This is a genomic window from Facklamia sp. P12955, assembly GCF_050409565.1.
In the GTDB taxonomy this organism is placed as follows: Bacteria; Bacillota; Bacilli; order Lactobacillales; family Aerococcaceae; genus Facklamia.
This window is the reverse complement of sequence record NZ_JBNUPF010000012.1, coordinates 1-57,671: the sequence shown is the minus strand read 5'-3', so window position 1 is coordinate 57,671 and position 57,671 is coordinate 1. Positions and strand designations below refer to the sequence as shown.

The following is a 57,671-nucleotide window of genomic DNA, read 5'->3' as shown; positions in this document are numbered from 1 at the left end:
CCTTTAGTAAATGCGATGTCTGTAGGTCTAATTGACCATGCAGATATGCAAGTAGGTCAAGCCCAAGGAATTGGAAATTCTATTGTTTACGTAGGAGCAAAGACAGGGCGTGATGGTATTCATGGAGCAACTTTTGCTTCAGTAGAATTTGACGATGAAGTGGAATCTGAACGCTCAGCTATTCAAGTAGGAGACCCATTTATGGAAAAACTCCTGATGGAAGCCTGTTTAGAAGTTATCTACAACCATAAAGAAGCTTTAGTGGGTATTCAAGATATGGGTGCGGCTGGTTTAGTTTCTTCGTCTTCAGAAATGGCTGAAAAAGCTGGCACAGGTGTAACTTTAAACCTTGACCTAGTTCCTCAAAGAGAAACGGGCATGATTCCTTATGAAATGATGCTTTCTGAATCGCAAGAACGGATGCTTTTATGTGTCAAGCGTGGTATGGAAGAAGAAATTATCAATGTCTTTAAAGAATATGATCTAGACGCTGTAGTGATTGGTGAAGTTACTGGGGATGGTCAATACCGCTTGATGCATCAAGGTAAAGAAGTAGCTAACTTACCAGTTAATTCGCTAGGAGATGGACCGGTGTATAACAATCAAGGTCAAGTACCAGAGCGTATTCGTGAATGGGCAGATAAGGGACAATTCCAACCACAAATTGATAATGCGACCCAAACATTAAAAGATATCTTACAACAGCCAACAGTCGCTTCTAAAAAAGTAGCTTACGATACTTTCGACTCGCAAGTTCGAACCTCTACTTTAGTCTGGCCAGGCTCAGACGCAGCAGTGGTTAGAATTCGTGGCACTAAAAAAGCGATTGCTATGACTGCTGATTATAATTCACGTTACATCTATCTCAATCCGGAAATTGGTAGCCAAATGGCTGTAGCAGAAGCAGCTAGAAATATCGTAGCTTCAGGTGGAAAACCTTTAGCAATTACTGACTGTTTAAACTTTGGAAGCCCAGAAAAGCCAGAAGTCTTTTATGAATTAGATAAATCAGCTGATGGTATTGCAGCAGCCTGCCGTCAATTAGATACACCAGTTATTTCTGGTAACGTATCACTTTATAATGAGACAAATGGTCAAGCAATCTATCCTTCTCCAATGATTGGTATGGTTGGATTAATAAAAGATATCGAAAAAGTAACTACTCAATTCTTTAAAGCAGCTGGAGATGCTATTTACATGATTGGTCATACGACAGATGCCTTTAATGGATCTGAATTACAAAAAATGATGCTAGGTAAGATCGAAGGTCCTTTATTTGACTATGATTTAGCAGCTGAAAAGGCCAACCAGGAGACTGTTGCCGCGGCTATCCAAAAAGGATATCTTGCTTCTGCGCATGACCTTTCTGAAGGTGGATTAGCTGTTGCTTTAGCGGAATCAGCATTTAATACGGACTTAGGTCTAGAAGTAAAAGTGGACCTACCAGCTAGTCATTTATTCGCAGAGAACGGTTCACGCTTTATTGTTTCTGTAAGAGCTGATCAAAAAGCAGCGTTTGAAGCTGAATTTAAAGACCAATTCACTTTAATCGGTCAAGTAACCGATAAAGATCGAATTCGAATTCAAGCCAAAGACCAATTTATTGATGCCAAACGCTCAGACTTGCAACAACTATGGGAGGAAGCTATACCATGTCTTTTAAGAGGGAAGTAATCCGAGGGCAAGAAGTCGTCTCTACTGAAATCACCGATGATATATTCGATTTACCCTATGAAGAATGTGGTCTAATAGGTTTATGGAATCAAAAAGATGCCGCATTTGATGCTTACTATGGTCTACATGCCCTTCAACATCGTGGTCAAGAAGGGGCGGGAATTGCTGTCCTTAATGGCGATGAAATGCTAGCTCATCGTGACTTTGGTTTAGTGAATCAAGTTTTTAATCGCCGTCAAAAATTAGAAGAATTACCTGGAGATGCTGCCTTAGGTCATGTACGTTATGCAACTGCCGGTCTTAATGATATTAATAATATCCAACCCCTTGTCTTTCATTTCAATGATGGACCGGTTGCCATGGCTCATAACGGAAACTTAGTCAATGCTCACACTTTAAAAGTGGAACTTGAGAAAAAAGGCTCTATTTTTAATACCACTTCTGATAGTGAAGTAATTATGCATTTGATTCGTCGCTCTCAAAAAGAAAGCTTCATTGAAAAGTTAAAAGAATCTTTAAAGCAAGTGGTAGGAGGTTTTACTTATCTGTTCCTTACTGAAGAAGAATTAATTGGAGTGTGTGATCCCAATGGGTTTAGACCGTTGATTGTAGGAAGAATGCCTAATGGTGGGTATGTAATGGCTTCTGAGTCGTGCGCTTTAGACCAAATTGGTGCTTCTTATCTATTTGATGTGGAACCAGGTCAAGTGGTTTCCATTAATAATGAAGGTATCCAAAAAGAATATTATACAGAAAGCCGTCAACAAGCTATTTGCTCGATGGAGTTTATCTATTTTGCTCGACCGGATTCGAACATACATGGTATCAACGTACATACAGCTCGCAAGAATTCAGGAAAAAAACTAGCCCAAGAACAGCCGGTCGAAGCTGATATTGTAATTGGTGTTCCCAATTCATCACTTTCGGCTGCCTCAGGTTATGCAGAGGAAGCTGGTATTCCTTATGAAATGGGTCTTATTAAGAACCAGTATATTGCACGAACTTTTATCCAACCAACCCAAGAACTAAGAGAGCGGGGTGTAAGGATGAAGCTTTCAGCAGTCCGCAAAGTTGTCGAAGGAAAACGTATTGTGATGGTAGATGATTCCATCGTTCGAGGGACAACGTCTAAAAGAATTGTTGGCTTATTAAAAGCCGCAGGTGCTAAGGAAGTTCATGTACGCATTGCGTCACCCGCACTTAAACATCCTTGTTTTTACGGCATTGATATTTCGAATACGCGCGATTTAATTGCGGCCAACCATACACTAAAAGAAATTGAAAAGATTATCGATGCTGATTCATTAGCCTATCTCAGTGAAGAGGGTTTAGTTTCGGCTATTGACCTTCAATCAGATGCTCCTTATAAAGGATTATGTATGGCATACTTTAATGGAGATTATCCGACAGCTCTACATGATTTTGAAAAAGAATATCTTGCAGAATTAGAACGCATTGTTGAAGATTAATGATTAGGAGGAAATAAGTTGACGAAGGAAAATGCTTATAGTCGTGCAGGAGTAGACGTGCACGCTGGATATGAAGCGGTTAAAAGAATGAAAAAGCATGTCGAAAGAACCATACGTCCTGAAGTGTTAACTCATTTAGGTGGCTTTGGTGGAGCGTTTGATCTTTCAAAATTTTCATATCAAGAACCGGTTTTAGTAAGTGGAACAGACGGGGTCGGTACCAAATTAATGGTCGCTATTCAAGCAGGAAAATACGATACAATTGGTATCGATTGTGTAGCCATGTGCGTCAATGATGTGGTGGCTCAGGGTGCAGAACCTTTATTTTTCCTTGACTACATTGCGGTGGGTAAAAATGATCCTCAAGTAGTCGAGCAAATAGTAGCAGGGGTTGCTGAAGGTTGTGTTCAAGCAGGAGCCGCTTTAGTGGGTGGAGAAACAGCTGAAATGCCTGGTATGTATGATGAGAAAGATTTTGATGTGGCAGGATTTACTGTCGGAATAGCCGAGAAAAAAGAATTGCTTACGGGTAATCAGGTCAAGGCAGGAGATGTTCTAATTGGTTTAGCTTCATCAGGCATTCATTCCAATGGTTTCTCTTTAGTCCGTGACATCTTCTTCAATCAACATGATTATCAATTATCGGAGCCAGTTTTAGAAGGCGCTGACCAAAGCTTAGCTGAAGCTTTATTAGTTCCAACAAAAATCTATGTCAAAACGGTCATGCCATTGGTTAAAGCCGGTTTAATTAACGGAATAGCCCATATTACAGGTGGAGGGTTTGTCGAAAACTTACCACGGATGATGCAAGAGGATTTAGCTTGTGAGATTAATTTAGGCTCTTGGCCGGTACTACCAATCTTTAATCAAATGCAAGCTTTAGGAAAAATTGAATCCTTAGAAATGTATGAAATTTTTAACATGGGGATTGGTATGGTCCTAGCAGTAGATGTTGAAAAAGTAGTGGAAGTAAAACAAAGATTAGACCAACTTGGAGAAAACGCCTATGAAATTGGTCAAGTGGTTGAGAAAAGAGATAAAGAAGTTATTTTCAACTAGTAAGGAGGGGAAGGATGAAAGTTGCAGTATTTGCATCAGGGTCAGGTTCTAATTTTCAGGCTTTAGTGGAATCATGCCAGGATCGACCTGACATTGAATTTGTCTTATTATTTTCAGACTATCATCAAGCTTATGCATTGGAAAGAGCAAACAAATTGGGCATAACTACTTTAGTGGCCAGTCCAAAAGACTTTAATACTCGAGAAGACTATGAAAATTTTCTATTAATACAGATGCAGGATTATCAGATTGATTACATTCTATTAGCAGGTTACATGCGTGTCATTGGTCCACCTTTATTAGAAGCTTATCCTGATCGAATACTCAATATTCATCCTTCACTGCTTCCTGCTTTTCCTGGTCGGCACGGCATCGCTGATGCCTACCGAGCTGGGGTTAAAGAAACAGGAGTGACTGTTCATTTAGTGGACCAAGGAATCGATACAGGCAGAATTTTAGGTCAGAAGAAAGTTTTGATTGAAGAAGGCGAAAAATTAGTGGATCTTGAGGAAAAAATCCATCAAGTAGAACATCAATTATATCCTCAAGTTGTAAAAGAATTTCTTAAAGGAGTGGAGTAAATTGTCACGTGCATTAATAAGTGTTTCGGATAAAACGGGTCTGCTGCCAATGGCGAAAGCCTTAATTGCTCAAGGAGTTGAGATTATCTCAACAGGAGGGACCAAACGTTTTCTTGATGAAGCTGGACTTAAGACAACGGCTGTTGAGGAAGTGACTAATTTTCCTGAAATGATGGATGGCAGAGTGAAGACCTTGCATCCAAAAATTCACGGAGCTTTACTGGCTTTAAGAGATAATAAAGACCATCAACTAGCGGTTAAGAATCACGAAATTGAGTACATCGATTTTGTTATTGTTAATCTTTATCCATTTAAGCAAACAATCAAAAAAGCAGAAGTGACTTTAGCAGAAGCAATTGAACAGATTGATATTGGAGGACCGAGTATGATCCGTTCTGCAGCTAAAAATTATCAATCTGTCACCGTTGTTGTAGATCCAAGAGACTATGCTGTTGTCATTGAAGAATTAGAAAGTCAAGGTCAGACTAAGGCTGTTACTCGTCAACAATTGGCTCAAAAAGTGTTTGCTCACACGGCAGCTTATGATGCTTTGATTGCCAGTTATTTGGCTAATCAAATTGCTGAAGTGGAAGAAGAAGGTCAAATTGCACCAGTTGAATCACTTACCTTAACTTATGATCGGATGTATGATTTAAGATATGGTGAGAATGCTCATCAAAAAGCAGCTGTCTACCAAAAACCAATCACATCTTCTTATGCTATTACTCATGCCAAAGTTTTAAATGGTAAGCCTTTATCTTATAATAATCTACGCGATGCAGATGCCGCTATCAAAATGATCCGCGAATTTCCAGATCAAGCATGTGCAGTGGCAGTTAAACACATGAATCCTTGTGGTATAGCGGTTGCTGAAACAATAGAGATAGCTTTTAATCGATGCCGTCAAGCAGATCCAATTTCTATTTTTGGAGGCATTGTGGTTGTGAATCGGACCTTAACAATTAAATTAGCTGAAACGCTTCATTCCATGTTTCTTGATGTTATTATTGCGCCTTCTTTTGAAGAGGGAGCTTTAGAAATCCTCAAGCAAAAAGTGAATGTGCGTGTACTTCAATTAGACATGGATGACCTTTCAATGGATGCTGAAGAAATAACTTCGATAAGTGGAGGACTTTTAGTTCAAGAAGCTGATAGTTTAGTAGAAGATTCTGATCAATGGCAGCAAATGGGGACAGTTTCAACTTCTAATGAAAAAAGAGCGGCTTTATCATTTGCCTGGAGAGTGGTTAAGCATGTTAAATCAAATGCCATTGTTGTGGCTGATGGTCAGCAGACTTATGGTGTAGGTGCAGGTCAGACTAACCGTGTAGGAGCTGCTAAAATTGCTTTGGATCATGCTAAAGAATTAGGTGCCGACTTTTCTAAGATGGTATTAGCTTCAGATGCCTTTATACCAATGACAGATACAATTGAGTTAGCCCATCAATATGGTGTTCAGGCAATTGTGCAACCCGGTGGTTCCATTGGTGATAAGGAAGTAATTGCCAAAGCCGATGAATACGGCATTGCTATGTTAGCGACCAAAGTCCGTCATTTCCGTCATTAAGAGAAAGAGGTAATCATGAAATTATTAGTTATTGGTAGTGGAGGACGCGAACATGCGATTGCCTATCATTTGTTAAAAAGTCCCCTAGTCGAATCGGTTTTTTGTGCTCCTGGCAATCCAGGTATGAAAGTAGATGGCATAAATTGTGTAGACATCGCTGAGAATGCTTTTGAAGACTTAATCAATTTTGCCAAACAAGAACAAATTGATTGGACTTTTGTAGGTCCGGAAGGTCCTTTATTTGAAGGAATTGTTGACCATTTTACCCAAGCAGGTCAAATTGCTTTTGGGCCAAGTAAAGCTGCTGCTCAAATCGAAGGTTCTAAATTGTTTGCCAAAAAATTAATGCAAAAATATAAGATTCCAACTGCCCAGTATGCTAGTTTTACTGAGCAAGAGGCTGCACTCGCTTATTTGAATAACCAGTCGACTCCGATTGTAGTTAAAGTCGATGGGCCAGCTGCAGGTAAAGGAGTTACCGTTGCTTTAAGTAAAGAAGAGGCAGAGAATGCGATTAAATTAGCTTTTGAAAAAGATCCAGCAAAGCAAAGAATCGTAATTGAAGAATGTTTGCTTGGACCAGAGTTTTCAATCTTTTCAATGGTTTATAAAGGTAAAGTTTGCCACTCTTTGCCAGCTAGAGATCATAAACGTTTATTAGATGGTAATCTGGGGCCTAATACAGGCGGTATGGGAGCATTTGCCCCCGTTGAAGATATCTCAGAAGAACTATATCAAGAAACCCTTCGAACGATTGTAGAGCCTACTTTAGTGGCTATGGATAAAGAGGGGACTCCTTTTAATGGTGTTTTATATACAGGGCTAATGAACACAGCTGAAGGACCAAAAGTGATTGAGTTTAACGCACGTTTCGGTGATCCAGAAACCCAGGTCGTCTTGCCTTTATTGAAAACAGATTTTGCAGAATTGATCAATGACTTGCTGCATGGTCGTGAGACCCAAGTGGAGTGGAGGGAAGAAAAAGCATGCATGGGAGTTATCTTAGCGGCTGAAGGTTACCCACAAAATCCTACACGTGGGATTGAGTTTTCATTAAAGTCTTCTATGGATGAGACTATGAAAATCTACTATGCAGGAATTTCTTCTTACCGCCCACTTGTTTCTAGCGGGGGAAGAATTGCCATGGTTACTTGTTTAGCTGACACAAAGCAATTAGCACAAGACAAAATTTATGAGTATCTATCAAAACAAGCACTCGATCAAATTTATTACCGTAAAGACATAGGGGTCAACTTGCTTAAGCCATAGCATTCCTTTAGAATGAAAATATCGGTTTTCAATCGACTTTCATTTTAAGGATATAAATTAGGAGGTTGGCTATGGACTTTATTTCAGATATCGTCACACAATTCCGAACGGAAATTGATATTATTCAGCTATCACAAGATATTTTGATTAGCTTATTTAAAATCATTTTCTCAGTCATTCTACTTTACACTTTAAAAAAAGTTTTAATTAAAATGATTGAGAGTTACTTTCTGGGTAAAAGGTCTTCACGTATTCGCTTTGCTAAAAAAGCACGCAATCATACAATTAGTCGTTTATTGACTAACTTGGTTCAATATCTTTTTTATTTCTTTTTAGCCTATACGGTCTTAAGTATCATGGGTGTTCCAGTTGGTACTTTAGTAGCTGGGGCTGGAATTGTCAGTTTAGCCATTGGTTTGGGTGCTAAAGATTTAGTCTCAGATGTTGTTAATGGTTTCTTCATTCTCTTGGAACACCAATTTGATGTTGGGGATGCGGTAGATATTAACGGCTACAGTGGAACCGTTTATTCCATTGGTTTAAGAAATACGGTCGTCCGTGATTACAATGGAATTCATCATTTCATTCCCAACGGGAGTATTACTCAAATGTCCAATCTCTCACTCAATAGTATCCGTGTGGATATTGATTTGTTCATTTATCCTGAACAAAATATAGATCAGCTTGAAGCTCGGCTTCAAGAAATCTATTTAAAAGTGCCACAAGATGATCAGTTGATTTTACGTGCTCCAGAATTTTTAGGAGTCTTTCGTGACTCACAAGGACGTTTGATTTATAAAATAAGGATATGGTCCAAGAGTGTTGATGACATGTTAGTCGTTCAAGCTAGATACTATAAAGCTTTTATCCAAGGCTTATCTGAAGCTAAGGTGAAATTAGCCATGGGTAATCAAGAGCGAGTTCAAGTAGCATTAAATGAAGAACAGTTCATGGAAGCAGAATAAATAATAGCCAAATAAAAAGCTGACCTCATTTGAGGTTAGCTTTTTATGTATAAACCTAATATTTAAGCTTTGTTAACTGAAGCATCGTAAATACCATCGATGGCTTCTTTAATAGTTTGATTGAACTCTTCATCACTTTGACTGGCTCTTAAATCTTGTGAAAGAGCACGGGAGAATGAAGCGATGCAGTTAGGTGTTTTCTTCAAGCGGGCATTAGCTTCCTCGGTAGGATATCCACCTGATAAAGCAACGACTCTTACCATATTTGGATGGTTGGCAATTTCTTCATAGGTAGAAGGCTTAGTAGGGATAGTAATTTTAAGCATCACTAATTCATTTTCTTCCAATTTGTTTAAGTGAGCCAGAATCTCTTCAGCTAATTTTGCTTCGATCTTTTCTTTATCTTCTGCATGAATATTTACTTCAGGTTCGATAATTGGAACGAGTCCTGCAGCAATAATTTGTTTAGCAATTTCAAATTGTTGATCAACAACTGCTTTAATTCCGACTTCAGAATATGAATTAATAGTAGAACGCATTTTTGTTCCAAAAATATGACGCTCATTAGCTCTTTCTAACAATTCATCAAGAAGGGTGATAGGTTTCATTAGTTGAACACCATCTGCTTCTTCCATGAGTCCTAAGTCCACTTTAAGGAAAGGAACTACTTTTTTCTCTTCCCAAAGATAGTCAGCTGTTTTTTTGCCTTCAACTTCACGATCGATTGTTTGTTCAAATAAAATAGCGCCTAAGATTTTTTCGTTGCTAAAAGAAGGGGCAGTCATGATACGTCTACGCATTTCATGAACTTTATCAAACATTTCATCTTCATTTGAATATTGGTCCTCGTTTACTCCGTATGCCTTTAAAGCTTTTGGTGTGGATCCACCAGATTGATCAAGCGCAGCGATAAAACCTTTGCCGTTTTTAATTTGTTCAAATTGTTGTGAATTCATTCCATTACTCCTTTACGTTTACTATGCTTATGATAGCTTTAAATCTTAAAATATGCAATCTATTTCATTTTAATCAATAAGGTAAGTGCCTTCTTCAGTCACCACCAGGTCAACTTGTTTGTCATGGTCTTCTGTAGGAATGTCATCGTATTGTAATTGGGCATAATAAGGTAGAACTAAATAGGCATTTTTAGCTCTAAGTAAGTAACGATCATAGTAGCCTCCGCCATAACCAAGGCGCTCGCCACGGTTATTGCAAGTTACGCATGGCATAATGATAAGGTCGATGTCTTCTGGTTCAAGTCTTTGACTGATTTTTTCTGGCTCTAAGATTCCAAAAGCGGATCTTTCTAGAGGAGAATTTTCTTTATATACTAAGGCTTCCATGACACGACCAGGGAAAACTCGAGGAATACCCACTGTTTTTCCGTCTTTCCATGCTCTTTGAATGATGGGATGAGTGTTCATTTCTTCATCAGTAGAATAATAAACCATCATTTTTTTTGCTTTTTTATATTCATCCAGTTGGAAAAGCTGTTGATAAATTTTTTCTTCGGCAAAGCGACGATATTCACTTGAAAGTTGGGCTCTTTTTGCAAAAATTTCTTTTCTTAATTCTGTCTTACTCTTCATTTTGAACCTCCTAATAAAATACTTATTATAATTATACCATTAGTTTATAAAAGATAAATCAACTGCTTTCTACTTGTATACTTTTAAATTACAATGATAATAAAAGAAAGAGGTGTTTTTATGTATCAATTAGCTGATTTAAAAGAAATCGCAGCCGATTGGACAGCTTGTTTAGACAAGGTAGAACAATCGCTTGTCCTGAATCAATTAAACAATTATTTAAACCAGGAAGAGGCTGTCATATATCCACCAGCAGTAGAAGTTTTTAAAGCTTTAGAGCTGTGTCCATATTTTGATACTAAGGTAGTTATTATTGGACAAGATCCTTACCATGGTCCTAATCAAGCCAACGGCTTGGCTTTTTCAGTGAATGAGGACCAGTCAGTGCCTCCTTCTTTGAAAAATATTTTTAAAGAATTATCAGATGATCTCAAAGTCCCTATCCGAAAAGAAACAGACCTGTCAGACTGGGCGAGACAAGGAGTGCTGTTATTAAATCGCGTGTTAACCGTCAGAGCAGGTGAAGCGAACTCTCACCAAGGAATCGGATGGGAATTCGTCACCAACCAAATCATTCAATGCCTTAATCATCATCCAAACTCTCTTATATTTATTCTCTGGGGTAAAAAAGCACAATCACTTGAAAAGTTGATAGATCGTTCCAAGCATCGAGTGATCAAGTCCAGTCACCCGAGCCCCCTAGCAGCCTATCGTGGTTTTTTTGGATCCAAGCCTTTTTCGAAAACCAATTCCTTTTTAATTGAAAAAGGCTATCAGCCTATCAAGTGGACACCTTAGTTAAAACTATAACTAGGTGAAAAAAGTAAGCGTAATCCAAGCAATCAAATTATTGATAAAATGAAAACTCATGGATGCCGCTACATTGGCTTGATACTTCCAATAAAAATAAGTGAGACCTAAAGTCAACGGAAGATAGATGACAGCATCTGCTAAAGTAGCCATGTGCGCTCCTGTAAATAGTAAAATCGATAAGATTGTCATTGACCATTTGAACGATTTGCCTTTGTGGACTGAGGGACCGATGATGGCTTGACGAAAGATTAGTTCTTCCACAAAAGGAGCAAAAATAACTAACATAAAGAAAGTAAAATAACTAGGAACGTTCCCAATTAAATCTTGGATGGCTTGTTGATTAGCCCCCATACCCTCCAAGTCTATATAAGGCTCAATTAGACTAAGTAGGATAATACGTACAATGCCAATAATTAAGAAGCAAAGGATAGTTTTACCTAAAAGACTCTTCCAACTAGTTTGCTGGAGTAATCGCTGCCATTGATCCATTGTATATTTTCCATACAAGTACCAAGCAACAAAGCAAATAATTAGCATACTGACTAGTAAAACCCATGGTATCGACTCTTCTGCCACACCTAAGGCAAGAGCAATAGCGGGGCTGATAAGATAGAAAAGGATATAAGTAAAAAGTAATTTCCAAGCTCTATTTTTCATAATAACCTCCTAAAATTTTGATAATATTATTATATCTTATCCTACTAAAAAGACTAGTCTATCTAATGCTGAATGATTTTGATATTTTTCAAGATAAGTTGCTTGTATGCTATAATAAGTTGATTGTAAAAAAGGGGTAGAGACTATGAAAGAACTAAGTATACAAAATCTATCAAAATCATATGGTGTGAAGCAATTGATCGACCAAGTCGATTTTTCAATCCGAACAGGTGATCGAGTGGGGCTTATTGGACCGAATGGAACTGGAAAATCTTCTTTTTTAAGAGTAATTGCAGGAATCGATAGTTATGATAATGGTCAAATTAAAGCCCCTAATCAATACGAAATTGCCTATCTGGAGCAAAACCCTCGTTTAGATCCAGATAAAACCATCCTAGAAACGGTTTATGATTCAAAAGCAGCGGATATTCAATTGTTATTAACTTATGAAAAATGTCGCATGGAGTTAGAGGCTGACCCAACCAATCATTTCTTACAAGATCAATTCACCAAATTATCAGATGAAATGACCTTGAAATCTGCTTGGGAAGTTGAGATATCGGCTAAGTCTATTCTGACCCAATTAAAAATCTATAATCTAAATAAAAAGGTTGGAGAATGTTCAGGGGGCCAGCAAAAACGGATTGGAATCGCTCAAGTCTTAATTGCTGAACCGGATCTTTTAATTTTAGATGAGCCGACCAATCATTTAGACGTAGAGTCAATCCAATGGTTGGAAAAATATTTAGCTTCTTACAAAGGTGCTTTATTACTAGTCACTCATGATCGCTACTTCTTAGAACGCTCAGTCAATAAAATTATTGAATTACAATATGGACGCATTACTGAGTTTGAAGGCAATTATCAGACTTATTTAACTAAAAAGGCTGAATTGATCGAAATGCAAGCCAAACAAGCCCAAAAACAAGATCGGCTCTACTTACAAGAACTCGCCTGGATGCGTCAAGGCGCTCAGGCCAGATCAACCAAACAACAAGCTAGAATTGATCGCTTTAACCAATTGAAGGATTCGATCGGCCTAAGAGACCAATCTCAAGATGCTATTGATTTTAATTTTTCACAACAGCGGATGGGTAATCAAATTATTGAATTAGAAGACCTTACAGTCGAAATTGCTGATAAGATTATCATTAACGGTCTAACTAAGACATTTGTTAAGGGTGATCGTTTGGGAGTTGTGGGTCCTAACGGAGTGGGGAAATCAACTTTCTTAAACTGCTTGGCAGGCTTGCATCCACTTAAAAAGGGTATATGTCGGTTAGGACAAACAGTCAATATCGCTTATTATCGTCAATTAGATGAAGATTTGCCACAAGCTATGCGTATCTTAAGCTATTTAACCCAAGTAGCGGATCAGTTCAAACGTCCAGACGGTTCAAGAGTTTCGGCTGCGCAAATGTTAGAGCGTTTCAATTTTCCCAAAGAGAGTCATGGTTCACTGATACAGTCACTTTCTGGTGGAGAAAAAAGAAGACTTTACTTATTAACCCTCTTAATCCAAGAACCCAATGTTCTTTTATTGGATGAGCCAACCAATGACTTAGATATTGAGACTTTAAATACTTTAGAAGACTATATAGAATCTTTTGAAGGCGTAGTGATTATTGTTTCTCATGATCGTTATTTTTTAGATAAGACAGTCGATCAATTACTGGTCTTAAAAGGAGAAGGGAAGTTTGACTTATACTGGGGAAGCTTTTCAGAATACTTAGAAACTAAGGATAATCATATTGAGAATGAAGCAAAACCAAGTAAGCAAGCCAACAAAGAAAACGCTCAAAAGTCTCAATTAAATAAAAAAAAGCGAATGACCTATCATGAAAAACAAGAATGGCAAGGTCTTGAAGAACGGATAGTCGAGTTAGAAAGCCAAATAGAGCAAAAGCAAAAACTGATGGAAGAACATTCAGAAGATGCTGGTAAGCTAATGGATCTTCATACTGAAATTGAGTTTCTAGAAGCTAACTTACTAGAACTTTATGAACGCTATGACTATTTAAGTGATTTGGACCAATAGGAGGTAGACGGATGAAACAATATCAAGAACTGATCAGTCATATTCTAGACCATGGTGACAAAAAGACCGATCGCACAGGAACTGGTACGCTATCAACTTTCGGTTATCAAATGCGATTTGATCTCAGTAAAGACTTTCCTCTTTTGACTACTAAACGGGTGCCTTTTGGTCTAGTTAAATCGGAATTAATTTGGTTTTTAAAGGGGGATACCAATATTAAATATTTATTAATCCATAACAATCATATTTGGGATGAATGGGCCTTTGAAAACTATACGCAATCAGCTGACTACAAAGGAGTGGACATGACTGATTTTGGTCGACGTATCCTAGAAGATAAAGAATTTGCAGAAAACTACCAGATGGAGATGTCTAGTTTTCAAGCTAATATTATAGCTAGCAATCAGTTTGCGGCTAAGCATGGTGACTTAGGTCCTATCTATGGCAAACAATGGCGATCTTGGGAGGCGAATGGTGAAACCATTGATCAAATTCAGCAGGTCATTGAATCTCTTAAAGATAATCCAGATTCTAGAAGGCATATCGTAACGGCATGGAACCCTGCAGCTATTGATAAAGCGGTCTTACCACCCTGTCATTGCTTCTTTCAATTCTATGTTAGTAAAGGCCGTTTATCCTGTCAGCTTTATCAACGCTCAGCAGATGTGTTCTTAGGCGTTCCTTTTAATATTGCTTCTTATGCTTTATTAACCCATTTAATCGCCAAAGAAACTCATTTACAGCCGGGTGAATTTGTTCATGTTTTAGGGGATGCCCATTTGTATTTAACCCATTTAAAGGCAGCACGGACTCTTTTAGAGCGTTCTCCACGTTCGCTTCCCCAGCTTAACATTTCAGATTTTCAATCCATCGATCAATTGAATTTGAATCAGATTCAGATTGAAAACTACCATCCACATCCAACAATTAAAGCAGCTATCTCAGTTTAGTAAATAGGAGGAGAAATGATGATTACATATGTTTATGCCCAAGATTTAAAAGGCGCAATTGGTTATCAAAAGGACTTACCATGGCATTTACCTAACGACCTCAATTTTTTTAAAGAAGTTACCATGGGACATACTATGTTGATGGGGAGAACGACTTTCGAATCAATGGACCGTAGAGTTTTACCAGGTCGCAAGACGGTTGTATTAACCAGTCAAGAAGATTATGGTCAAGATATTGCACAGCTGAACTTGGTACATAGTGTAGAAGATGTCTTAGAGCTAGCAAAAGATCAAGAATTAATGGTTATTGGAGGAGCAGGTGTTTTCAAAACTTTGATGGACCACGTCGATAAGATTGTGCGTACCGTCATCGAAGGAGAGTTTCCTGCAGATACCTATATGGCGGATATTGATCAAGAAAAGTTCCGTTTGGATAAGCTGGTTGAAGTTCCTGCAGATGCAGATAATGAATACCCTCATCGTTTTGAGTGGTGGGTGAGAAAATAAATGACTGATTTTACCACTTTTAAAGCAATTGGCTGCATTGGTTGTGGCAATATGGGATCAGCGATTATAAAGTCTCTTTCGACTAACTTTTCCAATTTAGCCTTTTACTTATATGATAAAGACAATTATAAAAGTCAAAGCTTGGCTAAGGACTGTGGTGAGAGTGTTGAAGCAGTAAATAGTCTTGAAAAACTTTTAGCTTCTGCTCAAATCATTTTTATCGGAGTCAAACCGAAAGACTTAAATATCTTGTTGGACTCCCTTAATTCTATTGAATTACTTGATTCTAAATTATGGATATCGATGGTAGTGGGTAGGTCATTAAGTAGTATTCAAGAGCTACTTCCTCAAGGGCATCACCTTATCCGCATAATGCCTAATACCCCTGTTGCCATCGGACAAGGTTATGTTTCTTATTGTTACCAGAAAGAAAATTTCAATGACCAAGTAATTAATGAATTTAAGAACTTATTACAACCCTTGGGACATCTTCAGTTGATCGAAGAAAGCTTATTTGATGTTGCTTCTGCTATTGCAGGATCAGGTCCTGCCTTTATCTACCAGTTGATTGAAGCTATCAGTGATGCCGGCGTTTATTATGGCTTGAACCGTCAGCAAGCCATCGATATGGCGGCTAAAACAGTGGCTGGTGCCGGTCAGATGGTCCTGGAAAGTCATCAACATCCTGCTCAATTAAAAGACGCTGTGACCAGTCCTAAGGGTACGACCATTGCCGGTGTTAGAAGTTTAGAAGCGAATGGATTTCGATCGGCTATATTTGAAGCTGTTTCAGCAACCGTAGAGAGAACATAAGAATAAATCCATCTCCTATTCTTTTTAGAATGAGAGATGGATTTTATTGATTGAAGTTTATAGGTATTGAAAAATTGAGTAAAACATTAAACCTGCTCCTAAAATAACAAAGAGGTGCCAAACAACGTGCATCCAGCGATTAGATTTCATAGAATAAAATATCGTACCAAGAGAATAGGCGATCCCACCTAGAGCCAGATAAATTATTCCCCAAAGGTCTATTGATTTAAAGAGGGGATAAATAATTAATAGGCATAGCCATCCTAATGCTAAATAAAGATAGGTCGATAACTTTGGAAAACAGTCGATAGCAAAGACTTCAAATACAATCCCTGCTATTGCCAACATCCAGATGAGAGCAAGAAAGAGATAAGCCAAGTGATTATTAAGAGCTATCATGAGATAGGGAGTATAAGTTCCGGCAATTAATAAATAGATCGCTGAATGGTCCAGTTTTTGTAAAACACGTCGATATTTACTGTGGGAAAAAGAATGGTAGAGGGTTGAATTAGTAAAAAGGGCCACCAAAGAAAAGCCATAAACGATATAGGCAATCATATCGATGCTGGATCTTTGAGCTAATCCTTTTTTAATGAGTATATAAGTCCCAAGCAAAGATAAAGCAGCAGCGATTCCATGAGTGATAGCATTCCAAGTTTCGACTTGTTTGAATGAATGACTACTTCTAGATGGTGTCATTGTCGGATTGGACGAAGATGAATTAAACATTTAATCGGCTCCTTCTTTTATACTAATTCAATTATACTTAAGTTAGGGTTTAGATGAAAGAAAAGTCGGTTTATGGAATAATTGATTTATTTATTAGGATTACAAATGCTATAATAAAAATAATTCCACGAAACCCAGAGTATTTAACTTTATCAAAGAATGATCTTTAAAGAATAGGAGGTCTAGGATGGGACCTAGTTTTTATGAATTTATAATGCGATATGCTGATGAAGCTGCCAATGATCCCATGAGTCGCTTAGCCAATGCAGTCAGTAACGACATTGCTTTTCCCAAGCAAAGTCATGATTTTCAAGAAATATCTGATTATTTAGAAAAAAATAGTCACTATTCAAGACTATTAAGTATTTTTGATGATGCCTGGCACCAATATCAATATGCAATTTAAAGGAGAGATTTGATGAGTACACATATTCAAGCCCACTATGGGCAAATAGCCCCGATAGTTCTGTTTCCCGGTGATCCCTTAAGAGCAAAATATATTGCTGACCAATTTTTAGAAAATGTTATTCAATATAACGAAGTGCGCAATATGTTTGGCTACACAGGAGATTACCACGGTATAAAAGTATCGGTTCAAGGATCTGGAATGGGGATGCCATCAGCTATGATCTATGCAGAGGAACTTTACCGTGACTATGATGTGCAAACAATTATTCGGGTAGGATCTGCCGGTGGTATGCAAGAAAATGTTAAAGTTAGAGACATAGTCTTAGCCCAAGGAGCTACAACCGATTCTTCAGCTTTAAGTAATATTTTTAAAGGACAAGTTTCCTATGCTGCACTTGCTGATTTTCAAAGTCTTGATCACGCTTATCATTTGGCACAAACAAAAGTAGGAGACCGGGTTCATGTAGGGAATGTACTTTCTAGCGATCGTTTTTATAATGATGAGTTAGATAAAGAAAAATTAGCTCAATATGGTGTTCTAGCAGTTGAAATGGAAGCAGCCGGACTTTATGCCGTGGCAGCAAAATATCAGCGCAGAGCTTTAGCTATTTGTACGATTTCTGACCATCTATTAACTGGTGAAGAGACAACCGCTCAAGAGCGTGAACAAACCTTTACAGACATGATGGAAATAGCTTTAGAAACAGCTTTAAAATTGGATTAAACAATAGAAAGAAGGGAGATGAAATGATTTTTAAATGCAAATTTATCAAGAAGCAAAAAAACAACCTTCTTCAGTGGACTCCAGATAAATGGCTTTGCCTTTTTTTAATCTTTTCGCTTTTTGCTTTGGTTATGAATTATAAAGCGCTTCCGATTTCAGCTATGGGAAAGCTATTTGGCAGTCCTTCAGTTGAAAAAGAAGATCAATTAACCAAAGAAGATTTAGCGATTATCCAAGAAGTTTATAATTCTTTACAAATCAATTATATTGAGGAATTAGATAAAGAAAAGCTTTTAGAAGGAGCTCTAAAAGGCATGGTGGATGCGGTGGATGATCCCTATTCTGAATTTTTAAACCCTACTGAAATAACGCCTTTTGATGATTCTCTGGAAGGATCCTTCACCGGTATAGGGGTTCAATTTATGTTAAAAGATAGTTTGCCTACGGTTATAGCTCCGATTGACGGAACTCCCGCTGCAAAAGCAGGTATCAAAGCCAATGATATTATTCTAAAAGCCGATGATGTGGATCTTCAGGGATTAGACACCAGTGAAATCGTGCAAAAGATTCGTGGACCCTTGGGGTCTGAGATCACTTTAACGATCAAGAGAGGTCAATCAACCTTTGAAGTAACTATGATTCGAGAAGAAATTCCTCTTACTACGGTCGACTATGAACAAGATGATGAATATGACCAAGTGGGAGTCGTTAAAGTGAGCCAATTTGCTTCATCAACTTATGAGGAAATGGTATCGGCCGTTAAAGACTTACGGTCAAAAGGTGTCGATCGCTTTATTTTTGATTTCCGCTATAATCCTGGAGGAATGTTGGAAACAGCTTTACAAGTTAGTAATATGTTCTTAGATGATGATCAAGTCATTATGCAAACAGATGATCGTCTGAGTGAGCCGTTTGAGTATGTGGCTTCTGACGAGCGCTATGGTGATTTTCAAATTACAGAGCCTTATGTATTATTAATCGATGAAGGCTCGGCTTCAGCTAGTGAAATATTAGCTGCTGCCATTAAAGAAAATACGGATGCCCCTGTGATCGGGGTGACTTCTTTCGGAAAAGGGACGGTTCAAAGAATGATTTCAGAATCCTCATATGGGGAATTAAAATTAACCGTAGCAAAATGGCTTACACCTAGTGGGGGGTGGATTCATGAGAAAGGAATCGAACCTGATCAAGTGGTAAAAGCACCAGAAGTCGCTAATACGATTGTGTTAAATCAAGAAGAAGATTTAAAAATAGGCGATGCTTCCGAATACGTTCAATCAGCTAGTTTAATGTTACAAGCATTGGGTTATCAAGAGGAAAAAACGGCTTATTTTAGTCCTGAAATGGAAGAAGCTGTAAGGAACTTTCAAAAGGACTTTAAGCTAGAAGTAAACGGTGTTATTGACTCAGCAACCAGTGACAAATTGGTTGAAGAAACGCGAGCTTATTTAGAAGCAGAAGACCCACAATATCAAGCAGCTATCGAGGCCTTATTAGGAGAATAAGATGGGGAAATTTTTTAAAACAATTCTAATAGAGTTCGTAAATATCATTTTTGTGATTCTTGCTGCTTTGTTTCTCTTTTTAGCTGTACGTAACTATCTTGCACAGCCCTTTCAAGTTGAAGGTAAATCAATGAATCCCACTCTTTATCAAGCAGACCATTTGATAATGTGGAAACAATTTGATTTAGACCGTTTTGACATTGTTGTCTTTCCTGATCCTATGGGTTCTGGCAGAACCTATGTGAAGCGTTTAATTGGCCTTCCAGGAGATTCGATTGTAGTAAGAGAAGATCAGTTATTCATCAATGATCAGTTGATTGAAGAACCTTATTTGGAGCCGGCTAAATCTAATATGGAGACAAATTATACTGAAGACTTCACTCTGTGGGAAATAACAGGTGATTCGCTTATTCCAGAAGGTAAAGTTTTTGTGATGGGTGATAACCGACCTGGTTCGGGAGACAGTCGCCAATTTGGTTATGTCGATATTGATGAAATTGAAGGAGAAGCTAACTTTATTTATTATCCTCTTGATCGAATAGGAAAAGTAGGTAAACTGCAAGCTATAGAATAAAGAGTCTATTAAAAAGGAGGGATAAATTGAATCAGATTCAGTGGTTTCCAGGCCATATGGCAAAGGCTAAAAGGGAAGCAAAGGAAAAACTTAATTTAGTGGATTTAGTAATTGAATTGACAGATGCTCGCATACCTGAATCCAGCCGTAATCCTGTGATTACAGAAATTATTAATCAGAAACCTTCAATTCTGGCTTTAAATAAAGCAGATTTAGCTGACCCCAATTTAACTAAACATTGGATTCAACACTATCAAGAACAAGGTCAAATTGCTTTAGCAATTGATGCTCAGCATCAATTGGGTTTGAATGAACTTAAGAAGGCCTGCAAAGACTTAATGGTAGATTTTTTTGCCAAACAAAAAGCTAAAGGGGTAAAACCTAGAGCGATTCGTCTGATGATTTTAGGCATCCCCAATGTCGGCAAGTCAACGCTCATTAACCGCTTTGTCGGAAAAAATCAAGCACAAACTGGCAATAAACCAGGGGTTACTAAAGCGCAGCGGTGGCTAAAAATTGGGAAAGAGTTTGAATTACTAGATACGCCTGGTATCTTATGGCCTAAGTTTGAAGATCCCTTGACGGGTTATCACTTAGCCTTAACTGGAGCCATTAAAGACCAATTAGTCGAAATGCAGGAGCTATCTTTAGTGTTGATCGGTCATTTAGAACAATTTTACCCTGGTTTATTAAAAGAATTTTATCATTTAGAAGACTATCATCAAGAGATGGCTGCGGCTGAAATTTTAACTAGTTTGACACAGACATTAAAACTGGATCAAGACTATACCCAAGCAGCTGAGCGATTAATATTTGATTTTCGTCAACATAAACTGGGTTCGATTACACTCGATCGTCCGATTGAGAGGGTTAACATTGAAACAAACCATTAAAGAAATCAAAGCGCAGCTAAAAACAATTGAAGACCTTGAAGATGTTTACCTCAATCAATTAAAAGAAGATCCTAGAAAAGGAGTTCAAGAGCTAGTAAGACGTCATAAAAGAGTGTTAATTGCTTATAACCAACGTTATCAAGCTTATCAAAAACGCCTAGACTTTGATCGCCAATTATTGGATGCTAACCAGTCTTTTGTGCTTGCAGGAGTTGATGAAGTGGGGAGAGGTCCGATAGCTGGTCCAGTAGTAGCAGCGGCAGTTATTTTACCTCAAGATACCAGTGATTGGGTGGACGTCAATGATTCGAAAACCTTAACGCATCAAAAGCGTTCAGACTTAGCTGAAATGATAAAACAACAAGCTAAAGCTTATGCCATCACAAGCGTATCTCCTCAAGCGATTGATCGCATTAATATTTATGAGGCCAGTCGTATGGCCATGAAAGAAGCTGTTCTAAAGCTCAACAAAGCAGTGGATTTTGTTGTCGTAGACGCCATGAAATTAGATTTACAGATTCAACAAAAAGCAGTGGTGAAAGGTGATCAACGCTCACTTTCCATAGCTGCTGCTTCTATTATTGCCAAGGTCCATCGTGACCAGCTGATGGTGGATTATGCAAGATGGTATCCAGAATATGGTTTTGACCAGCACATGGGCTATCCAACTAAGAAACATCTGGTTGCGTTAGAACAATACGGCTACACGGCTATTCATAGACAATCCTTTAGTCCTGTTCAAAAAATTAATAAATTCTATGGTTCGTAAGTTGGCCAAAATTTTAAAGAGCAAGTATTGAAAAATATTTGCTCTTTTGTATGTCTTAAAGCTTTTAATGAGGATCGCAGAGCACTTATGGCCTAATTACTTTGTATCTTAAGGGTAAAAGCTTAAGGAGTGTAGGCCATGATAAAAAGAGAGTTAATCTATTTACAGATGAAAGGCGTTAAATACCGTCATTTGTGGCATTATTTTAAAGTTAGACAAAATCTCTCTCGTCAAGCAAGTGTTCATTATTTACTTATTAATAACATGTGGTCATTTAAGGAAGAGGCACTCTTCAAGGATTGGGAAAGTTGTCAAGAGATTCTAACTAATTTAGAAAAGCAAGCGATTCTCTTTGGTGAAAAATCCTATCCCTATCGCTGGCTTCAGCTTCCCCAACCACCTATTTTGTTTTTTTATAGAGGAGATCTTAACCTTTTAAATCGACCTTTAGTTGCGATTGTTGGATCTAGAAAACTATCGGCTTATGGAAAAAAAAGCGCACAAAAAATTAGCAAGGCACTAACTAAAGCGAGCTTTGTGATTGTTTCAGGTTTGGCTAAAGGAGCGGATTTTATTTCGCATAAGGCTTGTATGAGTGAAAAAGAAGGGAGAACCATCGCTATTGTTGCCAATGGCTTTGAGCATTATTATCCCAAAGAACATCATCAGCTCCAAGAACAAATAGCAAGCAGTCATTTGTTATTAAGTGAGTACCTACCCCATCAAGCTATTCGAAAGTATCAATTTATTGCAAGAAATCGTTTGGTGGCTGGACTATGCCCCGTAGTGATTGTCATTCAAGCAGCCAAGAAATCGGGCTCATTAATTACTGCTAATTATGCCTTGGAATATAATAGTCAAATTTATGCTTTACCTGGACCCATCGATGACCCGCAATCTTATGGATGCAATCACTTAATACAAGCAGGGGCAAGACCGATTGTCGATTTGGACCAATTAATAGAAGAGATAGCTCTAGATTATCAACGGCAAAAGATAAAATAAAGAGTATTCATTGACATAATTGAAAGTTTAGCATAAGATTGTTACGATTTTGCATGTGAGCAAAGGAATAAGAAAGGGAGTGATTGTTACTTGGCCTATAAATATCTCGTAATAGTCGAATCACCAACCAAAGCCAAAACCATTGATAAATATTTAGGCAAAAATTATAAAGTCGTTGCTTCAAAAGGTCATCTCAGAGATCTACCGAAATCACGAATGGGCATTGACTTAGAAAATAATTTTGAACCGCATTATATTTCAATTAGGGGCAGAGGCGATACCATTAAGGAGCTTAGAAAATTAGCCAATAAGGCTGAAAAAGTCTATTTAGCAAGTGACCCGGACCGTGAAGGAGAAGCAATTGCTTGGCATCTTTCCTATCTATTAAAATTAGATCCGCAAGCGGCTAACCGTGTAGTATTTAATGAGATTACTAAAGAATCGGTTAAAGAAGCATTTAAGCAACCACGACAAATCGATCAAGACTTAGTGGATTCTCAACAAGCAAGAAGAATTTTAGACCGAATAGTGGGTTATTCTATCTCACCTTTATTATGGAAGAAGATTAAAGGTGGTTTATCAGCAGGGCGTGTTCAATCGACCACTTTAAAACTAATTATTGACCGTGAAAAGAAAATCCGCCAATTTAAACCAGAAGAATATTGGAAAATTCCAGCGAACTTTAAAAAAGGACGGTCGAAATTTGAAGCAGAATTCTATGGACTAGACGGTAAAAAAACTGAGCTCAAGAATAAAGAGCAAGTTGATCAAGTTATGAAACGTCTTGACCTTAAAGGTGAATTTAATATTCAATCAATTACTGAAAAAGAACGTTTTCGTAAGCCCAATGCACCGTTTACTACCTCTACCTTGCAGCAAGATGCTGCCAATCGTTTGAATTTCCGTACCGGCAAAACCATGATGATTGCTCAGCAGCTTTATGAAGGCATATCTATTCGTCGTAACACCATCGGCTTGATTACTTATATGCGTACCGATTCGACTCGAATTTCACCAACAGCCAAAAAGATGGCAGGAGATTTTATTAAAGATACCTATGGTGAGCAGTATTTGGGAGCAGGACATAAGGTGAATAATAAAGCAGGGGCTCAGGATGCTCATGAAGCTATACGTCCCTCAAATGTCAGTTTAACACCCGAATCGATTAAAGATTCATTAACTAAGGACCAATTCCGTCTCTATGCTTTAATATGGGCACGCTTTGTGGCTTCACAAATGTCAAATGCCGTCTATGATACAATTAAAGCGGATATCATTCAAAATGATGTTCTCTTTCGTGCGAATGGTTCACGCATTAAATTTGAAGGCTTCTTGAAAGTTTATCCAAGTAAATCAGATAAAGATAACTATCTGCCAGCTTTGAAAGAAGGAGATGCAGTTACAGCTGAAAAGATTGATCCAAGTCAGCATTTTACTCAACCACCAGCACGCTATAATGAAGCCAGCCTAGTTAAAATGCTTGAAGAGTTGGGGATTGGGCGACCTTCCACTTACGCACCAACCTTAGAAACCTTGCGTAAACGCTACTATGTTAAAATGGAAGCTAAACGTTTTACGCCGACAGAACTAGGAGAAATTGTCAATGACATGATGGAAATTTACTTTCCAGATATTGTTGATTCTGAATTTACAGCTGGGATGGAAAATAAACTTGACCAAATCGAGGAAAATAAAGTAGAATGGCAGAAAGTTCTGAATGACTTTTATCAGATTTTCGCTAAAGATTTAGACAAGGCAGAAGAAGAGATGGAAAAAATTGAGATAAAAAATGAACCAGCTGGTTTTGACTGCCCAGAGTGTGGCAATCCAATGGTCATCAAAATTGGTCGCTATGGTAAGTTTTATGCCTGCTCCAATTTTCCAGAATGCCGTCATACTGAAGCCATCGTCAAAGAAATTGGTGTAAAATGTCCTACATGCAAAGAGGGCGAAATTATCGAAAGAAAATCGAAGAAGAACCGAATATTTTATGGGTGTTCAAGATATCCAGAATGTGAATTCGTTTCTTGGGACAAACCAATCGGTCGTAATTGTCCAAAATGTAATGAGTATCTTATCGAAAAGAAATCTCGTAAAGGCAAGCAAGTTCAATGTTCTTCTTGTGATTATACTGAAGCCATAGAAAGCTAAGCGAATTTTAAAAAAACTTCTTTAATTCAATCAATTTAGCTAAAACCGAATGCTTCACAGTTTTGTGAGTGTTCGGTTTTTTATCTATTTAGCAATATTAACTGAACTATAAAATTTACTTTTAGCCTGCATTTTGAATATGGCGCTTAATTGGCTATGAATTCAAAGAAAAGGTATAATAAAAAAAGAGGAAATTGAGGTGATAAATGATGCAGGATAAGATTATTAATTTTTTGAATTATTTATTGAACGAACGTCGTTATTCTCAACATACAGTCATCGCCTACCAAAGAGATCTGAACCAATTCTGGCTTTTTATTAAAAGTTCAGGAGAAGTTAGCTTAGAGCAAATTTCCTATCAAGATTTAAGGCTTTATTTAGCCTATCTAAACGAACGCTCGCTTAATCCCAAAACGATTGCCAGAAAATTATCCTCTTTACGTTCTTTTTTTAATTATTGTTTGCGTCGGCATTGGATTGACCAAGATCCAATGGAGTTAATTACTTATAAAGCAAAAGAGACTCATTTACCCTCTTTTTTCTATGAAAATGAAATTGAAAGTCTCATTAAAGTAGCTAAAACTAGTCTTTTAGATTATCCCAAGCGAAACCTCGCCATCCTTGAATTGATGTATGCAACGGGTATCCGCGTTTCAGAATGCTGTCAGATAAGACTAGACCAACTTGATTTTTCCTTGCAAATTCTACGTGTGTTCGGCAAGGGGAATAAGGAACGAATTGTCCCTTTTGGAGATCCAGCTATGCGAGCTTTAAAAGATTATATTGAAACGGAGCGTAAAGAGTTATTAAGTAAATGGTCCATGCAGAATCAAAGAAATAATGATATATTATTCTTATCGGAAAAAGGGAAAGCAATTAACCCTGATCAAGTGCGCCATATTTTGCAAAAAATAGTAGAAGAAAGTCAGCTTAATTTAAAGATTAATCCCCATAAATTGAGACATTCTTATGCGACCCATCTATTAAATCGTGGGGCAGATTTACGTTCCGTCCAAGAACTCCTAGGCCATGAGAATTTATCTTCTACACAAATATATACCCATATAACCGGCGATAAAATGCGATCAGAATACTTAAAAGCTCATCCGAGAGCTCGTAGAAAGAAGCAGGAGGAAGAATAAATGACAACAATATGTGCAGTTAAAAAAGATAATAAATTAGCAATGGCGGGAGATGGTCAAGTCACAATGGGAGAAACGGTCATTATGAAAGGTGGTGCCCGCAAGCTTCGTAGAATTTTTAACGATCAAGTGGTTATTGGATTTGCCGGAGGAGTTGCTGATGCTATTACCTTGTCAGAAATGTTTGAAACGAAGTTACAAGCCCATCAAGGCCAATTAACTCGAGCAGCTGTAGAAGTAGCCAAACAATGGCGGACAGATCGCTCTTTACAAAAGTTAGAAGCCCTTTTAATCGTTATGAATAAAGAAAGTCTCTTATTAGTATCCGGCACGGGAGAAGTTATCGAACCGGATGACGGTATTTTAACCATCGGTTCGGGGGGCAATTATGCCTTGGCAGCAGCTAGAGCCATGCTTAGAACAAGTGAGCAATTAAGTGCAAAAGAGATCGTTTCTCAAGCCCTAGAAATTGCTGCTGAAATTGATGTTTATACTAATAAACAAATCATGGTCGAAAGTTTTGAATCCTAGATTTAAAGGAGAATGTAAGAATGGAATTAAGTCCCAGACAATTAGTTGCAGAATTAGATAAATATATCATTGGTCAAGCAGAAGCCAAACGTTCAATAGCCGTTGCTATTCGAAATAGACAAAGACGGTTACGCCTTGAAGCTGAAATGCAAGATGAAGTAAAACCTAAAAATTTATTAATGATTGGTCCAACCGGAGTTGGAAAAACAGAAATTGCTAGACGTCTGGCCAAGATTATTAAGGCCCCTTTTTTAAAGGTGGAGGCCACTAAGTATACCGAAGTTGGTTATGTTGGTCGTGATGTAGAATCAATGGTCAGAGACTTGGTAGAGCAAGCAATCCGTATCGTTCGTGATGAAATGCGCCAAGAGGTTGAAGATGAAGCACGTGAAAAAGCAATTGATCGAATTGCTAAAGCACTAGTCCCTGGTAAGAAGAAAAAGAAGGAAGTAAAAAAAGATCCTAACAATGCCGGTGGCTTCGTCTTGCCAGATATGGAAGCTTTTATGCGCCAAATGCGTGGTGAAGTAGAAGCAGAAAAAGAAGAAGTGACGGAAGAAGTGGCTTCCAACCGTCGTCATATTCGCCAGCAAATTCGTGAGGGTGTGTTGGATAAACAAGAAGTGACTATTGAAATGGAAGAAAAGAAACTACAGTTAAACTCACTTAATCCTGCTATGGAGCAAATGATGGATATGCAAGAATCCCTCAACGCTTTAAGACCTAAGAAAATGATTCAGCGTACAGTGACTGTCAAAGAAGCGCTTAAGTTATTAACAGTAGACGAAGCAGACAAATTGGTAAACGAAGAGGATATTCATCAAAAAGGCTTAAAACTAGCTGAGAAAAACGGTATTATTTTTATTGATGAGTTAGATAAAATTGCCTCTTCAAGTAATCAATCGGGAGAAGTTTCAAGACAGGGTGTTCAGCGTGATATTTTACCAATCGTTGAAGGTAGTCAAATTCAAACCAAATACGGTATTATAAAGTCTGATCATATTCTCTTTGTGGGATCAGGTGCTTTCCATGTTGCTAAACCTTCTGATTTAATTCCAGAGTTACAAGGACGCTTTCCCATTCGAGTCAATCTTCAGGACTTAACCGCTGACGATTTTGTTAAAATTCTAACCGAACCTAAAAATGCCTTACTTATCCAATATCAGGCCCTTTTAGCTACTGAAGAGGTGACTGTTAACTTTAGCGATGAAGCAGTTCAGAAAATGGCCTACTATGCGGAAACCTTAAACCGCAATACAGATAATATTGGAGCAAGACGCCTACATACGATTATTGAGACAGTTTTAGAAGATTTATTATTTGAAGCAGCAGACACACCAATGGTAATTGAAATTACTGAAAAATACGTCGATGATAAATTAGCAGATAAGGTTGAGAATCAAGATCTTAGCCACTATATCTTATAAAGAAATGGGTGAAGCCTATGGTAACCATTCAAAATAGTTTTTTAAAAGTGGAGATAACTGAGAATGGGGCAGAAGTCCAGTCAATTACTGATCTAAAGACAGACTATGAATTTCTCTGGCAAGCAGACCCTTTCTATTGGTCTCGCAGTGCCCCCATCCTTTTTCCCATCGTTGGGCGCCTACAGGATGATCAGTATCTTTATGGTGGAAAATTCTACCAAATGAGTCGCCATGGGTTTGCTAGAGATTATACCTTTACTGTTCAAAGTCAAACCGAATCTTCTGCAAGTTTTTACTTAAAAAACAATAAAAACACGCTAGAATCCTATCCCTTTGAATTTTCGCTTCAGGTTAATTATGTTTTATATGATCATAAGTTAACAATTACTTTTGAAGTTTATAATCCTTCACTTGAAAAACCTTTATATTATTCAGTGGGTTATCATCCGGCCTTTAATCTCCCACATACAGTAGGAAGAAATTATCCGGAATTCAATCAAGTAAGTTACCAATTAAATCCAGAAGGGTATTATTATCTCTTACAAACTAATAATGATGGCCTAGTCAACTTAGAAAGAGCTAAGTATACAGAAGTGATTAATCAAAAGTTGCGTCACAAACAATTTAGAAATGATGCCTTAATCTATCAAGTGAGTGAAAAAGCTGAACTTATCTTAATGGATGCTATTAATGATGTTGAAATTAAATTTCGTTCTATTGGCTTTGACTATGTTGCTTTATGGTCTCCTTATCCTAAGCGAGCTCCTTTCTTAGCCGTAGAAGCATGGTCTGGCTTACCGGATATTGCCAATGAGCCTGAGCTATTTAAGCATAAACGGGGAATTCATAGTTTAGCCCCCCAATCCATCAGTACTCATGATTTGACGATGGAATTTTTCAAGGGTGAATAAAATTAAAAAGATAAAAATAGCTAAGGAAAATGCCTTAGCTATTTTAATTTATTTTTTTCTAGGATTTAAACCGAAGGTCACTCGACTTTCTTCTCCTTTAAGCAGTCTTTGAATATTCTCTCGATGACGATAGACCATCAAAACAGCCATAAAGGCAAAGCCCCAAGAATATACTAAAGGTTCTCGTAGAATAATCCAAATAGCGACCAGCAAAAAAGAGGTCATGGCAGCAATACTCACAATTGATGTCAATAAGAGAATGGTTATAAAGAGAGCGACCATGGCTAAAGCAATATAAAAGTTAAATGCCAATAGTACACCTACCGATGTCGCAACGATTTTTCCGCCACGGAATTGACTGAAAATTGGATAGGCATGTCCCAGAACAGCAGCAATAGCCGTTAGCATAATAGCTAAATCACTATCCGAGCCTAAGAGCTGTTGGGCCATTAAAACTGGAAGATAGCCCTTTAAAATATCCACAATAATAACCACAATGGCTGCAATCGGTCCAAAATTTCTGCCGATATTCGTACCACCAGAATTGCCTGAACCGAGGGTCCGAACATCGATATTGTGGATATATTTTGAATACCAGACACCTGAGGGAATCGATCCCGCCAAGTATCCGACAATAATCATTAAGATAGCTAACATTTATTAACCTCCTAGTTTACTATCTTCATTCTAACATGATTGAATAATTTTCACCAAGCGAATTTCTTAATTATAAAAATGCAATATTTTTGACTTTTAGGCATCAAAACAACTTTAAGTAAATCAAAAGTGTCAAAGCAGGATTTATTCTGCTATGATAATAGAGTTGGGAAATAGAGCCTTTATACTGAATAGATACTATCGTTAAAAGATTATTCAAAAAACGCATGACTATTTCTTATTAAATAACATTAAAAGGGTGAGAAAATGGCAAACAAAAATTCTAAAGTGAATTTAAGCAATTATAATGATGATGCCATTCAGATATTAGAAGGTCTAGAAGCCGTAAGAAAAAGACCGGGTATGTATATCGGATCGACTGATCAAAAGGGCCTTCACCATCTTATTTATGAAATTGTTGATAATTCTGTAGATGAAGCTCTATCAGGTTTTGCAAATCGAATTGTTGTGTCTTTAGAAGCAGATGGCTCGATTTGCATTACTGATAATGGCCGGGGCATGCCGATTGGTAGGCATGCTTCAGGGGTTCCTACGGTTCAAGTTATTTTCACTGTATTACATGCTGGTGGGAAGTTTGGCCAAGGTGGATATAAATCCGCTGGAGGGCTTCATGGAGTAGGAGCCTCGGTCGTAAATGCTTTATCTTCATGGTTGGAAGTGACGGTTATTCGAGAGGGATACCAATACCATATGCGGTTTGAAGAGGGCGGACGTCCTGCCAGCTCTTTAAAAAAGACTAAGCACAATAATCAATCAGACACTGGTACAAGTGTTCATTTTATGCCGGATGAAAAAATATTTGGATCTTCTGCCATTAACTATGAAACCATTTCCGAAAGGCTGAGAGAGTCAGCCTTCCTTTTAAAAGGAATTACCATTGAAATTCATGATCAAAGAAAAGACATTTCAGAGACTTTTCATTATGAAGATGGTTTACAAGATTTTATTCAATATCTTAATGAAGATAAAGAAGTCATGGGAAATGTGGTGGCTTTTTCAAGCCAATCAGAAGATTTTGAGATTGATTTTGCCATGCAGTATAATGATGGTTATTCAGAAACCATTCTTTCTTTTGCTAATAATGTTCGTACCAATGGTGGAGGCACGCATGAAACGGCCATGAAGACAGCTATTACCAAGGTATTTAATGACTACGGTCGTAAAATGAGTTTGATTAAAGAAAAGGATAAAAATTTAGAAGGGTCCGATATCCGGGAAGGACTGGCAGCCATTGTATCGGTTCGTATTCCTGAGCAATATCTACAATTTGAAGGACAGACGAAGGACAAATTAGGAAGTCCAAAGGCACGTACCATTGTTGAATCTTTTGTAACAGAGCACTTAGGTTATTATTTAGCAGAAAACGGTAATTGGGCGCAAACTATTTTAAGAAAAGCTTTAAAGGCTAGACAAACACGAGAAGCTGCTCGCAAAGCGCGTGAGGCTTCACGTTCTTCTAACTCTAATAAACAACAAGAACGCTTAATTTCAGGTAAGCTTACTAAGGCCCAGTCAAAAGATGCTTCAAAGAATGAACTTTATATCGTGGAGGGAGATTCGGCCGGTGGCTCAGCTAAATTAGGGCGTGATCGTAAATTTCAAGCCATATTGCCTTTAAGAGGTAAGGTCATCAACACTGAAAAAGCATCTTTAAGCGATATTATGAAAAATGAAGAAATTAATACCCTCATCTACACAATTGGTGCAGGGGTAGGGGCTGATTTTGATATTAAAGCTGCTAACTATGATAAAGTGGTCATTATGACGGATGCGGATACGGATGGTGCTCACATTCAAGTACTGCTTTTAACTTTCTTCTACCGCTATATGAAGCCATTGATTGAAGCAGGCAAGGTCTATTTGGCCATGCCGCCTCTATATAAGGTATCAAAGGGAAAAGGTAAGAATGAAAGAATCGAATACGCTTGGACAGATGAAGAACTACAAGCAAAAATTAAAGCAGTGGGACCAGGCTACATCTTACAACGTTATAAGGGGCTCGGAGAGATGAATGCGGATCAATTATGGCATACGACTATGAATCCTTCCTCACGCTTATTGATAAGAGTAACTCTTGACGATGATTCGTTATCCGAAAAGCGTTTATCGACTTTAATGGGTAGTAAAGTAGATCCTCGCCGTAAATGGATTGAAAAAAATGTTCAATTTACTATGGATGAAGAAGATTCTCTATTAAAAGAAAACACCCAAACCAACCACTCTCTAGCACAAGAAGACAAGGAAGCCTTGTTAGTGGCTAAAAACCCAGCTTCAAAAGCATCTGCGAAAACAAAAAATAAGCTATCAAAAAAAGAGCCGTCTATTGACCTTAATGAAAATCCAAGTAAGGATTTAGTGGATGAAAATGGACAAATTGATTTATTTGGAGGTGATTTATAATGACTGAACTAGAAAATAAAGGAGTCCAAGAATTAAATTTTTCATCGGTTATCGGTGATCGATTTGGTCGCTATTCCAAGTATATTATTCAAGATAGAGCGTTACCCGATATTCGCGATGGTTTAAAACCCGTTCAAAGACGTATTTTATATGCTATGTTTGCCGAAGGAAATACTGCTGAAAAAGCTTATCGCAAATCAGCCAAAACAGTGGGGAATGTGATCGGTAATTATCATCCACATGGAGATTCATCGGTTTATGAGGCCATGGTTCGTATGTCTCAAAGTTGGAAAAACCGCCAACCTTTGATCGACATGCACGGTAATAATGGTTCCATGGATGGCGACCCAGCTGCGGCAATGCGTTATACAGAAGCTAGGCTTTCAAGTATCGCCATGGAACTCTTAAGAGATATCCATTCTCAAACAGTCGATTGGATTCTGAACTTTGATGATACCATTGAAGAACCTCGTGTTTTACCCGCTCGCTTTCCTAATCTACTAGTGAATGGCGCAACCGGTATTTCAGCAGGTTATGCAACCGATATTCCTCCACACAACTTAGGGGAAGTCATTGACGCTTTAATTTATATGATTAAGCATCCCGATAAAATCAGTGTCGACCAGTTAATGAAGTATTTACCAGGACCAGATTTTCCAACGGGTGGTATTATCCAAGGTAAAGCGGGCATTAAAGAAGCCTATCAAACGGGTCAAGGTAAAGTTGTTATTCGATCTAAATTAGAAGTTGAAAAATTAAAGGGTGGTAAGTCTCAAATTGTTGTGAGTGAAGTACCCTATGACGTTAATAAAGGCAAACTTATTCAAAAATTAGATGAAATACGTCTTTCTAAAAAGCTAGAAGGGATTGCTGATGTTCGCGATGATTCAGATATTAATGGTGTTTCATTAGTCATTGAACTAAAAAGAGATGTAGAGGTCGAACCAATTCTTGCTTACCTCTATAAAAACACCGATTTACAAGTAAATTATCACTTCAATATGATAGCCATTCACGATCGTCGACCAGTCCTTTGTTCCTTAGAAAAAATGTTACAAGCTTACCTTGACCATCAAAAAGACATTATTCGTCGAAGAACTCAATTTCTTCTTAAGAAAGATCAAGACCGTCTTCATATTGTTGATGGCTTAATCCGAGTTATTTCTATTTTAGATGAAGTAATTACCACTATTCGCCAATCTGAAAACAAGGCCAATGCTAAAGATAATTTACACCAACAATATAATTTTTCAATGGCACAGGCTGAAGCAATTGTTTCCTTACAGTTATACCGTTTAACTAATACGGATATTGTTGGCCTACAACAAGAAAAATTTGAACTTAACGAAAGAATCCATATGTACGAGAATATCCTTTCTAATGCCAGTACTTTAGACAAGGTTTTGGTTAAGGAATTAAAGGAAATTAAGAAAAAGTTTAATAGTTTGAGAATGAGTCAATTAGAAGAGGAAGTGGAAGAAATTACCTTGGAAAAGACTCTTTTAATCCCACAAGAGCAAGTCTATGTGTCTGTGACTAAGGAAGGATACTTGAAACGTACTTCGGTTAGGTCATTTACGGCTTCCGATTCCACTGATTTAGGATCTAGAGATTTAGACTATCCATTATTTGTTCAAGAACTCTCGACTCATGATGCGATTGTGATTATCACATCTAAAGGTAATTATATTCATTTACCTGTTCACGAATTACCAGACATTCGTTGGAAAGATCTGGGTTTACATTGGTCTCAGCAATATCAATTAGATAAAGAGGAGTCCATCATTGCGGTGTTTGCGCAAAAAGCTTCGGACAATCCGAGTGAAGACCGAATTGTCATGATGACACAAGCAGGTCGCATTAAACAAACCCTCTTATCAGAATTCTCAACTTATCGATCCTATAAAACTCGGACAATGACTGCAATTAAATTGCAAGATGACCACGATCAATTAGTAGCAGCTCGATTAGCTAAAGCAGACAAGAACTATCAAATCGCCAGTATGACCCACCGCTCCTACGGTTTACGGTTTGATTTAGAACAAGTTTCAATTCAAGGACTAAAAGCACAAGGGGTCGTAGGTATGAAACTGAAAAAGGATGATTATCTTGTATCGATGCTCTTAATCGATCAAGCAGCTTCAAGACCACAAGTCTTCTTATTAACCAATCGAGGAAATCTTAAACGAATGGATAGTGAAGAACTGGCTAGTGCTAATCGCGCCAGTGTTGGAACGCTCATTCTAAAAGAAATAAAATCAAACCCCCATCGGATTTTAAAAGCTTTAGCCTTACAAAAAGGGAATATACCGATTATTATTCAAGGGGATACCGGTAAATCATTAGAGATGATGGCTTTTGATATCAATATTAGTAAACGCCAGAATAATGGCAGTCAGATTGTTGAGCTTGATCAACTAGGTAAGGTGATAGACATCCATCCTGCACGCTTGAAAATGTTAGATGAAGAATAAGATAAAAAACAAGTATCTGAACCAGATGCTTGTTTTTTATTTACAAAATCAACAACTAAAACTCTGTGTACTAAAAGAAAAAAACAGAAAGCAAACAACTGTTATAATCTTATTGCTACAATGAGCACAGAATACACTCTATTATTTTGTTTTTTCTAACAAAACACTGATATGTAAAGCTTAACGCTAATTATATAATTCACAATAACTGTTTACATTGAACTTTTCTTGTGTTATATTATGGGTGTAGAAATTGTCGGATCATTTTAAAAAAGGAGAATTAAAATGGAAATTGCAAATAAAACCGAATTAAATAAAGCATGGGATGGCTTTCAAGGAAGCAAATGGCAAAAAGAAATCGATGTTCGTGATTTTATTCAAGAAAACTATGCCTTATATGAAGGGGATGAAAGTTTCCTAGCAGATGCTACACAAAATACAAAAGATCTTTGGGACCAAGTGATGGACCTTAATAAAAAAGAACGGGAAGCAGGTGGCGTTCTTGATATGGATACTAAAGTAGTTTCTTCTATTACTTCTCATCAAGCAGGTTATTTAGATAAAGACAAAGAAGCAGTCGTTGGTTTCCAAACAGATGCTCCTTTTAAACGTAGCTTACAACCTTACGGTGGAATTCGTATGTCTAAGAATTCCTTAGAAGCTTATGGCTATGAGTTAGATCCAAAAACAGAACATATCTTTACACAATACCGTAAAACTCATAATCAAGGTGTTTTTGATGTCTATACCCCAGAAATGCGCGCTGCTCGCCGCTCTGGTGTTATTACCGGTCTTCCTGATGCATATGGCCGTGGTCGTATTATTGGTGACTACCGTCGTGTAGCCTTATACGGGGTAGAGCGTTTGATGGAAGAAAAGCAAAAAGATTTTGCTAACATCGGAAATGGTACAATGGATAACGATGTGATTCAATTACGTGAAGAAGTTACTGAACAATACCGTGCTTTACAAGAATTAAAAGAATTAGGCGAAATTTATGGCTTTGATATTTCACGTCCAGCTGAGAATGCAAAAGAAGCTTTCCAATGGTTATACTTAGGCTATTTAGCTGCCGTTAAGCAACAAAATGGAGCGGCTATGTCATTAGGACGTACTTCTACTTTCTTAGATATTTATATCGAACGTGACCTAGCTAAGGGCACATTGACTGAAGTCGAAGCACAAGAGTTAGTTGATCATTTCGTGATGAAATTACGTTTGGTTAAATTTGCACGTACACCAGAATACAATGAATTATTCTCTGGTGACCCAACTTGGGTAACAGAATCAATCGCTGGTATAGGTTTAGATGGACGCCCACTTGTTACTAAGAACTCTTTCCGTTTCTTACATACCTTAACAAACTTAGGTCCGGCTCCGGAACCAAACCTAACAATTCTTTGGTCACCATCATTACCTCAAGCCTTTAAAGAATATGCAGCTAAAATGTCGATTATATCTTCTGCTATTCAGTATGAAAACGATGAGATCATGCGTCCAGAATATGGTGATGATTATGCGATCGCGTGTTGTGTGTCTGCTATGCGTGTAGGTAAACAAATGCAATTCTTTGGAGCGCGTGCTAACCTTGCTAAGACATTACTTTATGCCATTAATGGTGGGGTAGATGAAAAATCTAAAGCGCAAGTTGGCCCTCAATATGCGCCAATTACATCTGAATATTTAGATTACGATGAAGTTTTGGCTAAATATGATGATATGATGGAATGGATTGTTGAGTTATATGTAAATACTTTAAATATCATCCACTATATGCATGATAAGTATTCTTACGAATCATTAGAAATGGCTTTACACGATACAAAAGTTCTTCGTACAATGGCAACTGGTATTGCAGGCTTCTCAGTTGCAGTAGATTCTCTATCTGCAATTAAGCATGCTAAAGTTAAAACAATTCGTGATGAAAATGGTTTAGTGATTGACTACGAAATTGATGGAGATTTTCCTAAATATGGAAATAATGATGATCGTGCGGATCAAATTGCTGTAGAATTATTGAAGAACTTTATGACAAAAGTTCGTAAACATAAAACTTACCGTGATTCATTACAAACAACTTCAATTTTAACTATTACTTCAAACGTTGTTTATGGAAAGAAAACTGGTAATACACCGGACGGACGTCGTGCAGGAGAACCATTTGCACCAGGGGCTAACCCAATGCATGGTCGCGATACCCATGGTGCTTTAGCTTCTTTACTTTCTGTGGCTAAAGTACCTTATGAGTACGCTTTAGATGGTATTTCCAATACCTTCTCAATTATTCCTAAAGCGCTTGGTAAAGAAGAAGCCACTCAAAAAGCTAACCTAGCTAATATGTTAGATGGTTACTCGACAAGTGGTGGACATCACTTAAATGTCAACGTCTTTAACCGTGACACCTTATTAGATGCGATGGAACATCCTGAAGAGTATCCACAATTAACAATCCGTGTATCAGGTTATGCTGTAAACTTTATCAAGCTAACACGCGAACAACAATTAGACGTTATTAACCGTACAATGCACGCTTCAATGTAAACTTTAAACAATTAATTAAAAACTTCAGAAAAAGGGACTGAATTTTATTTCAGTTCCTTTTTCTAAAAGTTAGATGGAGGAATTGAAATGTCAGAAGTAGCACAAGCAATTAAAGGCTATGTTCACTCCACAGAAAGTTTTGGTTCAGTTGATGGACCGGGTATTCGCTTTATATCTTTTATGCAAGGTTGTCGAATGCGATGTGAATTTTGCCATAACCCAGATACTTGGAAGATGACGGGTGGCAAGGAATACAGCCCACAAGACTTATTTAATGAAGCCATTCAGTATCGTGCTTTCTGGGGAAATGAAGGGGGAGTCACTGTATCAGGTGGGGAACCCTTATTACAGATGGATTTTTTAATCGAATATTTCAAAATATGTAAGGCCAATGGAGTACATACAACCATAGATACTTGTGGCCAGCCTTTCACTTATGAAGAGCCTTTTTTTAGTAAATTTCAAGAACTGATGATGTATACGGATCTGCTTTTGTTTGATATAAAACATATCGATCGTCAAGGCCATATTAAACTAACCGGCCATCCAAATGATAATATTCTTGAAATGTCACGCTATTTATCAGATATTAATAAAGCCGTCTGGATCCGTCATGTATTGGTTCCAACAAGAACGGATTTTGATGAATATTTATACCGTTTATCCGATTATGTAGCCAGTTTAAATAACGTCTTAAAGTTTGAAGTTTTACCTTACCATATGATGGGTGTTTATAAATACACTGCATTAGGCTATCGATACAAATTAGAAGGTGTAGAACCTCCAACTAAAGAAAGAGTCGAAAATGCCAACCGTATACTGCGCTGTGCAGAATATACCGGCTACCTAAAATCATAATAAAAAAATCTGTAACCATTCAAATTTAATGGGTGGCTACAGAATTTTTTTAGCAATTTTTTCTAATTAGTAATAAGATCAATTAACCGCCAACTAAGAATTTTGTAAAATAAGCGACAGCAATACCTACATAGTTACCTACAGCTCCTGCTAAAACTCCTAAAATTAAACCACTATCAATAAGAGACTTCCAATTAGCTGCTGCTGCTGTTAGAGAAGCTGTTGGACCACCGACGATACAACCAACAATTGAAAGAATCATGTATCCATATTCTATCTTAAATAGACGACAGATCAACAAGTGTAAAGTCAAACCTCCAACTAACATTCGAAAAACATAAAGTGTCATGGTTAAGGTAGAACCTACAAATTGCTGCCAGTCAACTGCAAAACTAATAGTTGAAAAAACATTAAGGATAAGAAGAGTCCTAAATCTAAATTAGCACATAGTTTATTATTGAGCTAGACCGATAAAACGGTCGTTAACAAGATTAAACGAACAGCCTTCCAAATAGTCTCCGGCATGTAAGCTTTTGAAAATGCTGTAGTCAAAATATTTATACCAAAACCAATGGTTAATAGCTAAGTAGTTTCTCTAATGGACCACTCTTTATCTGACATCAATGCTTTCGTGTCACTAGTTGAAGGTTCTTCTTCACTTAAATGATAAGGCCAAAACTTTTCCCAAGCTTTTGAAGCTTTAAGCATAGCTGGCGCGGCGAGCATAAAGTTTGTTAAAGGGGTAGCAATAACGTAATCTGACGCGTTAGCAGCCGCAATGGTTTGATGACTAGCATCTAAAACTGTTGCAATAGTCGTTAAGTTAGGAGTACCACCAGTGTAGGTCGCAACAAACATCCCAGCGATCTTTTATCCTTCATCCATATAAGGGGCATAATGAAGGCTAAGATAGTTGCAATCACCATAAGAGATAAAATACCTGAACTTAAAGCAATCACCGGATTTTTACTTTTTCAACTCAACTAAATCCATACTTAGCATGCAAATAATAATACGGACGGGAACTAGAAGTGAACTTATAGCATTATACACTTTATGACTGATAGGCACGACTCCTGTATTAGAAAAAATAATTCCAATTACAACAACAGTCAGGACCGGTCCTAACGATTTAAAAACTTTGTATCTTTGCAAGAATAACGCAACTGCGATCATGGATAAAATAATGAAGATAAGACCATTAGTTCTAGTTAAAACGCATCCACACAATCATGCCTTTATTATTTCTTTTATAATTCTACCATAAGTAGAAAAATATAATATTAAATTGTATTATCAATATAGCTAATCTTTATTAGAACAAAAACCTATAATCTAACTAAATAATCATGTAAAAATTTTTGAAAATATTTATTATTTTTATCTTTTTAAAAACTTACTTTAATTATCCTATGTCAATAAGGATTCAAAAATTTATTAAAAAGTGATAAACTTAGACTGTAATTTAATTTAGGAGGATAAATATGACAAAATACTTAGTTTTTGGGCATAAAAAGCCAGATACAGATACTATTGCTTCAGCCATCGCTTTTGCCTATTTCTTAAAGCAAGAAGGACACCAAGCAGAAGCAGTCGCACTGGGTGAAATATCAAGTGAGCCAGCTTTTGCTTTAGAAAAATTTGGTATCCAACCACCAAGAATTATTAATACAGCTGCTAATGAAGTGAGCCAAGTTGCTCTAGTGGACCACAATGAGCCACAACAATCAATAGACGATATTGATCAAGTTCAAATTGATTATGTCATTGACCACCACCGCATTTCAGGCTTTAATACAGCTCAGCCTCTTTATTACCGTGCGGAGCCCTTAGGGTCAACCGCCAGTATTCTTTATAAGATGTTTCAAGAATATGGCTATGAAATTCCAGCAGATATTGCCGGCATGATGTTATCTGCTATTATTTCAGATACCTTGTTATTTAAATCTCCAACAACAACCGAAAAAGACAAGGAAATCGCTGAAAAATTGGCTGAAATAGCCCAAGTTGATATTCAATCATATGGTTTAGAATTTTTAAAGGCTGGAGCTGATCTTAGTAAGCAATCGGATGAGGAAATTGTTGATGGGGATGCTAAAAACTTTGTCATGAACGATCAAAATATTCGTATTGGTCAGACAAACATTATCGGCTTTGACGAGATTTTAAGTCGTAAAGAAAATCTTTTAAAAGTAATGGAAGATAAGCGAAAAGAAATGAATCTTAAACTCTATGTGCTAGTGATTACGGATGTCTTAGAATCCGATTCTATTGGTTTGGTGGTAGGGGCGGATATTAGTGTTGTAGAGGCAGCTTTCAATACTAAAGTTGAAGATCATCAATTTGATTTACCAGGAGTAGTTTCACGTAAGAAACAAGTGGTTCCTCCATTAACAGCAGCATTTAACAAATAAAATGAATTCCAGCCCTCAACTTTATATTAAAGTTGGGGGCTGGAATTCATTATTCTTTTAATGAAAGACGTTTAATAACAGATGCCTGAGGTGTCACATAAAGTGTTTTTTGGCCTTCATAAATAACGAAGCCAGGTTTAGAACCGTTAGGTTTCTTTAAATGTTTAACTTGGACGTAATCAACAGGCACATTAGCAGATTGTGAAAATTTAGAATAATAGGCCGCTAATTGAGCAGCTTCTACAAAGGTTTCTTCACTAGGTTTATCACTTTCGATAATAACGTGGGCACCAGGGATGTCCTTTGCATGAAGCCACCAATGGTTTTTAGATGCTTTTTTGAGGGATAAGTCGTCATTTTGTTGATTGTTTCTACCGACATAAATCATGACACCATCACTAGATTTAAAGCGACGGGGTTTAGATTGGTTTTTTGCTCGCTTTTTACTTGAAGAAGGCTTCTGTCCCACATAGCCTTCATTAATTAATTCTTGCTTAATCGATTCAACATCTTCAAGATCAGCTTGCTTAAGTTGGACTAAAATACCTTCTAAATAATCAATCTCAGCGCGGGTTAAGCTTTCTTCACGATTAATATATTTGAGAGCATCCCGATATTTTTGATACTTTTTAAAGTAAACTTGAGCATTTTCAACAGCATTTAATCGAGGATTTAATTGGATATCCATTGGCTCGTCATTATTATAAAAATTAGCCAAGGTCACCTGGTATTCCTTATCATTAATTTGATAGGCAAAGGCATTTAAAAGTTCACCTTTAATGCGATAGTCATCAGCACTTGCTGCAACATGTCGGTCAATTGAAAGTTTTTTCAATTTTTTTTGATTTTTATCAATCACTTGCTTTAATTTATGAATAATATTACCCGATAATTGCTTGACCCTATCTAAATGAACCTTTTGGTGAGAATATGCATAAATTAATTCGGAAAGAGAATCGAAGGCCACTTCTGTTCCTGGTAAATTTGCCAATTTAAAAGCATAGAAATAAACATTTTTTTCCGTTTGATAAAGAGTAGGAGAGGGGAATTCAATGGCTGATTTTACTCTTTCTAAACTGGCCAAACTAGATAGATTCCCACCTTCATCAGACATCCAAAAAGCAATCTCTTGTGCAAGAAGTTTTCCCATTCCTTGTACGCATTGGAAGGCTCTCCCTTCTCTTAGAATCGCTTCATTCTGATGACTAAATTCAAACAATTGAGAATCATTCAATTCAAATAAGTTTACTTGTTGTCTGTTGCGGGGAGGTCGCTTGAATTCTGCTCCTGGAGTGAGTGAACGATAAGCGTTTTGACTATCTGGAACATGCTTAATACAATCAATAATGGTTTGTTTATTCTGGTCGACTAGAAGGATATTTGAGTGTCGCCCCATCAATTCAAAGGTTAGCAGGTATTCTTGGTCAACACCTATTTCATCACGACCGGTAAAATAGAAATCAATAATCCGATCGTTCTCATATTGCTTGATATCAATAATGAAGGCAGATTCCAAGTATTTTCTTAATAACATGCAAAACATAGGGGCCTGTTGTGGATTGGCTGATTTCTCTTGAGTTAAGTATAAAGAAAAATAATTCGGGTGAACCGAGGCGGCTAGGCGATGATTGGTTCGGTTAGCACGTATAACTATTTGTAATTCTTGTTCAAAGGGTTGGTAAATTTTATGTACACGTCCTGCTTTTAATTGTGATCGTAACTCTTCTACTAAAGCTCGTGTAAAAAATCCGTCAAATGTCATCGTCTCACTCCTCAAAAATGTCTGTTATTTATTATAAAACAAATAGGCCCTTTAAGCTAGTAAGGGCCTATTGAAGTGATTTCTTTACATAGAAATGAATTATTTCACTATTGATTTGGCATAGTTAGAAGGACTAATACCAAATTCTTTCGAAAAAGCTCTTGAAAAATATTGGATGGAACCATATCCTAATTCATTAGCGATTTCAGAAAGAGTCATTTTAGATTCATGAATTAATAGCTTACTTTGTTTTAAACGTAAGCTGTTAATGTATTGTTTAGGGGTTTGTCCTGTATATTTATTAAATAAGCTTTGGAGGCTGGAGCGAGAAATATTGAAGACTTCTACCAGATCATTTACTTGATGAAGCTGACCGACATTCTCTTGGAGAAAATCAATGATTGATTGGAACAAGTCATTTTCATAATTTTCTCGCATGGAGGTAGACCTTTCAGTTTCTGTTTTATTCTCACCGTTGTGAATTTGCGTAAGTATTAATTGGAGACTTGTGACCATTTCATCATAATAGAAAGGACATTTATCCTCAGAAATAGCCGCTAAATTGACCAAGCGACTTACAAGTTGAATTTGACGATGACCAAGATGAATTGGCCTTTGAGCGATCGATTCGGCTAAGCCTTGACCAGAAAATAAAATGGAAATCAGTGTAGTCATCCCTTCTTCTTTAAAGGCAATTTGATTTTTTTGTCCTGGAAAAATTAACCAGGCGGAATTTTTTGATAAAAGAATCTGCTTATTATAGCTTACTTCTATCGAAGCTTGTCCTTGATCGACGATAATTAACTCATAGTAATTTTGTGGATGGTTGAGTATCCGTTCACCGCTTGAGTAGACTTGGTAATCAAGACCGAAGACATTTTCAATTTTAAGGCGTTTTATTTCTTTTTCTACCTTTATAGCTTCTTTTAAAGTAATAATTTGTGGTTCTTCATTTTGGCTGGGTTCCAAATAAAGTTTACATTCTGCAGTTAGAGAGAGGGTATTAAAGTATACACCCGCATTAAGCTGAACCGCATTTTGTAAGATAAAAAATTGAAAGGATTCTTTTTTATCTGGAGTATCCGTCATCACTAATAGAGCTAATCCTTTATGTTCAGTTAGGATAACTGGCTTATTAAAACGTAGTAGAGCTTGTGATCGATCCCTTTTAATGGTTACTAAACGATTAAAGGGTTTAATTTGTTGGTGGTTAGTCTTGACGGAGGTAAAATATTTCGAAGTGGCGTTCTTGGTCGATTGCTTATACATGGTAAACTCCTTTCTGCTTCTTATGTCTATTATATCTTAATTAGGATAAAAGCACTATTAATCTTTAGAAGTTAAAATTGTTCTAAAAATTATCTAAATTAACTTATATTTAAATAAGTTCTTTTAATTCAATGAAGCTAGAGTAAGAAGATTTTGTTTGTTATAATATATTTAAAATTTAAGATAAAGTAGGTAATGTGATGAAAAGAATAAATCGAATTTTGAAGTATGTGTTCGCTATTAACTTCTTTGGGATGATTCTCTTTATTTCTAAGCCATTTTTTACGAGAGTTTATGCAGAAGAAGAGGTTAGGGCTGAAGAAACTCAAGCAGTCAAAGAAGATACTAAAGTAAAATATGTAACCATTCGATCAATTGGCGATATTTTATTACATGATAGTGTTTATTGGAGTGCCCAAACTGGTTCAACGAGTTATCATTTTGATCCAATGTTTAAAGAAGTGGCAAAATATGTCGCTAATGCTGATATCACGACAGCCAATATGGAGACCTTGGTGGCCGGAAATCAAATGGGAGTATCTTCTTATCCTTTCTTCAATGTTCCAGATCAAATTGTCGATAGTCTATTAGCGATGGATGTAAATATTGTTTCAACCGCCACTAACCATACCATGGATTTCGGAGCTAAGGGGGCGCATCTTTCATTAGAAATTCTTAAAAATAAGAAAATGGAATATGTCGGATCCTATTCATCTTGGGACGATTACAACCGTCTACGGATCATTGAAAAAAATGGCATTCGAGTAGGATTTTTAAATTATACTTATGGTACGAATGGTAACCCAATTCCTCAAGATGAAAGATACTTAGTGACTCTGATTGATGAAGAACTTATCCCATTAGAAATTCAACATTTAAAAAGACAATGTGATGTAGCTATCGTTATTTATCAATTTGGCGAAGATGCTTTTTTACCAGTTGATTCTCAAATTAGATTAACTCAATTGGCTATTGATGCAGGAGCAAACTTTGTTCTAGGAGGACATTCTCACATTATGCAACCCATGAAACGTTTTAACGATCATCAAGGTGCTTGGTATTCTCATGGTAATTTTTTGTCCGGCCAAGTAAGAGCATATGAAAAAGTCGGTGGAATTGGAGAGTATACCTTTAAGATGGATGTTGATGGAAAAGTTACTTTAGATTCTATGCGATTGATGCCAACTTATAATGTTGGCTATCCAGAATGGTCTTTTTATCAAGTAATTCCATTAGCAAAGGCTCAAGACTTTGGTCTGTGGAACGGTGATCGTTTATATGAAGAAGTAGAGCAACGATTCACTAACTATGAAAAAGACCTTGATTTTGTACCTTATTTAGATTAACTCTATAAAGGATAGCATCTTTTTGCTCTCTATTCTGTATTTACAACTAGTTACTTACAAAATAGAGGATTGGGTGAATTATGAAAAGGATAATAGTTGTTTTAATGCTCTTTACTCAAAGTTTCAGTTTACCGAATGTTCATGCTCAAAAAGGTGAAATGACTTATCTCAAAAGCCAAACCGATAAAAATATGGTATCTTTAGAAGCTTGTCAAATACTTTTAAGAGATACCCCACTGACTTCTTCAAATAGTCAAGAAATAATCTCAGATAAAGAGTTACAAAATCAATTTGAAGCCAATCAAGTGCGCATGACAGCCATTAATGAACGCTATCAAATTTTGAACCAAGAAATTATTTCTATTCAAGAAGGGCCTAGCAATTCCTTGAACGAGGCAAATCTTGCATTGGAAGAGGTCATTGAAACTCTTTACCAAAATTTATCAATTGAGCAGCAAGATTTTGTTTCCCTATCTGCTCAAGAGCAATTAGCCTTAATCAGTCAAGATGAAACAGTTATAGAATGGCAAGCTTACATTGAAGAGTTGAATCAAATTTTGGATCAATATATTAGTGAACAAGCCGAATTAGAAGCAGAATACCAACAATTACTCTATGATAACGAAACTTTAGGGGATCAAATTCAAAGTAGTAAGGAAACAACGGCCCAACTTAGTCAATGCCAGCTTTATCCTTATTCAACAACTGCTTACCTTATCAATCAAGAAAATATGCAATTAGACGCTTCTGATCTAGCGACTTTAATCGTCTCAATCGATAATTATTTACAAAAGATTGTCCCCAAAGCCTATGCTAAAGTTACTTTTCAACAAATTTATGATCTTTTTAATAAAAAGATGACTGTTGAAGAACTAAATAATAAGCTTACTGACAAGGAAGTGATTGTATTAGATGATTTTACTTTTACCTCTTACCAATATGCAAAAGAATTGAGCTTATTTGATATCGAAGTGATGGCTTACCAAGCCTTGAATAATTATTATATAAATAATAAGGCTGAAGTTTATCACACTGTTTATAGTAATTTATTAAATCTAAAAGAAAGCCAATTACATTACTTTTATCTAATTAATAGTGAATTATTTGAAAATCTTAAGCATTATCTTGCAAATTATCTTAACCAGCATCAATTAATTAGTGATGAAAACATCCAACAAATTAAAACACTTCATGACCGTTATCAAATGAAATTAGTTTTATATAATGAGAATAATCAGACTTGGTCAGCTAATTTAGGGGCTGATTCGGGCTATTTATTAGAATATCAGGCAAAAGACTTACTTCAAACTCAAACGCCTAATAATGAATCAACAGATATGGCTAAAGAAGATGTAAAGCATGATCAGCCAGTAGATCAGGTCAAAAAGAACCTAAATGATAGAGGGTTACTTAAACTAGAAGATAAGCAAATAGCAAATGAAACGGATAAACAGGATAATTTAGCCTTCTTAAAAGACAAACTAGCCAATAAGACTAAAGGCAAAAAAGCCAGTAATTTAGCTAAACCCTCTGATAAAGATAAAAATATCAAAGACAAGACGCAATCAAATGATAAAAAATCACAACTTTTACCAACTACTGGTGAGCAAAAGTTCTATCTCAATATCGCATGGTCTCTATTGATAATTGGCTTAATCGCCTTATTAATTAACCGCTACTTTAAACAGCTTCAGCATAAAAAGCGAATACAAGATCATCTTTTCAATGAGGAGGATCTATTTTAGTTTCACTATTTAAAAACTTTCGATATAATAAACCTAATCGAAAGGGGCGTTTTATATGGATATAAATGATTTTAATGAAGCAGTTAAGCACTTTAAGCAAATAGATAGTCATGAAGCTTTTGAATTAATAGAAGCAAAAGAAGGGAATCTTATTTTTGTAGGTCGTGAGACTTGCCCATATTGCCGTTTGTTTGTTAGTAAGTTAGCGGAAGCTGCGATTACAAGTGATTTAAATGTTTATTTCTTACATTCACAAACTCAAAATGACCTAGAAGGAACACAAATGTTCCGTGAAAAATATAACGTTGTCACAGTTCCTGGATTAGTTTATGCTGATTCGAATCGTACAGAAACAGTTTGCGATTCTTCTATGAAAGTAGAAGAGATTATTGATTTTGCTAGAGCATACTAGCTTAGTTAACAGAGGAGAGTAACATTGCAAGACAAACAAAAACAAGTAAAAACTCCTAAAAGCCCAATTGTCTGGTTTTTCATTATGATTATTCTATTCTCAGCTACCATGTTGTTACGGCTAAAAAGTGACTCTATTCAAGAAGCAGGTCAAAGATTTGGAATACAATCTCAAGTTGCTAAGGAATCATCTGAATCCTTAGCACTTTCAACAACAGAAATAACTGAGTCAAGCACTAAGACCAAGCCTGACCAAACTAGTCAAACAACGGTTGAAGAAAGTTCTACTTCATCTCAAGAATCTGATCAAATCAGAATCTCAACAACTATCGAAACGATAGAAAAAATTGAATCCAGTGAAAGTTTTGAACAAGCCTATACTCAATTACCACCAGCTAAAACTTATTCTATTTTTCAATTTAAAAACAATGAAATTCAAGATCGATTTGTAAAACGTGCTTTTGAAGTGATGATTCAACGTCTCATTGATGAAGATAAATTTTTCTCTGCTGTAGATTATCAATTAACTATCGATCCAACATTGGACGATAATATCTATATTTTGCATCTAGAGGAAAAATACGCTGATCAATTAATAGAACGAGGGTATTACCGCTTTGATTATCGTGGAAAGAAAGTTACTAAATATTAAGTCAAAAAGCTCGGTACGGATTTAAGTGTCCTTATCGAGCTTTTTAAATCATAATTCTTTACTTAGCCAAACCCATTCCCAAATTTGATCGAATTTGCGTTCAAATTTAGGAAAATTTCCTCTGATTATGAAACTTTAGGTTTTTAAAAATCGATCTGATTTTGTTGATGAATCGGTAGACATGTAAGCAAGTTGATGATTTCTTTGGCTTTTAATCGACTTTCTAGTTCTTGATAGAGTAAATTTTTAAGTGTCCATTCATCATGCTCTGCTAATAAATACATAGCAATATTTGCTGAATGTTGATATGCTCTGCGAGGCGAAAAAGGGTAGGCATAGGCGAAGCCAATTATCTCTTGATCCATAAGAATTAGAAGAACGGCATGACTTTCTTGATAGCGAGTGACTTTTTCTTCAAATTTTTGGTTAGAAGGAACAGGACTTTCCAAAGTTAGCTGACTGTTTTGAATAAAGTCTTATAAATTGTTTGAATATCGTCAATATCACAAGGTCTAGCATCCTTGATGCTTATAAGTGGCATAAGACACCTCCTTTTGATATTCTATAATAAATATTTGAGCTTAAAATCAAAAATCATTGAAAGCGTTTACCTTTATAGTTATAATGAAAGTGTCAATTAAGTTAGAAAGGATGATCAGATGAGTCATAAAGTTTATACCAATTATTGGATGAATCGTCGTGATAATGTTGTGAAAGAACATGGATCTTACGCTACAGAGTCAGAAGCTCTCAGAGGGATAAAAGCTTGGTGGGAATTACAAAAAGATAATTACAAAGATGTTGTGGAAAGACGAACCAATTCAGGAGCTTTAGAAATCACTTACGGGGATAATAATTATTATTATCGTATTGTTGAAAGGGAGATGGATGAGGAACTTCCTTCATTGAAAGTAAAATTAAGGAGTCAAGGAGAAATTGAATCCTTAAGGAAGAAATATTTATTAGAAGATGAGCAAGTTTTATTTGATGAATTAGCCGAGCCTTATCGCGACCGTTTAGTCGAGGCTATGGGAGACGGTAAAAAAGTTCAAGATTACATATACGACCTGCAAGGTCGCATGATACGTCCTCTAAAAGTTGATAAATAATAAAATAAAAGAAGCTGAATATCCAGCTTCTTTTTTGTATGGTTTAGTAATAGTATTCATTACCTGAAGACTCAGGAGCGTAATCTACGCCTTCGTTAAAGATACCAGATGGATTCCAAAGAAGAAATTCAGTAATTCCATTTTCTTCCAAAGCAACAATTTGTTGTTGAACTTGAAGAGGTCCATATTCTTGATAGGTACCAGGTGCCAGATTCCAGTCAGTAAAGTCTTGTAACCATGGACGACTATTTGCCGCATTGGTAATATTTTTTAGGATGAGGTTTTCAGAATACATATATTGATCAACTAAGTTATAAGGTTCTAAGTCAGGAGCCGGTATACCAAAAAATCCTAAACCCCAGTGAGAAGGGTAGATCATAGAAGAAATCGTATCGACTCTTTCAGCAATTTGTTCAAAATTTTGACCGATTCCACGTACATCAGGAGCGTCCCCAGCAATTGCAGTATATCCAAAGATATCAGCTGAAACATCTGCGCCATATGGGGCTAATTTATCATTGGCTTCTTCTAAGAAATCATTAATGGCATAAACCCTTTCTTGTCCAAATTTTTCAGGGTCATCGGTTACATAGGTTTGATAGTTACCAATATTATAATCTAGTTGATCTGAGAAAGTTTGGAAACCTTCAGGGAAACGAACATAGTCAAATTGAATATCTTTAAAACCTAATTTAGCAGCTTCGATAGCAATAGTAATGTTGTAGTCCCAAATTTCTGGAAGGAATGGATTAATAAATTTAGCACCATTACCATCCTGCCAAATTTCTCCTGTTTCACTATCTTTAAAGGAATATTCAGGTTTGGCTTCAGCCACTAGTCGATCTTTGAAAGTTACAATGCGAGCGATTGGATAAATTTGACGTTTTTCTAATTCTTTCAAAAGTTCTTTAATATCTACATTGTTATAAGAATTTTGATTAACTAAAGGATTGTCTGTTTCTAATTTTGTTTGAATAACCCCCTCATCATCCTTAAAATCAATAACCACTGCATTTAAGGCGGTGGTTTCAACATAATCTAATAGGTAGTTTAGTCGTTCAGGATCAGAAAAAACAGAAGGAGCAAGATAAATGCCTTTAACACCTTCTTCAGGATAGGTAATATCGATGCCTGAATCATAAAAGAGGACAGAAGGTAGTTTCTCAGGTGCGGTAAGAATAGGATTATTGTGAGGCGATAAGCCCTCATAAGTATTATTTTCTCCTTGATTAATGCGGTTGTTGAATGCCACTACTTCTTCATCTGAATAGGCTAAGACTACTTCTGGAAGTTGGACTTTTTTGGCTTCTTTTTTATCTTCTACTTTTGGTTTACATGCTACTAGCAAAAGCATTAAAAAGGAAAGTAAAGTCAATTGTAAAATGCGTTTTTTATTCATTTAAATCACCGCTTTCTAATTATTTGCCTGTAAGATTAACAAGGTAGACTTTTAAATTAACTAAGAGTGTATTTAAAGGTTCAAAGTATTCGAGAATTTGATCTAAGTTCATATTATTTTCCGTATATAAAAGATTAACATTATCAAAAACAGCGAAGAAACTCTCATGATCAATTTCTTCACTAGTGATAGATTGATAAGACTGATCTTCTATTTCAATGTTTTCAAGATAATTAGAAATATAGATATCTGTTTTATCACATAGATTGGTCGTATATTCAATAACTTTTGTTATTTGATCTTTGGGAAGTTGATCGTTTTCTGGTATGTCTTTAAGCTCTTGGCATAATTCAAGTAATTGCTGACGGCTTTCTTCCATTTCAGCTAATAAATCTTTGCGCTTTGCGATGTTTTTGTTAAGAGGATTATCACTCTGTCCAAAGCCGGATAAATCTTCACTTAAATTAATGGTCGCTTCAAAATCTTGTTGAAGATCCAATTCACGGTTTTGAATTTCACTAATATTTCCAATAATTAGAGTAACATTGTCTTGGATGAGACCAACAGTTCGTTTAGCTCTTTCTAATGAGTTTCCACAAGCAATAATGAGAATAGATAGGCTTAGGAGGATTAATATTTTTTTTGTTTTCATCGTTTCTCCTTGTCATTCATTTATAGTTTATCTAAATTGAACTTTTTAATACATCTAGTATATAATAATAGGTATTGTAAACACAAATATTATAACAAATTAGAATTAATTTGGACAAGGAGGATTAAATGACGACCACTTTTATCATAACGGCTATAATCGTAATACTGGATCAAGCTTTAAAAATATGGACCCAAAATCATTTAACGCTAAATCAAACGCTAGAAATTATTCCTGATTTTTTTCAGTTAAACTATATTCATAATACAGGAGCGGGTTGGGGCTTATTTGCCGGCCAACGTTTTTTCTTAATAGGGGTAACTTTTTTAGTGATTTTCTATTTAGTTTATTTAATTTGGAAAAATCGCTACCATAGCCCTTGGACTAAACTTGCTTATGCACTTTTATTAGGAGGGGCAGTTGGCAACTTAATTGATCGTTTAGTGAGAGGCTATGTAGTAGATATGTTACAGATTCGTCTGTTTGATTTTCCAATTTTTAATTTGGCAGATGTGGCGCTTACTCTAGGCGTTATTTTATTGATTATAATGGTTATATGGACCGAAGAAGGAAGTGATTTAATTTGACAGAAGCATTAAAGCTCTCTAATAATGAAGCAGATCAAGACCGTTTAGATAAAGTTTTGACTAATTATTATCCAAATTTTAGTAGATCGCAATTACAAAAATTAATTAAAGAAAAAAGAGTAAAAGTTAACAATCAATTTTTAAAAGCTAACGCCATTTTAAAAGGGGATGAGATGATTACGATTGATTTTCCTGAAAAAGAAGCCAGCCCTGAAGAATTCGAGTTGATTGCTGAAGTGATGGAGTTAGAGATTATCTTTGAAGATGACAGTTTTTTGCTTGTTAATAAACCAGCTGGGATGGTTGTCCATCCTGCTAAAGGACACACTAACGGAACTCTAGTGAATGGCCTCTATCATTATTTAGGAAAAGCGCTATCCCAAGGCTTTCAATCTTACCGACCAGGAATTGTTCATCGAATTGATAAAGATACCTCTGGTTTATTAGTAGTAGCAAAAAATGATCAAGCCCATCGTCACTTAAGTCAACAATTGGTGGATCACACCATGGGGAGGACTTATGTCGCTTTAGTTAATGGGCAAGTTGAAAGCGACTTCGGACATATTGAAATGCCTGTTAAACGTGACCCATCCAATCGCTTAAGATGGCATGTGGATCCCTCGGGTAAAGAAGCTATTACTGATTTTCAAGTGCTGGAACGTTTTCAATACGCCACATTAATGCAATTAAAGTTACAGACTGGTCGGACTCACCAAATTCGCATCCATATGGAAGCTATAGGTCATCCAATTATAGCCGATCCACTTTATCGCAGAAATCTTCAAAATTTACCGGGGGAATTAGCTAATCAAAAAGACGGGCAACTATTACATGCAAAGGCCATTGATTTATTACATCCTGTTACAGATGAGCCCTTACATTTTGAATGTCCATTGCCCTTAAAGATGCAAAAAATTATAAATAGTCTAAAATAGTTAGAAAAGGAGGGAAGTAGAGATGTCTGAGACTAATCAAAAGATTTTAGCTAAGATCCGAAATTTATTGACTTTAGCTGAAGATGGCGGAAATGATGAAGAGAGCCAAACTGCTTTGCTGATGGCTCAAAAACTGATGTTAAAACATAAAGTCTCTCAGCAAGAAGTTTCTGATAAAAAAAGTCCAGAAATCATTTTACGCTCCTTATCAGTCTATAAACGCTTGTATTGGTGGGAAAAAGTTTTAGTTAGGATTATCGCCGATAATTTTCGTTGCATGTTTTATATCCAAAGTAACCGATTACCTCATCAGCATTCGGTTCAACGCAAAATTGTTTTAATGGGTTTTCCAGAAGATGTGGATCTTGCTTTTCAAATGTTTAATTTAGCAGCGGATACAATGAAGTATTATTCTAAAATTCATCTAGCTGAATTAAGTGAAGAAGATTTAAGCAGCAATCCTCTATCTCAGTTGAGAAAATCCTATTATCAAGGATTTATGGACGGACTTAAGGAAAAGTTTGATATCCAACGTCAAGCCATGATGAATGAAAATGAAAAGTATGCCCTGATTATTCAAACGCCAGAAGCTGTCAAAGAAAAATTTAACCGAGAAATAACGGGTTCACTCACATTTAATCAACCTTCCTTTTCGCGATCTAACCATGCCTATCAAGACGGCTTTCAAAAAGGAAAAAATGTCAATCTCACCCAAGCTCAGATAAATCACCAAGCAGAGTCCAATCATTAAAACAATTTTATGATTGGATGTTTACTATGATTGAAGCCAATCGGCGTCTCTTAGCCAAATGATTAATTGTAGAATGGATCTTTTTATATGAGCAAGTCAAATTCCGACGATTTATTCTGCTTTAAAAATTGGAGATTCGGTTTTTATTGATGATGGGGTAATTATTACAAAAGTGAGTAAAGCAAATGATAAGTATGCTGTATTAGGGATAAAAAAGTAAAGAGAAGATCCAAGCGCCAAAAAGCTGAAAAAGGGACTTCACTTTCCTCAAACAATTTTTGAAACAGATATTTTAAATTAAAAAGACAAGCAAGGTATCGCTTTTGCTTGTCAATGTGCCGATGTAATTGCTTGCTCATGCATTAGAACTGCTCAGGATATTAAAGAAATTCAAAAACAACTTCAAATTGAATTAGGTAAGGCTGCGAGTTATATGCCAATTATGGTTAAAATAGAAACCGTCCAAGCCATTACGAAGCTAGCTGAAATTATCTTACAACTGCGAGCTAGCAGCCTTTCGCTTTAATGATCGCGCGTGGCGATTTAGCTGTTGAAAGAGTTTATATTCGCTTAGCCGAACTTCCACAGCCAATCATGTGGATGGCTGAAGCAGCTGATGCCCCCGTCGTTTGGGGCACAGAAGTCTTCGATAAATTAATTAAAACCGGTGTGCCGAGTCGCTCTAAAGTAACAGATGTTACTGAGGGAGCTCGCTCAGATTGTGTCATGATAAACAAAGGCGATTATGCAGTGGCAACGATTAAAATGCTTGATCCTATCTTTAAAAGAATGCAAGGTCGCCTCGACCAAAAGACACCACAACTTAGCGTTCTAAGTCGTGCAAATCTAGGGTCTACTCCTCCTCTTGACAAGTAAAGAGTTGAGGATAGTTATGGCACTCTGGATTGCGCGGATGACAAATTCTCCTACCGAATAGGATTAAAGATTGATGGGCTTGAGTCCATTGGTCTTTATCCAAGACCTCCATTACACGATTTTCAACTTGACGAACACTCGCACCAGGATCAACAATCTGATGATGGAGGCAGATACGATGGATATGCGTATCCACTGCAAAGGCAGGAATTCCAAAGCCGACACTCAAGACCACGTTGGTTGTTTTACGACCAACTCCGGCCAGGGCTTCAAGATCTTTACGATTACCAGGAATTTCACCTTGATGGCGTTCCATTAATTGATTGGCACATTTGTGGAGATATTTTGCCTTGTTGCGATACAAGCCGATTGTTTTTAAATAAGGCATTATCTCTTGCGGGCTCGCTTTTGCAAGTTCTTTAGGACTAGGGTAGGCGGCAAATAAGGCAGGCGTCACTTTATTAACCGCTACATCGGTTGTTTGAGCACTCAATAATACAGCTACTAATAATTGATAGCGGTTTGAGAAATTTAATTCTGCTTTAGCATCTGGAAATAGAGCAATGATTTCTTCTAATACATGACGTGCACAGTGGTTAGTTAGCATAATAAAACCCTTTCTAAAAATTAATCAATTATCAGTCTTTAATGACTATCATAAGTAATCTCTGTCAATTTCTCAAATATTTTTTTACAGATAAAAAGATAGTCATCCACAAGATTTTGTGTTAGTATTAAAAAAACGACACTACATCTTGTGTTATTTTTTAATTTAGGAGGAAACCATGGCTATGATAGTTATTGGAGGAATGATTGGAGCTGGCAAAACAAGCTTAGCGACTTTTTTAGGTAAGGCCTTAAAGAGCCAGGTGTATTACGAAAATGTAGATGATAATCATATTTTACCCTTATACTACACCGCAAGTGAAGAAGAACAAGAAAGAAAAAGGTATCCATTTTTATTACAATTAGACTTTTTGTCCAGTCGTTATCGTGATATCAAGAAAGCTTTTTATCACCCACATAATATAATAGATCGTTCCATTTATGAAGATTGGTATTTTGCCAAGGTCAACCATCAAGCGGGTAAAATTTCGGACGAAGAATTTATTATTTATGAGAAATTATTAGACAATATGATGGAAGAATTAGAAGATTTACCCAAAAAAGCACCCGATCTGATGGTTTATTTACATGGATCTTTTGAAAGCATTTTAAAAAGAATCAATCAAAGAGGTCGCGATTTTGAACAAGACCCTGAATTAATCGAGTATTATTATCGTCTATGGCAAGGTTATGATGATTGGGTAGATAACCATTATCATGCTTCCCAAGTTTTAAAGATATCGATTGATGAATTGGATGTCTTAAATAATCCTGCTGATGCAAAAAAAGTGATACAAATGGTTATTGTTAAACTAGAAGAGCTAGGGGTTCCTGCCGATGGATATGGACAAGATTAAAGACTTTAGCAAAACTTATTTAAGACAAGAAAAAAGTGGGCATGATTGGTTACATATCCAACGGGTGGTTGCCAATTGTGAGCAAATAATCAAATATATACAAGAGCCTATTAATGTTGATGTTGTTTTGGCAGCTGCTTATACCCATGATTTATTAGATGAAAAAATAAAAGTTGATTACCTCCTTACGGAAAAAGATGTAAGACATATACTTAAAGAAGCCCAAATGTCTCTGGAAGAAATAGAGCAAGTCTTAAGTATTATAAAAAACCTCTCTTTTGCTGCCAATTTAATAGAAAAACAACACTTAACATTGGAAGGCCAAATTGTTCAAGATGCCGATCGCCTAGATGCAATCGGTGCGATTGGTATTGCTAGAACTTTCTACTACGGAGGTAGCAAGGGGCATAGTCTTTATGATCCGAAAGCTGTTCATACTTCGGCACAAGCTGTATGCTCCAAAGAAACTTATCGTCAAGTAAGAAACGTACGCCAACATTTTGATGATAAGTTATTAAAGCTCAAAAATTTAATGAATACTAAAGCTGGGCAGGAAATGGCTAAAAATCGTCATCAGTTAATGATTGACTTTCTACAAGCTTTTGATCAAGAAACCCTCTCAAATACCAATCAATTGAGTTAAATGGCCTGGGCAGTTGACTATAAAGTTTTCAAGATTGAAATAATTCTTTAAGCTTGTTATACTCAAAGAAGTAAACGAATACAATTAGGAGGCCCTATATGAAATTCTTTTTAGATACTGCAAATGTTGAAGAAATTAAGCGCATCAACGACCTAGGTTTGGTGGATGGCATTACTACTAATCCTACATTAATTTCTAGAGAGGGAAAAGATTTTGAAACAGTTATCAAAGAGATTTGTTCAATTGTTGATGGACCTGTTTCGGCTGAAGTCATTGCCTTAGATTATGAAGGCATGGTTAAAGAAGCTAGACAAGTTGCCCAATGGGCAGATAATATCGTGGTTAAAATTCCGATGACTGAAGCAGGCTTAAAAGCTGTTAATACATTGTCTAAAGAAGGAATTAAGACTAACGTCACACTTATTTTCTCAGTGGCTCAAGGCCTTTTAGCGGCTAAGGCAGGTGCCACATATATATCTCCATTTATTGGACGAATCGATGATATGGGAGAAGATGGTATGGAATTGATTGCTGACTTACGCTTAGTTTTAGATAACTATGCATTAGACGCTGAAATTATTGCTGCTTCCATTCGTCATATTGGACATTTTGAAGCCACAGCTGTTGCAGGAGCAGATATTGCAACGGTACCCGGCAGTCTATTCCCTAAATTATGGTCTCATCCATTAACTGACAAAGGAATTGCTGGCTTCTTAAAAGACTGGGAAGCTTTTCAGCATAAACAATCTAAATAAAAAGAAAAAGGATCTAGCTTTTAGATCCTTTTTAATTAATTATTTTTAAAAATTTAGACCAGTCAGATAACCCACAAAGGCCACAATCATTAAGCAGGATAATCGGGCAGTTGCTAAAAATATCCCTTTACGGCTCTTATGACGGCAAAGATAGATAGCTATTAGACCACCTAAGCCCCCTAAACAAAAGGTGGCTATTAATAAGCTTTTTTCTGAAATACGCCAAAGCTGATGTTTGGCTTTATATTTATCAACAGCATAGAGTGAAAAAACAACAATATTCCAAAGACCAAGCAGTCCTATGACAAAGTAAATATAAGTCGGCATAAGTCACCTTTCTATTAATAAGTTAATATTATTATAACGCTAAACGGGCTAAATAGAGCGATGGTTCTTGCAAAATAAACTGATTATTAATTTAAGCAAAACATTTTTCTAAAGACAAGTAAATGAGTTATAATGGTTATAACAAAATGACAGAGGAGAATGTATATGATAGATACAAGTACTTTATTATTGATACTCGGATTGGTTATTATTTTAGGAGCCATTTACTTCTTATCACGTAAAAGTAAAGATTCAAATAATAAACCTCAGGTTACTGACAAGACTATGAACGATCCTTTAGGTCCGGTTCATATTAATTCTGATATTGATTCTTCAACCAATGCTTTAGGGGAAGATCCGTTCAAAGATAACGTTCCTTTACGTGAAGGTCAAGCAGCTCAAAAAGCTCAGCATTATAATGATGAAATAGGAGTAAATCCTGATGAAGCAAGTGAAGCAGAGGACGGAAAAACTCCCCCCCTAAATAATAGTCAAAACGCATTTACCTCAAGTGAATCATTCGACCATTCTTCTTATCGTTTTGTTCACTATCAAGAACTAATTGATAATAATGGCTTAAAAGATGAATGGGTGCAACTTGAAGGGAAAATCGCATCGTTCTTTACTGAAGATTTAGGAGTAGAAGGCGCTATCGCCTTAGGTTCTTTATCTACTAGCCAAGAAGAACCCGTTAATCTTGTAGCTTTAAAATTCATTAACGAGACGGACCAAACGCTAAATACAGAAGATCATGTCAAAGTTTATGGTAAGATGCAAGGCTTAAAAGTTTCTAATAAACAGCTTGTTCCAGCCATGTTAGTCGATCATTTCGAAAAGATTTAAAAACACCTGTCAACCGTAAATGAAAATGTCCTGAAATTTTAAAAATTTGCGGGATAAAACT

General features: G+C 36.6%; 56 protein-coding genes and 1 pseudogene (1 of these 57 running past the window's edge). 43 read left to right on the top strand and 14 right to left on the bottom strand.

Annotated elements, in window-relative coordinates; translation table 11 throughout:
• From purL to ACQV2G_RS04805, 7 genes are all read left to right on the top strand, one after another.
• Nucleotides 1–1,674: the 3' portion of a phosphoribosylformylglycinamidine synthase subunit PurL gene (gene purL, locus ACQV2G_RS04835; RefSeq protein ID WP_428873443.1), read on the top strand. Its footprint begins 552 nt before the window's first position; the window shows 1,674 of its 2,226 coding nt (coding positions 553–2,226); the start codon falls outside the window, past its left edge; its stop codon occupies nt 1,672–1,674.
• Entirely contained in the window at nt 1,653–3,143 is a 1,491-nt protein-coding gene (gene purF / locus ACQV2G_RS04830) for an amidophosphoribosyltransferase (protein WP_428873442.1), read from the top strand. Before purL ends, purF begins: the two co-directional genes overlap by 22 nt.
• 18 nt (nt 3,144–3,161) lie before the next feature.
• Nucleotides 3,162–4,202 (top strand): phosphoribosylformylglycinamidine cyclo-ligase, encoded by a 1,041-nt coding sequence (gene purM, locus ACQV2G_RS04825; protein ID WP_428873441.1) that lies wholly within the window; start codon nt 3,162–3,164, stop codon nt 4,200–4,202.
• 14 nt (nt 4,203–4,216) lie between these two features.
• Nucleotides 4,217–4,783 carry a phosphoribosylglycinamide formyltransferase gene (purN, locus tag ACQV2G_RS04820; protein ID WP_428873440.1) on the top strand — a complete coding sequence of 189 codons (567 nt, stop codon included), beginning with the start codon at nt 4,217–4,219 and terminating at the stop codon, nt 4,781–4,783.
• 1 nt (nt 4,784) lies between these two features.
• Nucleotides 4,785–6,350 (top strand): bifunctional phosphoribosylaminoimidazolecarboxamide formyltransferase/IMP cyclohydrolase, encoded by a 1,566-nt coding sequence (gene purH / locus ACQV2G_RS04815; RefSeq protein ID WP_428876263.1) that lies wholly within the window; start codon nt 4,785–4,787, stop codon nt 6,348–6,350.
• A 15-nt stretch (nt 6,351–6,365) separates the two neighbouring features.
• Entirely contained in the window at nt 6,366–7,619 is a 1,254-nt protein-coding gene (gene purD / locus ACQV2G_RS04810; RefSeq protein ID WP_428875217.1) for a phosphoribosylamine--glycine ligase, read from the top strand.
• 71 nt (nt 7,620–7,690) lie between these two features.
• Nucleotides 7,691–8,584 (top strand): mechanosensitive ion channel family protein, encoded by an 894-nt coding sequence (locus ACQV2G_RS04805; protein ID WP_428873436.1) that lies wholly within the window; start codon nt 7,691–7,693, stop codon nt 8,582–8,584.
• A gap of 62 nt (nt 8,585–8,646) precedes the next feature.
• Here the strand turns inward: ACQV2G_RS04805 and ACQV2G_RS04800 are convergent, their stop codons facing one another.
• Entirely contained in the window at nt 8,647–9,540 is an 894-nt protein-coding gene (locus ACQV2G_RS04800; RefSeq protein WP_428873435.1) for a fructose bisphosphate aldolase, read from the bottom strand.
• A gap of 69 nt (nt 9,541–9,609) precedes the next feature.
• Nucleotides 9,610–10,173, bottom strand: a complete 564-nt coding sequence (locus ACQV2G_RS04795; RefSeq protein ID WP_428876262.1) for a 5-formyltetrahydrofolate cyclo-ligase — start codon at nt 10,171–10,173, stop codon at nt 9,610–9,612.
• Between the two features lie 120 nt (nt 10,174–10,293).
• On the opposite strand from ACQV2G_RS04795, the gene ACQV2G_RS04790 reads away from it, so the two are divergent.
• Complete coding sequence (locus ACQV2G_RS04790; RefSeq protein ID WP_428876261.1) at nt 10,294–10,971, top strand: uracil-DNA glycosylase; 678 nt, start codon at nt 10,294–10,296, stop codon at nt 10,969–10,971.
• Nucleotides 10,972–10,983: 12 nt separating this feature from the next.
• Here the strand turns inward: ACQV2G_RS04790 and ACQV2G_RS04785 are convergent, their stop codons facing one another.
• Nucleotides 10,984–11,643, bottom strand: a complete 660-nt coding sequence (locus tag ACQV2G_RS04785) for a lysostaphin resistance A-like protein (RefSeq protein ID WP_428876260.1) — start codon at nt 11,641–11,643, stop codon at nt 10,984–10,986.
• Nucleotides 11,644–11,788: 145 nt separating this feature from the next.
• On the opposite strand from ACQV2G_RS04785, the gene ACQV2G_RS04780 reads away from it, so the two are divergent.
• The 4 genes from ACQV2G_RS04780 to proC are packed head-to-tail and all read left to right on the top strand — an operon-like array spanning nt 11,789 to nt 15,951.
• On the top strand, nt 11,789–13,681 hold the full coding sequence (locus ACQV2G_RS04780; RefSeq protein ID WP_428876259.1) for an ABC-F family ATP-binding cassette domain-containing protein: 1,893 nt from the start codon (nt 11,789–11,791) through the stop codon (nt 13,679–13,681).
• Between the two features lie 11 nt (nt 13,682–13,692).
• Entirely contained in the window at nt 13,693–14,631 is a 939-nt protein-coding gene (locus ACQV2G_RS04775) for a thymidylate synthase (protein ID WP_428876258.1), read from the top strand.
• Nucleotides 14,632–14,646: 15 nt separating this feature from the next.
• Nucleotides 14,647–15,138, top strand: coding sequence for a dihydrofolate reductase (locus ACQV2G_RS04770; protein WP_428873427.1), 492 nt, complete (start codon nt 14,647–14,649; stop codon nt 15,136–15,138).
• Complete coding sequence (proC, locus tag ACQV2G_RS04765) at nt 15,139–15,951, top strand: pyrroline-5-carboxylate reductase (RefSeq protein WP_428876257.1); 813 nt, start codon at nt 15,139–15,141, stop codon at nt 15,949–15,951.
• 57 nt (nt 15,952–16,008) lie between these two features.
• Here proC and trhA read toward each other — a convergent pair whose 3' ends face one another.
• Nucleotides 16,009–16,680, bottom strand: a complete 672-nt coding sequence (gene trhA, locus ACQV2G_RS04760; RefSeq protein ID WP_428875208.1) for a PAQR family membrane homeostasis protein TrhA — start codon at nt 16,678–16,680, stop codon at nt 16,009–16,011.
• 187 nt (nt 16,681–16,867) lie between these two features.
• Here trhA and ACQV2G_RS04755 point away from each other — a divergent pair, with 187 nt between their 5' ends.
• The 12 genes from ACQV2G_RS04755 (at nt 16,868) to ACQV2G_RS04700 (ending at nt 28,720) form a co-directional block, all read left to right on the top strand.
• Nucleotides 16,868–17,086, top strand: coding sequence for a YozE family protein (locus tag ACQV2G_RS04755; RefSeq protein WP_428873423.1), 219 nt, complete (start codon nt 16,868–16,870; stop codon nt 17,084–17,086).
• Between the two features lie 12 nt (nt 17,087–17,098).
• A complete protein-coding gene (gene deoD, locus ACQV2G_RS04750) occupies nt 17,099–17,812 on the top strand; it encodes a purine-nucleoside phosphorylase (protein WP_428873422.1) in 714 nt (237 codons plus the stop codon).
• Between the two features lie 23 nt (nt 17,813–17,835).
• On the top strand, nt 17,836–19,317 hold the full coding sequence (locus tag ACQV2G_RS04745; protein WP_428876256.1) for a S41 family peptidase: 1,482 nt from the start codon (nt 17,836–17,838) through the stop codon (nt 19,315–19,317).
• Between the two features lies 1 nt (nt 19,318).
• A complete protein-coding gene (lepB, locus tag ACQV2G_RS04740; RefSeq protein WP_428873419.1) occupies nt 19,319–19,891 on the top strand; it encodes a signal peptidase I in 573 nt (190 codons plus the stop codon).
• Between the two features lie 26 nt (nt 19,892–19,917).
• The gene (gene ylqF / locus ACQV2G_RS04735; RefSeq protein ID WP_428876255.1) at nt 19,918–20,784 is read left to right on the top strand and encodes a ribosome biogenesis GTPase YlqF; all 867 of its coding nucleotides are present in this window, start codon (nt 19,918–19,920) and stop codon (nt 20,782–20,784) included.
• Nucleotides 20,768–21,553 carry a ribonuclease HII gene (locus ACQV2G_RS04730; RefSeq protein WP_428873417.1) on the top strand — a complete coding sequence of 262 codons (786 nt, stop codon included), beginning with the start codon at nt 20,768–20,770 and terminating at the stop codon, nt 21,551–21,553. Before ylqF ends, ACQV2G_RS04730 begins: the two co-directional genes overlap by 17 nt.
• Nucleotides 21,554–21,691: 138 nt before the next feature.
• Nucleotides 21,692–22,558: a DNA-processing protein DprA gene (dprA, locus tag ACQV2G_RS04725; protein WP_428876254.1), complete on the top strand. Its 867-nt coding sequence runs from the start codon at nt 21,692–21,694 to the stop codon at nt 22,556–22,558.
• Nucleotides 22,559–22,648: 90 nt separating this feature from the next.
• Nucleotides 22,649–24,709 carry a type I DNA topoisomerase gene (gene topA, locus ACQV2G_RS04720; RefSeq protein WP_428873415.1) on the top strand — a complete coding sequence of 687 codons (2,061 nt, stop codon included), beginning with the start codon at nt 22,649–22,651 and terminating at the stop codon, nt 24,707–24,709.
• Nucleotides 24,710–24,918: 209 nt separating this feature from the next.
• Complete coding sequence (xerC, locus tag ACQV2G_RS04715) at nt 24,919–25,851, top strand: tyrosine recombinase XerC (RefSeq protein ID WP_428873414.1); 933 nt, start codon at nt 24,919–24,921, stop codon at nt 25,849–25,851.
• The gene (gene hslV / locus ACQV2G_RS04710) at nt 25,852–26,382 is read left to right on the top strand and encodes an ATP-dependent protease subunit HslV (RefSeq protein WP_428873413.1); all 531 of its coding nucleotides are present in this window, start codon (nt 25,852–25,854) and stop codon (nt 26,380–26,382) included.
• Between the two features lie 20 nt (nt 26,383–26,402).
• Entirely contained in the window at nt 26,403–27,809 is a 1,407-nt protein-coding gene (gene hslU, locus ACQV2G_RS04705; protein ID WP_428876253.1) for an ATP-dependent protease ATPase subunit HslU, read from the top strand.
• 17 nt (nt 27,810–27,826) lie between these two features.
• The gene (locus tag ACQV2G_RS04700; protein WP_428873411.1) at nt 27,827–28,720 is read left to right on the top strand and encodes an aldose 1-epimerase family protein; all 894 of its coding nucleotides are present in this window, start codon (nt 27,827–27,829) and stop codon (nt 28,718–28,720) included.
• 48 nt (nt 28,721–28,768) lie between these two features.
• Here ACQV2G_RS04700 and plsY read toward each other — a convergent pair whose 3' ends face one another.
• Nucleotides 28,769–29,377, bottom strand: coding sequence for a glycerol-3-phosphate 1-O-acyltransferase PlsY (gene plsY, locus ACQV2G_RS04695; RefSeq protein WP_428873410.1), 609 nt, complete (start codon nt 29,375–29,377; stop codon nt 28,769–28,771).
• 267 nt (nt 29,378–29,644) lie between these two features.
• Here plsY and parE point away from each other — a divergent pair, with 267 nt between their 5' ends.
• From parE to pflA, 4 genes are all read left to right on the top strand, one after another.
• Nucleotides 29,645–31,798, top strand: coding sequence for a DNA topoisomerase IV subunit B (gene parE, locus ACQV2G_RS04690; protein ID WP_428876252.1), 2,154 nt, complete (start codon nt 29,645–29,647; stop codon nt 31,796–31,798).
• Complete coding sequence (gene parC, locus ACQV2G_RS04685; protein WP_428876251.1) at nt 31,798–34,272, top strand: DNA topoisomerase IV subunit A; 2,475 nt, start codon at nt 31,798–31,800, stop codon at nt 34,270–34,272. Before parE ends, parC begins: the two co-directional genes overlap by 1 nt.
• A gap of 285 nt (nt 34,273–34,557) precedes the next feature.
• Nucleotides 34,558–36,813 (top strand): formate C-acetyltransferase, encoded by a 2,256-nt coding sequence (pflB, locus tag ACQV2G_RS04680; protein ID WP_428876250.1) that lies wholly within the window; start codon nt 34,558–34,560, stop codon nt 36,811–36,813.
• Nucleotides 36,814–36,900: 87 nt separating this feature from the next.
• Nucleotides 36,901–37,671: a pyruvate formate-lyase-activating protein gene (gene pflA, locus ACQV2G_RS04675; RefSeq protein ID WP_428873406.1), complete on the top strand. Its 771-nt coding sequence runs from the start codon at nt 36,901–36,903 to the stop codon at nt 37,669–37,671.
• 82 nt (nt 37,672–37,753) lie between these two features.
• On the opposite strand, the gene ACQV2G_RS04670 is transcribed toward pflA, so the two are convergent.
• On the bottom strand, nt 37,754–38,089 hold the full coding sequence (locus ACQV2G_RS04670) for a DUF819 family protein (RefSeq protein ID WP_428875222.1): 336 nt from the start codon (nt 38,087–38,089) through the stop codon (nt 37,754–37,756).
• Nucleotides 38,090–38,253: 164 nt separating this feature from the next.
• Entirely contained in the window at nt 38,254–38,529 is a 276-nt protein-coding gene (locus ACQV2G_RS04665; protein WP_428875200.1) for a hypothetical protein, read from the bottom strand.
• A 626-nt stretch (nt 38,530–39,155) separates the two neighbouring features.
• Between ACQV2G_RS04665 and ACQV2G_RS04660 the strand changes: the two genes are divergently transcribed.
• Nucleotides 39,156–40,085, top strand: a complete 930-nt coding sequence (locus ACQV2G_RS04660; RefSeq protein WP_428873403.1) for a manganese-dependent inorganic pyrophosphatase — start codon at nt 39,156–39,158, stop codon at nt 40,083–40,085.
• Between the two features lie 49 nt (nt 40,086–40,134).
• On the opposite strand, the gene ACQV2G_RS04655 is transcribed toward ACQV2G_RS04660, so the two are convergent.
• Both ACQV2G_RS04655 and ACQV2G_RS04650 read right to left on the bottom strand, forming a co-directional pair.
• Nucleotides 40,135–41,847, bottom strand: coding sequence for an Rqc2 family fibronectin-binding protein (locus ACQV2G_RS04655; protein WP_428873401.1), 1,713 nt, complete (start codon nt 41,845–41,847; stop codon nt 40,135–40,137).
• A gap of 99 nt (nt 41,848–41,946) precedes the next feature.
• Nucleotides 41,947–43,116, bottom strand: a complete 1,170-nt coding sequence (locus tag ACQV2G_RS04650; protein ID WP_428873400.1) for a helix-turn-helix domain-containing protein — start codon at nt 43,114–43,116, stop codon at nt 41,947–41,949.
• A 200-nt stretch (nt 43,117–43,316) separates the two neighbouring features.
• Between ACQV2G_RS04650 and ACQV2G_RS04645 the strand changes: the two genes are divergently transcribed.
• The 4 genes from ACQV2G_RS04645 (at nt 43,317) to ACQV2G_RS04630 (ending at nt 47,270) form a co-directional block, all read left to right on the top strand.
• On the top strand, nt 43,317–44,462 hold the full coding sequence (locus ACQV2G_RS04645; protein ID WP_428876249.1) for a CapA family protein: 1,146 nt from the start codon (nt 43,317–43,319) through the stop codon (nt 44,460–44,462).
• 80 nt (nt 44,463–44,542) lie between these two features.
• Nucleotides 44,543–46,207 (top strand): LPXTG cell wall anchor domain-containing protein, encoded by a 1,665-nt coding sequence (locus ACQV2G_RS04640; protein WP_428876248.1) that lies wholly within the window; start codon nt 44,543–44,545, stop codon nt 46,205–46,207.
• Nucleotides 46,208–46,262: 55 nt separating this feature from the next.
• Nucleotides 46,263–46,619, top strand: coding sequence for a thiol reductase thioredoxin (locus ACQV2G_RS04635; RefSeq protein ID WP_428873397.1), 357 nt, complete (start codon nt 46,263–46,265; stop codon nt 46,617–46,619).
• Between the two features lie 24 nt (nt 46,620–46,643).
• Entirely contained in the window at nt 46,644–47,270 is a 627-nt protein-coding gene (locus tag ACQV2G_RS04630) for a hypothetical protein (RefSeq protein WP_428876247.1), read from the top strand.
• A gap of 143 nt (nt 47,271–47,413) precedes the next feature.
• Here the strand turns inward: ACQV2G_RS04630 and ACQV2G_RS04625 are convergent, their stop codons facing one another.
• On the bottom strand, nt 47,414–47,719 hold the full coding sequence (locus ACQV2G_RS04625) for an N-acetyltransferase family protein (protein ID WP_428875193.1): 306 nt from the start codon (nt 47,717–47,719) through the stop codon (nt 47,414–47,416).
• Between the two features lie 210 nt (nt 47,720–47,929).
• On the opposite strand from ACQV2G_RS04625, the gene ACQV2G_RS04620 reads away from it, so the two are divergent.
• Entirely contained in the window at nt 47,930–48,379 is a 450-nt protein-coding gene (locus tag ACQV2G_RS04620; RefSeq protein ID WP_428873394.1) for a hypothetical protein, read from the top strand.
• Between the two features lie 43 nt (nt 48,380–48,422).
• Here ACQV2G_RS04620 and ACQV2G_RS04615 read toward each other — a convergent pair whose 3' ends face one another.
• Nucleotides 48,423–49,778 (bottom strand): putative glycoside hydrolase, encoded by a 1,356-nt coding sequence (locus tag ACQV2G_RS04615; protein WP_428873393.1) that lies wholly within the window; start codon nt 49,776–49,778, stop codon nt 48,423–48,425.
• A gap of 19 nt (nt 49,779–49,797) precedes the next feature.
• Nucleotides 49,798–50,430, bottom strand: a complete 633-nt coding sequence (locus tag ACQV2G_RS04610; RefSeq protein ID WP_428873392.1) for a YkyA family protein — start codon at nt 50,428–50,430, stop codon at nt 49,798–49,800.
• A 128-nt stretch (nt 50,431–50,558) separates the two neighbouring features.
• On the opposite strand from ACQV2G_RS04610, the gene lspA reads away from it, so the two are divergent.
• The 5 genes and pseudogenes from lspA to ACQV2G_RS04585 all read left to right on the top strand — a co-directional run bounded on the left by lspA (nt 50,559) and on the right by ACQV2G_RS04585 (nt 53,579).
• Entirely contained in the window at nt 50,559–51,017 is a 459-nt protein-coding gene (gene lspA, locus ACQV2G_RS04605; protein WP_428875190.1) for a signal peptidase II, read from the top strand.
• Nucleotides 51,014–51,952: an RluA family pseudouridine synthase gene (locus ACQV2G_RS04600; RefSeq protein WP_428876246.1), complete on the top strand. Its 939-nt coding sequence runs from the start codon at nt 51,014–51,016 to the stop codon at nt 51,950–51,952. Before lspA ends, ACQV2G_RS04600 begins: the two co-directional genes overlap by 4 nt.
• Before the next feature lie 22 nt (nt 51,953–51,974).
• Nucleotides 51,975–52,703, top strand: a complete 729-nt coding sequence (locus tag ACQV2G_RS04595) for a DUF2786 domain-containing protein (protein ID WP_428875188.1) — start codon at nt 51,975–51,977, stop codon at nt 52,701–52,703.
• Between the two features lie 313 nt (nt 52,704–53,016).
• Nucleotides 53,017–53,229: pseudogene (locus tag ACQV2G_RS04590) on the top strand (hypothetical protein); the annotation flags it as partial.
• A complete protein-coding gene (locus tag ACQV2G_RS04585; protein ID WP_428876245.1) occupies nt 53,229–53,579 on the top strand; it encodes a hypothetical protein in 351 nt (116 codons plus the stop codon). The pseudogene ACQV2G_RS04590 and the gene ACQV2G_RS04585, both read left to right, overlap by 1 nt.
• Here the strand turns inward: ACQV2G_RS04585 and nth are convergent.
• A complete protein-coding gene (gene nth, locus ACQV2G_RS04580) occupies nt 53,557–54,189 on the bottom strand; it encodes an endonuclease III (RefSeq protein WP_428875221.1) in 633 nt (210 codons plus the stop codon). The genes ACQV2G_RS04585 and nth overlap by 23 nt on opposite strands.
• Nucleotides 54,190–54,364: 175 nt before the next feature.
• Here nth and ACQV2G_RS04575 point away from each other — a divergent pair, with 175 nt between their 5' ends.
• From ACQV2G_RS04575 to fsa, 3 genes are all read left to right on the top strand, one after another.
• Nucleotides 54,365–55,042 carry a deoxynucleoside kinase gene (locus ACQV2G_RS04575; RefSeq protein ID WP_428873385.1) on the top strand — a complete coding sequence of 226 codons (678 nt, stop codon included), beginning with the start codon at nt 54,365–54,367 and terminating at the stop codon, nt 55,040–55,042.
• Nucleotides 55,023–55,685, top strand: coding sequence for an HD domain-containing protein (locus ACQV2G_RS04570; RefSeq protein WP_428876244.1), 663 nt, complete (start codon nt 55,023–55,025; stop codon nt 55,683–55,685). The genes ACQV2G_RS04575 and ACQV2G_RS04570 overlap by 20 nt, the downstream gene beginning before the upstream one ends.
• A gap of 98 nt (nt 55,686–55,783) precedes the next feature.
• Nucleotides 55,784–56,440 (top strand): fructose-6-phosphate aldolase, encoded by a 657-nt coding sequence (gene fsa, locus ACQV2G_RS04565; RefSeq protein WP_428875247.1) that lies wholly within the window; start codon nt 55,784–55,786, stop codon nt 56,438–56,440.
• Nucleotides 56,441–56,485: 45 nt separating this feature from the next.
• On the opposite strand, the gene ACQV2G_RS04560 is transcribed toward fsa, so the two are convergent.
• Nucleotides 56,486–56,767 (bottom strand): DUF1294 domain-containing protein, encoded by a 282-nt coding sequence (locus ACQV2G_RS04560; protein ID WP_428873381.1) that lies wholly within the window; start codon nt 56,765–56,767, stop codon nt 56,486–56,488.
• 165 nt (nt 56,768–56,932) lie between these two features.
• Here ACQV2G_RS04560 and ACQV2G_RS04555 point away from each other — a divergent pair, with 165 nt between their 5' ends.
• A complete protein-coding gene (locus ACQV2G_RS04555; RefSeq protein ID WP_428876243.1) occupies nt 56,933–57,610 on the top strand; it encodes an LPXTG cell wall anchor domain-containing protein in 678 nt (225 codons plus the stop codon).
• The last annotated feature ends 61 nt before the right edge of the window (nt 57,611–57,671 follow it).

Coding starts and splice junctions, on each gene's coding strand:
- ACQV2G_RS04785 (WP_428876260.1), bottom strand. CDS start 11,643: ATGAAAAATAGAGCTTGGAAATTACTTTTTACTTATATCCTTTTCTAT.
- pflB (WP_428876250.1), top strand. CDS start 34,558: ATGGAAATTGCAAATAAAACCGAATTAAATAAAGCATGGGATGGCTTT.
- plsY (WP_428873410.1), bottom strand. CDS start 29,377: ATGTTAGCTATCTTAATGATTATTGTCGGATACTTGGCGGGATCGATT.
- parE (WP_428876252.1), top strand. CDS start 29,645: ATGGCAAACAAAAATTCTAAAGTGAATTTAAGCAATTATAATGATGAT.
- ACQV2G_RS04745 (WP_428876256.1), top strand. CDS start 17,836: ATGATTTTTAAATGCAAATTTATCAAGAAGCAAAAAAACAACCTTCTT.
- lepB (WP_428873419.1), top strand. CDS start 19,319: ATGGGGAAATTTTTTAAAACAATTCTAATAGAGTTCGTAAATATCATT.
- purN (WP_428873440.1), top strand. CDS start 4,217: ATGAAAGTTGCAGTATTTGCATCAGGGTCAGGTTCTAATTTTCAGGCT.
- proC (WP_428876257.1), top strand. CDS start 15,139: ATGACTGATTTTACCACTTTTAAAGCAATTGGCTGCATTGGTTGTGGC.
- ACQV2G_RS04755 (WP_428873423.1), top strand. CDS start 16,868: ATGGGACCTAGTTTTTATGAATTTATAATGCGATATGCTGATGAAGCT.
- fsa (WP_428875247.1), top strand. CDS start 55,784: ATGAAATTCTTTTTAGATACTGCAAATGTTGAAGAAATTAAGCGCATC.
- pflA (WP_428873406.1), top strand. CDS start 36,901: ATGTCAGAAGTAGCACAAGCAATTAAAGGCTATGTTCACTCCACAGAA.
- ACQV2G_RS04560 (WP_428873381.1), bottom strand. CDS start 56,767: ATGCCGACTTATATTTACTTTGTCATAGGACTGCTTGGTCTTTGGAAT.
- ACQV2G_RS04615 (WP_428873393.1), bottom strand. CDS start 49,778: ATGAATAAAAAACGCATTTTACAATTGACTTTACTTTCCTTTTTAATG.
- ACQV2G_RS04700 (WP_428873411.1), top strand. CDS start 27,827: ATGGTAACCATTCAAAATAGTTTTTTAAAAGTGGAGATAACTGAGAAT.
- lspA (WP_428875190.1), top strand. CDS start 50,559: ATGACGACCACTTTTATCATAACGGCTATAATCGTAATACTGGATCAA.
- ACQV2G_RS04790 (WP_428876261.1), top strand. CDS start 10,294: ATGTATCAATTAGCTGATTTAAAAGAAATCGCAGCCGATTGGACAGCT.
- ACQV2G_RS04650 (WP_428873400.1), bottom strand. CDS start 43,116: ATGTATAAGCAATCGACCAAGAACGCCACTTCGAAATATTTTACCTCC.
- ACQV2G_RS04655 (WP_428873401.1), bottom strand. CDS start 41,847: ATGACATTTGACGGATTTTTTACACGAGCTTTAGTAGAAGAGTTACGA.
- deoD (WP_428873422.1), top strand. CDS start 17,099: ATGAGTACACATATTCAAGCCCACTATGGGCAAATAGCCCCGATAGTT.
- hslV (WP_428873413.1), top strand. CDS start 25,852: ATGACAACAATATGTGCAGTTAAAAAAGATAATAAATTAGCAATGGCG.
- ACQV2G_RS04620 (WP_428873394.1), top strand. CDS start 47,930: ATGAGTCATAAAGTTTATACCAATTATTGGATGAATCGTCGTGATAAT.
- hslU (WP_428876253.1), top strand. CDS start 26,403: ATGGAATTAAGTCCCAGACAATTAGTTGCAGAATTAGATAAATATATC.
- dprA (WP_428876254.1), top strand. CDS start 21,692: ATGATAAAAAGAGAGTTAATCTATTTACAGATGAAAGGCGTTAAATAC.
- ACQV2G_RS04665 (WP_428875200.1), bottom strand. CDS start 38,529: ATGTTTGTTGCGACCTACACTGGTGGTACTCCTAACTTAACGACTATT.
- purF (WP_428873442.1), top strand. CDS start 1,653: ATGTCTTTTAAGAGGGAAGTAATCCGAGGGCAAGAAGTCGTCTCTACT.
- ACQV2G_RS04800 (WP_428873435.1), bottom strand. CDS start 9,540: ATGAATTCACAACAATTTGAACAAATTAAAAACGGCAAAGGTTTTATC.
- ACQV2G_RS04660 (WP_428873403.1), top strand. CDS start 39,156: ATGACAAAATACTTAGTTTTTGGGCATAAAAAGCCAGATACAGATACT.
- ACQV2G_RS04795 (WP_428876262.1), bottom strand. CDS start 10,173: ATGAAGAGTAAGACAGAATTAAGAAAAGAAATTTTTGCAAAAAGAGCC.
- ACQV2G_RS04595 (WP_428875188.1), top strand. CDS start 51,975: ATGTCTGAGACTAATCAAAAGATTTTAGCTAAGATCCGAAATTTATTG.
- ACQV2G_RS04610 (WP_428873392.1), bottom strand. CDS start 50,430: ATGAAAACAAAAAAAATATTAATCCTCCTAAGCCTATCTATTCTCATT.
- ACQV2G_RS04585 (WP_428876245.1), top strand. CDS start 53,229: ATGATCGCGCGTGGCGATTTAGCTGTTGAAAGAGTTTATATTCGCTTA.
- xerC (WP_428873414.1), top strand. CDS start 24,919: ATGCAGGATAAGATTATTAATTTTTTGAATTATTTATTGAACGAACGT.
- purD (WP_428875217.1), top strand. CDS start 6,366: ATGAAATTATTAGTTATTGGTAGTGGAGGACGCGAACATGCGATTGCC.
- ACQV2G_RS04575 (WP_428873385.1), top strand. CDS start 54,365: ATGGCTATGATAGTTATTGGAGGAATGATTGGAGCTGGCAAAACAAGC.
- ACQV2G_RS04555 (WP_428876243.1), top strand. CDS start 56,933: ATGATAGATACAAGTACTTTATTATTGATACTCGGATTGGTTATTATT.
- ACQV2G_RS04640 (WP_428876248.1), top strand. CDS start 44,543: ATGAAAAGGATAATAGTTGTTTTAATGCTCTTTACTCAAAGTTTCAGT.
- parC (WP_428876251.1), top strand. CDS start 31,798: ATGACTGAACTAGAAAATAAAGGAGTCCAAGAATTAAATTTTTCATCG.
- ACQV2G_RS04645 (WP_428876249.1), top strand. CDS start 43,317: ATGAAAAGAATAAATCGAATTTTGAAGTATGTGTTCGCTATTAACTTC.
- ACQV2G_RS04775 (WP_428876258.1), top strand. CDS start 13,693: ATGAAACAATATCAAGAACTGATCAGTCATATTCTAGACCATGGTGAC.
- ACQV2G_RS04805 (WP_428873436.1), top strand. CDS start 7,691: ATGGACTTTATTTCAGATATCGTCACACAATTCCGAACGGAAATTGAT.
- trhA (WP_428875208.1), bottom strand. CDS start 16,680: ATGTTTAATTCATCTTCGTCCAATCCGACAATGACACCATCTAGAAGT.
- ACQV2G_RS04635 (WP_428873397.1), top strand. CDS start 46,263: ATGGATATAAATGATTTTAATGAAGCAGTTAAGCACTTTAAGCAAATA.
- ACQV2G_RS04770 (WP_428873427.1), top strand. CDS start 14,647: ATGATGATTACATATGTTTATGCCCAAGATTTAAAAGGCGCAATTGGT.
- ACQV2G_RS04780 (WP_428876259.1), top strand. CDS start 11,789: ATGAAAGAACTAAGTATACAAAATCTATCAAAATCATATGGTGTGAAG.
- ACQV2G_RS04570 (WP_428876244.1), top strand. CDS start 55,023: ATGGATATGGACAAGATTAAAGACTTTAGCAAAACTTATTTAAGACAA.